64 protein-coding genes and 3 tRNA genes (2 of these 67 only partly in view) are annotated in these 55,109 nt (G+C 47.0%); 34 read left to right on the top strand and 33 right to left on the bottom strand.

The features are described from left to right. Window positions 1-654, top strand: the 3' portion of a protein-coding gene (locus ACTHRE_RS01820; RefSeq protein ID WP_070765485.1) for an MAE_28990/MAE_18760 family HEPN-like nuclease. Its footprint begins 102 nt before the window's first position; only the last 654 of its 756 coding nucleotides appear in the window; its start codon lies off the left edge, out of view; the stop codon is at window positions 652-654. Here ACTHRE_RS01820 and ACTHRE_RS01815 read toward each other — a convergent pair. The 10 genes from ACTHRE_RS01815 to ACTHRE_RS01770 form a co-directional block, all read right to left on the bottom strand. Further along, complete coding sequence (locus ACTHRE_RS01815) at window positions 638-1,660, bottom strand: DNA cytosine methyltransferase (RefSeq protein WP_012221661.1); 1,023 nt, start codon at window positions 1,658-1,660, stop codon at window positions 638-640. The genes ACTHRE_RS01820 and ACTHRE_RS01815 overlap by 17 nt on opposite strands. Window positions 1,661-1,720: 60 nt before the next feature. Next, a complete protein-coding gene (locus ACTHRE_RS01810; protein ID WP_440344758.1) occupies window positions 1,721-2,746 on the bottom strand; it encodes a TniQ family protein in 1,026 nt (341 codons plus the stop codon). After that, window positions 2,743-3,636 carry a TniB family NTP-binding protein gene (locus ACTHRE_RS01805; protein WP_440344759.1) on the bottom strand — a complete coding sequence of 298 codons (894 nt, stop codon included), beginning with the start codon at window positions 3,634-3,636 and terminating at the stop codon, window positions 2,743-2,745. The genes ACTHRE_RS01810 and ACTHRE_RS01805 overlap by 4 nt, the downstream gene beginning before the upstream one ends. Further along, a complete protein-coding gene (locus ACTHRE_RS01800) occupies window positions 3,633-5,495 on the bottom strand; it encodes a Mu transposase C-terminal domain-containing protein (RefSeq protein WP_107857089.1) in 1,863 nt (620 codons plus the stop codon). The genes ACTHRE_RS01805 and ACTHRE_RS01800 overlap by 4 nt, the downstream gene beginning before the upstream one ends. Beyond that, window positions 5,492-6,139 carry a heteromeric transposase endonuclease subunit TnsA gene (locus ACTHRE_RS01795; protein ID WP_070765480.1) on the bottom strand — a complete coding sequence of 216 codons (648 nt, stop codon included), beginning with the start codon at window positions 6,137-6,139 and terminating at the stop codon, window positions 5,492-5,494. The genes ACTHRE_RS01800 and ACTHRE_RS01795 overlap by 4 nt, the downstream gene beginning before the upstream one ends. Before the next feature lie 460 nt (window positions 6,140-6,599). Then, window positions 6,600-7,601: a porphobilinogen synthase gene (hemB, locus tag ACTHRE_RS01790; protein WP_440344760.1), complete on the bottom strand. Its 1,002-nt coding sequence runs from the start codon at window positions 7,599-7,601 to the stop codon at window positions 6,600-6,602. A gap of 32 nt (window positions 7,602-7,633) precedes the next feature. Further along, complete coding sequence (locus ACTHRE_RS01785; protein WP_070608363.1) at window positions 7,634-8,344, bottom strand: DUF6973 domain-containing protein; 711 nt, start codon at window positions 8,342-8,344, stop codon at window positions 7,634-7,636. A 159-nt stretch (window positions 8,345-8,503) separates the two neighbouring features. Continuing rightward, entirely contained in the window at window positions 8,504-9,376 is an 873-nt protein-coding gene (locus ACTHRE_RS01780) for a DMT family transporter (protein WP_314512908.1), read from the bottom strand. 3 nt (window positions 9,377-9,379) lie between these two features. Continuing rightward, window positions 9,380-10,012 carry a DnaJ domain-containing protein gene (locus ACTHRE_RS01775; protein ID WP_440344761.1) on the bottom strand — a complete coding sequence of 211 codons (633 nt, stop codon included), beginning with the start codon at window positions 10,010-10,012 and terminating at the stop codon, window positions 9,380-9,382. A 15-nt stretch (window positions 10,013-10,027) separates the two neighbouring features. Further along, window positions 10,028-10,513 carry an aminoacyl-tRNA deacylase gene (locus tag ACTHRE_RS01770; RefSeq protein ID WP_377072862.1) on the bottom strand — a complete coding sequence of 162 codons (486 nt, stop codon included), beginning with the start codon at window positions 10,511-10,513 and terminating at the stop codon, window positions 10,028-10,030. A gap of 99 nt (window positions 10,514-10,612) precedes the next feature. Here ACTHRE_RS01770 and ACTHRE_RS01765 point away from each other — a divergent pair, with 99 nt between their 5' ends. The 3 genes from ACTHRE_RS01765 to ACTHRE_RS01755 all read left to right on the top strand — a co-directional run bounded on the left by ACTHRE_RS01765 (window position 10,613) and on the right by ACTHRE_RS01755 (window position 12,702). Next, complete coding sequence (locus ACTHRE_RS01765; RefSeq protein ID WP_003683286.1) at window positions 10,613-10,966, top strand: RidA family protein; 354 nt, start codon at window positions 10,613-10,615, stop codon at window positions 10,964-10,966. Window positions 10,967-11,094: 128 nt separating this feature from the next. Next, complete coding sequence (gene ttcA, locus ACTHRE_RS01760) at window positions 11,095-12,054, top strand: tRNA 2-thiocytidine(32) synthetase TtcA (RefSeq protein WP_377072864.1); 960 nt, start codon at window positions 11,095-11,097, stop codon at window positions 12,052-12,054. 159 nt (window positions 12,055-12,213) lie between these two features. Then, window positions 12,214-12,702 (top strand): DUF456 domain-containing protein, encoded by a 489-nt coding sequence (locus ACTHRE_RS01755; protein WP_036472395.1) that lies wholly within the window; start codon window positions 12,214-12,216, stop codon window positions 12,700-12,702. 61 nt (window positions 12,703-12,763) lie between these two features. On the opposite strand, the gene ACTHRE_RS01750 is transcribed toward ACTHRE_RS01755, so the two are convergent. The 6 genes from ACTHRE_RS01750 to ACTHRE_RS01725 form a co-directional block, all read right to left on the bottom strand. Further along, window positions 12,764-13,423 carry a YecA family protein gene (locus tag ACTHRE_RS01750; RefSeq protein WP_049348483.1) on the bottom strand — a complete coding sequence of 220 codons (660 nt, stop codon included), beginning with the start codon at window positions 13,421-13,423 and terminating at the stop codon, window positions 12,764-12,766. Window positions 13,424-13,457: 34 nt separating this feature from the next. After that, entirely contained in the window at window positions 13,458-14,249 is a 792-nt protein-coding gene (locus ACTHRE_RS01745; protein WP_377072867.1) for a TrmH family RNA methyltransferase, read from the bottom strand. Window positions 14,250-14,367: 118 nt separating this feature from the next. Then, window positions 14,368-14,916 (bottom strand): sigma-E factor negative regulatory protein, encoded by a 549-nt coding sequence (locus tag ACTHRE_RS01740; protein ID WP_377072869.1) that lies wholly within the window; start codon window positions 14,914-14,916, stop codon window positions 14,368-14,370. Window positions 14,917-14,921: 5 nt separating this feature from the next. Next, window positions 14,922-15,521: an RNA polymerase sigma factor RpoE gene (gene rpoE, locus ACTHRE_RS01735; RefSeq protein ID WP_036493687.1), complete on the bottom strand. Its 600-nt coding sequence runs from the start codon at window positions 15,519-15,521 to the stop codon at window positions 14,922-14,924. 187 nt (window positions 15,522-15,708) lie between these two features. After that, the gene (gene tilS / locus ACTHRE_RS01730; RefSeq protein ID WP_440344762.1) at window positions 15,709-17,064 is read right to left on the bottom strand and encodes a tRNA lysidine(34) synthetase TilS; all 1,356 of its coding nucleotides are present in this window, start codon (window positions 17,062-17,064) and stop codon (window positions 15,709-15,711) included. Window positions 17,065-17,155: 91 nt separating this feature from the next. Continuing rightward, window positions 17,156-18,115: an acetyl-CoA carboxylase carboxyltransferase subunit alpha gene (locus ACTHRE_RS01725; RefSeq protein ID WP_049333774.1), complete on the bottom strand. Its 960-nt coding sequence runs from the start codon at window positions 18,113-18,115 to the stop codon at window positions 17,156-17,158. A gap of 204 nt (window positions 18,116-18,319) precedes the next feature. On the opposite strand from ACTHRE_RS01725, the gene ACTHRE_RS01720 reads away from it, so the two are divergent. After that, the gene (locus ACTHRE_RS01720; protein WP_070734811.1) at window positions 18,320-18,721 is read left to right on the top strand and encodes an RNA-binding S4 domain-containing protein; all 402 of its coding nucleotides are present in this window, start codon (window positions 18,320-18,322) and stop codon (window positions 18,719-18,721) included. A gap of 95 nt (window positions 18,722-18,816) precedes the next feature. Here the strand turns inward: ACTHRE_RS01720 and ACTHRE_RS01715 are convergent, their stop codons facing one another. From ACTHRE_RS01715 to ACTHRE_RS01700, 4 genes are all read right to left on the bottom strand, one after another. After that, window positions 18,817-20,016 (bottom strand): hypothetical protein, encoded by a 1,200-nt coding sequence (locus ACTHRE_RS01715; protein ID WP_377072872.1) that lies wholly within the window; start codon window positions 20,014-20,016, stop codon window positions 18,817-18,819. Window positions 20,017-20,112: 96 nt separating this feature from the next. Further along, window positions 20,113-21,876, bottom strand: coding sequence for an exodeoxyribonuclease V subunit alpha (recD, locus tag ACTHRE_RS01710; protein WP_377072873.1), 1,764 nt, complete (start codon window positions 21,874-21,876; stop codon window positions 20,113-20,115). Window positions 21,877-22,007: 131 nt separating this feature from the next. Beyond that, a complete protein-coding gene (gene lolD, locus ACTHRE_RS01705) occupies window positions 22,008-22,691 on the bottom strand; it encodes a lipoprotein-releasing ABC transporter ATP-binding protein LolD (RefSeq protein ID WP_003683651.1) in 684 nt (227 codons plus the stop codon). After that, window positions 22,684-23,934, bottom strand: a complete 1,251-nt coding sequence (locus ACTHRE_RS01700) for a lipoprotein-releasing ABC transporter permease subunit (RefSeq protein WP_004519734.1) — start codon at window positions 23,932-23,934, stop codon at window positions 22,684-22,686. The genes lolD and ACTHRE_RS01700 overlap by 8 nt, the downstream gene beginning before the upstream one ends. 214 nt (window positions 23,935-24,148) lie before the next feature. Between ACTHRE_RS01700 and ACTHRE_RS01695 the strand changes: the two genes are divergently transcribed. After that, window positions 24,149-24,436, top strand: a complete 288-nt coding sequence (locus ACTHRE_RS01695) for a hypothetical protein (RefSeq protein ID WP_003683377.1) — start codon at window positions 24,149-24,151, stop codon at window positions 24,434-24,436. A 62-nt stretch (window positions 24,437-24,498) separates the two neighbouring features. Here ACTHRE_RS01695 and recR read toward each other — a convergent pair whose 3' ends face one another. The 4 genes from recR to rnr form a co-directional block, all read right to left on the bottom strand. Further along, window positions 24,499-25,104: a recombination mediator RecR gene (recR, locus tag ACTHRE_RS01690; RefSeq protein WP_377072876.1), complete on the bottom strand. Its 606-nt coding sequence runs from the start codon at window positions 25,102-25,104 to the stop codon at window positions 24,499-24,501. 82 nt (window positions 25,105-25,186) lie between these two features. Then, window positions 25,187-27,040 (bottom strand): SurA N-terminal domain-containing protein, encoded by a 1,854-nt coding sequence (locus tag ACTHRE_RS01685; RefSeq protein WP_440345261.1) that lies wholly within the window; start codon window positions 27,038-27,040, stop codon window positions 25,187-25,189. A 145-nt stretch (window positions 27,041-27,185) separates the two neighbouring features. Then, window positions 27,186-27,533, bottom strand: a complete 348-nt coding sequence (locus tag ACTHRE_RS01680) for an ArsC family reductase (RefSeq protein ID WP_107723177.1) — start codon at window positions 27,531-27,533, stop codon at window positions 27,186-27,188. A gap of 81 nt (window positions 27,534-27,614) precedes the next feature. After that, window positions 27,615-30,110, bottom strand: coding sequence for a ribonuclease R (gene rnr / locus ACTHRE_RS01675; protein WP_377072880.1), 2,496 nt, complete (start codon window positions 30,108-30,110; stop codon window positions 27,615-27,617). Between the two features lie 79 nt (window positions 30,111-30,189). Between rnr and ACTHRE_RS01670 the strand changes: the two genes are divergently transcribed. From ACTHRE_RS01670 to ACTHRE_RS01590, 17 genes are all read left to right on the top strand, one after another. Further along, window positions 30,190-30,276, top strand: a tRNA-Leu gene (locus ACTHRE_RS01670). Between the two features lie 38 nt (window positions 30,277-30,314). After that, window positions 30,315-30,401: transfer RNA gene (locus ACTHRE_RS01665), tRNA-Leu, on the top strand. Between the two features lie 61 nt (window positions 30,402-30,462). Next, window positions 30,463-30,553, top strand: a tRNA-Ser gene (locus ACTHRE_RS01660). Between the two features lie 172 nt (window positions 30,554-30,725). After that, entirely contained in the window at window positions 30,726-31,937 is a 1,212-nt protein-coding gene (locus ACTHRE_RS01655; protein WP_107792038.1) for a tyrosine-type recombinase/integrase, read from the top strand. 153 nt (window positions 31,938-32,090) lie between these two features. Next, entirely contained in the window at window positions 32,091-32,354 is a 264-nt protein-coding gene (locus ACTHRE_RS01650; RefSeq protein ID WP_063075578.1) for a hypothetical protein, read from the top strand. After that, window positions 32,351-32,974: a phage baseplate assembly protein V gene (locus tag ACTHRE_RS01645; protein ID WP_063075577.1), complete on the top strand. Its 624-nt coding sequence runs from the start codon at window positions 32,351-32,353 to the stop codon at window positions 32,972-32,974. The genes ACTHRE_RS01650 and ACTHRE_RS01645 overlap by 4 nt, the downstream gene beginning before the upstream one ends. Beyond that, the gene (locus tag ACTHRE_RS01640) at window positions 32,971-33,297 is read left to right on the top strand and encodes a GPW/gp25 family protein (RefSeq protein WP_063075576.1); all 327 of its coding nucleotides are present in this window, start codon (window positions 32,971-32,973) and stop codon (window positions 33,295-33,297) included. Before ACTHRE_RS01645 ends, ACTHRE_RS01640 begins: the two co-directional genes overlap by 4 nt. Window positions 33,298-33,306: 9 nt before the next feature. Continuing rightward, window positions 33,307-34,203: a baseplate assembly protein gene (locus ACTHRE_RS01635; RefSeq protein ID WP_070814017.1), complete on the top strand. Its 897-nt coding sequence runs from the start codon at window positions 33,307-33,309 to the stop codon at window positions 34,201-34,203. Window positions 34,204-34,206: 3 nt separating this feature from the next. After that, window positions 34,207-34,788, top strand: a complete 582-nt coding sequence (locus tag ACTHRE_RS01630) for a phage tail protein I (protein ID WP_070814016.1) — start codon at window positions 34,207-34,209, stop codon at window positions 34,786-34,788. A gap of 16 nt (window positions 34,789-34,804) precedes the next feature. Further along, entirely contained in the window at window positions 34,805-36,331 is a 1,527-nt protein-coding gene (locus ACTHRE_RS01625; RefSeq protein ID WP_223168915.1) for a tail fiber protein, read from the top strand. A gap of 31 nt (window positions 36,332-36,362) precedes the next feature. After that, on the top strand, window positions 36,363-37,103 hold the full coding sequence (locus ACTHRE_RS01620) for a tail fiber assembly protein (protein WP_188211672.1): 741 nt from the start codon (window positions 36,363-36,365) through the stop codon (window positions 37,101-37,103). A gap of 19 nt (window positions 37,104-37,122) precedes the next feature. Continuing rightward, complete coding sequence (locus ACTHRE_RS01615) at window positions 37,123-37,377, top strand: hypothetical protein (RefSeq protein ID WP_188211671.1); 255 nt, start codon at window positions 37,123-37,125, stop codon at window positions 37,375-37,377. Continuing rightward, window positions 37,374-37,982: a hypothetical protein gene (locus ACTHRE_RS01610; protein ID WP_188211670.1), complete on the top strand. Its 609-nt coding sequence runs from the start codon at window positions 37,374-37,376 to the stop codon at window positions 37,980-37,982. Before ACTHRE_RS01615 ends, ACTHRE_RS01610 begins: the two co-directional genes overlap by 4 nt. Then, window positions 37,982-41,386 carry a hypothetical protein gene (locus tag ACTHRE_RS01605; protein ID WP_377072885.1) on the top strand — a complete coding sequence of 1,135 codons (3,405 nt, stop codon included), beginning with the start codon at window positions 37,982-37,984 and terminating at the stop codon, window positions 41,384-41,386. The genes ACTHRE_RS01610 and ACTHRE_RS01605 overlap by 1 nt, the downstream gene beginning before the upstream one ends. 122 nt (window positions 41,387-41,508) lie before the next feature. Then, the gene (locus ACTHRE_RS01600; protein WP_188211668.1) at window positions 41,509-42,681 is read left to right on the top strand and encodes a phage tail sheath subtilisin-like domain-containing protein; all 1,173 of its coding nucleotides are present in this window, start codon (window positions 41,509-41,511) and stop codon (window positions 42,679-42,681) included. Window positions 42,682-42,768: 87 nt separating this feature from the next. Further along, window positions 42,769-43,275, top strand: a complete 507-nt coding sequence (locus ACTHRE_RS01595; RefSeq protein ID WP_188211667.1) for a phage major tail tube protein — start codon at window positions 42,769-42,771, stop codon at window positions 43,273-43,275. A gap of 23 nt (window positions 43,276-43,298) precedes the next feature. Further along, window positions 43,299-43,655 (top strand): hypothetical protein, encoded by a 357-nt coding sequence (locus ACTHRE_RS01590; RefSeq protein WP_070647002.1) that lies wholly within the window; start codon window positions 43,299-43,301, stop codon window positions 43,653-43,655. Between the two features lie 250 nt (window positions 43,656-43,905). Here ACTHRE_RS01590 and ACTHRE_RS01585 read toward each other — a convergent pair whose 3' ends face one another. Next, a complete protein-coding gene (locus ACTHRE_RS01585) occupies window positions 43,906-44,028 on the bottom strand; it encodes a hypothetical protein (protein ID WP_265511155.1) in 123 nt (40 codons plus the stop codon). 27 nt (window positions 44,029-44,055) lie between these two features. On the opposite strand from ACTHRE_RS01585, the gene ACTHRE_RS01580 reads away from it, so the two are divergent. Genes ACTHRE_RS01580 through ACTHRE_RS01570 form a run of 3 tightly spaced genes read left to right on the top strand, consistent with a single transcriptional unit; the run spans window position 44,056 to window position 48,366 of the window. Further along, a complete protein-coding gene (locus ACTHRE_RS01580) occupies window positions 44,056-46,653 on the top strand; it encodes a phage tail tape measure protein (RefSeq protein ID WP_440344763.1) in 2,598 nt (865 codons plus the stop codon). Between the two features lie 20 nt (window positions 46,654-46,673). Continuing rightward, window positions 46,674-47,123, top strand: coding sequence for a phage tail protein (locus ACTHRE_RS01575; RefSeq protein ID WP_063075563.1), 450 nt, complete (start codon window positions 46,674-46,676; stop codon window positions 47,121-47,123). Between the two features lies 1 nt (window position 47,124). Next, complete coding sequence (locus tag ACTHRE_RS01570; RefSeq protein ID WP_188211665.1) at window positions 47,125-48,366, top strand: contractile injection system protein, VgrG/Pvc8 family; 1,242 nt, start codon at window positions 47,125-47,127, stop codon at window positions 48,364-48,366. Between the two features lie 52 nt (window positions 48,367-48,418). On the opposite strand, the gene ACTHRE_RS01565 is transcribed toward ACTHRE_RS01570, so the two are convergent. The 7 genes from ACTHRE_RS01565 to ACTHRE_RS01535 form a co-directional block, all read right to left on the bottom strand. Next, window positions 48,419-48,832, bottom strand: a complete 414-nt coding sequence (locus tag ACTHRE_RS01565; protein WP_188211664.1) for a hypothetical protein — start codon at window positions 48,830-48,832, stop codon at window positions 48,419-48,421. Next, on the bottom strand, window positions 48,829-49,323 hold the full coding sequence (locus tag ACTHRE_RS01560; RefSeq protein WP_223168914.1) for a helix-turn-helix domain-containing protein: 495 nt from the start codon (window positions 49,321-49,323) through the stop codon (window positions 48,829-48,831). The genes ACTHRE_RS01565 and ACTHRE_RS01560 overlap by 4 nt, the downstream gene beginning before the upstream one ends. Then, window positions 49,298-49,729 (bottom strand): hypothetical protein, encoded by a 432-nt coding sequence (locus ACTHRE_RS01555; RefSeq protein WP_188211663.1) that lies wholly within the window; start codon window positions 49,727-49,729, stop codon window positions 49,298-49,300. Before ACTHRE_RS01555 ends, ACTHRE_RS01560 begins: the two co-directional genes overlap by 26 nt. Window positions 49,730-49,874: 145 nt before the next feature. Further along, complete coding sequence (locus ACTHRE_RS01550) at window positions 49,875-50,297, bottom strand: hypothetical protein (protein WP_377072892.1); 423 nt, start codon at window positions 50,295-50,297, stop codon at window positions 49,875-49,877. Continuing rightward, window positions 50,294-50,725, bottom strand: coding sequence for a helix-turn-helix domain-containing protein (locus ACTHRE_RS01545; protein ID WP_188211661.1), 432 nt, complete (start codon window positions 50,723-50,725; stop codon window positions 50,294-50,296). The genes ACTHRE_RS01550 and ACTHRE_RS01545 overlap by 4 nt, the downstream gene beginning before the upstream one ends. Before the next feature lies 1 nt (window position 50,726). Beyond that, window positions 50,727-51,101 carry a hypothetical protein gene (locus ACTHRE_RS01540; RefSeq protein WP_377072894.1) on the bottom strand — a complete coding sequence of 125 codons (375 nt, stop codon included), beginning with the start codon at window positions 51,099-51,101 and terminating at the stop codon, window positions 50,727-50,729. 123 nt (window positions 51,102-51,224) lie between these two features. After that, entirely contained in the window at window positions 51,225-51,893 is a 669-nt protein-coding gene (locus tag ACTHRE_RS01535) for a S24 family peptidase (RefSeq protein WP_107792098.1), read from the bottom strand. A gap of 111 nt (window positions 51,894-52,004) precedes the next feature. Here ACTHRE_RS01535 and ACTHRE_RS01530 point away from each other — a divergent pair, with 111 nt between their 5' ends. From ACTHRE_RS01530 to ACTHRE_RS01500, 7 genes are all read left to right on the top strand, one after another. Further along, complete coding sequence (locus ACTHRE_RS01530; protein WP_063075557.1) at window positions 52,005-52,199, top strand: transcriptional regulator; 195 nt, start codon at window positions 52,005-52,007, stop codon at window positions 52,197-52,199. Between the two features lie 60 nt (window positions 52,200-52,259). Next, entirely contained in the window at window positions 52,260-52,688 is a 429-nt protein-coding gene (locus ACTHRE_RS01525) for a hypothetical protein (protein WP_377072896.1), read from the top strand. Window positions 52,689-52,806: 118 nt separating this feature from the next. Further along, window positions 52,807-53,106: a hypothetical protein gene (locus ACTHRE_RS01520; RefSeq protein WP_063075555.1), complete on the top strand. Its 300-nt coding sequence runs from the start codon at window positions 52,807-52,809 to the stop codon at window positions 53,104-53,106. Further along, window positions 53,084-53,386, top strand: coding sequence for an ogr/Delta-like zinc finger family protein (locus tag ACTHRE_RS01515; protein WP_222571212.1), 303 nt, complete (start codon window positions 53,084-53,086; stop codon window positions 53,384-53,386). Before ACTHRE_RS01520 ends, ACTHRE_RS01515 begins: the two co-directional genes overlap by 23 nt. A gap of 12 nt (window positions 53,387-53,398) precedes the next feature. Continuing rightward, window positions 53,399-53,866, top strand: coding sequence for a hypothetical protein (locus tag ACTHRE_RS01510; protein ID WP_377072899.1), 468 nt, complete (start codon window positions 53,399-53,401; stop codon window positions 53,864-53,866). Between the two features lie 23 nt (window positions 53,867-53,889). Then, complete coding sequence (locus ACTHRE_RS01505) at window positions 53,890-54,084, top strand: hypothetical protein (RefSeq protein WP_063075552.1); 195 nt, start codon at window positions 53,890-53,892, stop codon at window positions 54,082-54,084. After that, window positions 54,081-54,215: a hypothetical protein gene (locus tag ACTHRE_RS01500; RefSeq protein ID WP_283127782.1), complete on the top strand. Its 135-nt coding sequence runs from the start codon at window positions 54,081-54,083 to the stop codon at window positions 54,213-54,215. The genes ACTHRE_RS01505 and ACTHRE_RS01500 overlap by 4 nt, the downstream gene beginning before the upstream one ends. Window positions 54,216-54,375: 160 nt before the next feature. Here ACTHRE_RS01500 and ACTHRE_RS01495 read toward each other — a convergent pair whose 3' ends face one another. Further along, on the bottom strand, window positions 54,376-54,867 hold the full coding sequence (locus tag ACTHRE_RS01495) for a hypothetical protein (protein ID WP_377072901.1): 492 nt from the start codon (window positions 54,865-54,867) through the stop codon (window positions 54,376-54,378). A 122-nt stretch (window positions 54,868-54,989) separates the two neighbouring features. On the opposite strand from ACTHRE_RS01495, the gene ACTHRE_RS01490 reads away from it, so the two are divergent. Next, on the top strand, window positions 54,990-55,109 hold the 5' end (the start) of the coding sequence (locus ACTHRE_RS01490) for a replication endonuclease (RefSeq protein ID WP_377072903.1). Its footprint extends 2,235 nt past the window's final position; 120 of the gene's 2,355 nt are visible here — the first part of the coding sequence; its start codon is at window positions 54,990-54,992; its stop codon lies off the right edge, out of view.

The raw sequence follows: 55,109 nt of genomic DNA, 5'->3' as shown, positions 1-55,109 counted from the left end.
GCTTTACAAAATAGAAATGGTGTTGAATATCAATTGGAAAATACTCATCTCCATATCCTTACCGCTAGTATCTATATGTTACTATATAACTACATTGAGGCTGTTGTTACCCAAAGCCTAAATACTTTAATTTGCTATATTCAAAATGAAAGGATGCCTATTACCCAATTTTCAGAACCCATCCAAAAAGAATGGCTAATAGGAGGGTTAAACCTTAATGATGCAAAAGCTAGTGTAGAAACACGATTAGGTAATGGACTCAAAATGCTTAAACATTTCGGTGATACACAAAAAATAGATATTAAAATTTCTAAAGGAGGAGGGGGAAATTTTAATGATGACGAAATATTTAAGCTTGCAAAGAAACTTCAAGTTAATATGTGTATCGATGACGAAACTCACCGCCAATTACGGCAAGCAGGAAATATTACCTATGAAAGTACGCGCAAATTTCAAGATACTTGTATGAAAGAAATAACCCGTGAACGAAATAAACTTGCTCATGGAGAAATCACCTTTCAAGAATGTGGTAGAAACCGAACAATATCTGATTTAATGGCAATAAAAGCCACTACTTTCCGCTATATGCATTTATTTACTGATGCATTTACTGAATATCTAATGCAGAAGAAATATCTCAAACCAACAGTTTAAAACTATTTCCGATTGCCTCACCTAGCAATACAGGAACAGCATTACCAATCATTCGACTAATTTGGCGAATTGGAGTATCAGTTTCTTGAGTGAACTGGTAATCTAGAGGAAAACTTTGGAATAAGGCTGCCTCCCTTAAAGAAATTGCACGGTCTTGTTCCGGATGCCCAAAGCGTCCATTGCCGAAGCCAATACATAAAGTTGTCATTGTTGGGGCGGGCTTGTCCCATTCCATACGACCATAAATTCGTTTATAAGACTGTCCTTTTTTTTTGCGATGACATGCGGCTCGTAAATCTTCTGGCCAATCCATCCATGTTCCTCCTGGACGAGAAGCACGAATCCGTTCTAGATTACGAGCTGACATTGATGAACACCGATGTAATACATCTATAGTATCTTGTTTGCCTGCTGCCAGTGGCGGCAAGTGTCCAATAGCCTGACGAACTGTTACATGGCAATTTGAATGCGTTGGAGGAACCATCTGAATATTACCGATACGTGATGCAAGTAATACGTGTCTACGTCGTGATTGAGGGACTCCATAATCTGCACATAATACTTTTTCAGCCCAAACTTGGTATCCCTGTTGTTTTAAATTATTTACAAAATCTTGGTATACCTCATGTTTTACAACATCTGGCACATTCTCCATAGTCACAAGCTCTGGTTGCACTTCATGAATCAAGCGAGAAAAAGCGTATAGTAATGGCCATTTTTTGTCATTACGAACATCACGACCTTGATTGTAAGTAGAAAATGGCTGACAAGGAGCACAACCAGCTAATAATCTAACTGCATCTTTTGAATAGTGCGCCTGAATCTGATCTCCAGTAACTGTTTCCACATCTTGTAATATAAATTTTGCACCTTTATTGTTATACTCGTACGCATATGCACAAGCTGCATCAATATCATATCCAGCTTTCACTTTAATTCCTGCTCGAAGTAAACCTGCTGTCAACCCACCTGCTCCACAAAATAAATCTACTGCTTCAATTTTCATTTTTCAACTCGTATTTTTGATATAAGGATTATATCCTTAACTTTGATTGGAGTCGAGCTTTTAATAGTATATAAGCTCTGAATAGTACAGTTCCTTATGAACGTTTCTATTCATTTTTAAAATTATTTCCTGAAAACTTTGGGGGCAATCATTAAAATCCTTCAATAAATGGTTATAACGGACGGCTTTATCTTGCCATGCTTTAAATAGATTTTTTGGATAATTTTGTATTAACCACAAACAAGCATGAATAGTACTGTGTCGTTCCGCCAAACTGCGACTTTCCCAACTCAGTCGACGAGAACGTTCTAATTGAACTGGAATCTGATGTATTTGCTTGCACAAATAAGAGTACAAATCCGGTGCAAGCTTCTTTGATGTAGTAATCGCCAAAAAGTGATGCAGAATTTTTAGTTGTTCTTTTTCAGATTGGTTAAAAAGATAATCAAGATTAGCAATTTGGTTTAACCAATTTTGCCATTGCAGCCTGATTTCATCATTAAAGAAAATAACATTCTCACTAGGACTGTTGCTCAAGTCATATTGACAATTCCAACAATATTTCAACTCTGTAAAGCGCTGCAAATTAGGTTTACCTAAATCTTGTCGGTGAAAAGCAATATATATGCCACATTTAGGACAGCAATCATGCATCATGATTTGATGTATTGGACAAAATGTATATAGGGCTATGCGCCATGATTTTCGGAAATATGTTTCATGGTCAGTAGCTAGACATAGCGGGCAATAAACAATAGCATTATTATCGCGTTTACGGTGATTGGCTTTAAGGCTGTTTATCCACGTCAATTGTCCTGAAAAATTGTTTTTGTCAAATAATCGACCTTGTAGGCTATCTAATGTGGTTGTTTTGATTCGAATGGTTGAACAGCCTGTTTTTTCAGCCAATGTATTGACCAACCAGTCAGGAGTATGGCGATCTATATCCCTATTCCATATCTCATAATTAGGAAATAGCAAATGACAGAAGGTTTGTACTTTCAACCCGTTTGCATGTGCTAAGCGAACCAACCATGATGTAAACAATTCATCAGGATAAGGTTTCGGATGAGCGGGTAAAATCATCTGAGTTTATCCAATTGACGTTTACGTTGGCTTGGACTAATCCAGTTGATTGAATTTAAGATTGTTTCGTTAATACATTCAGTTTGTTGTTGAATGGCGGCTACAGCAGCTTGTGTCAGCAAACGAGAAAGCTCTCCAATATATCCTTCACTCATGCCATATAACTTTGTAGCCAACGAAATTTTATGTAAATCCGACGGCTGACTAAGCGGCAGCATCCGTTCAAAGCTCATCAATAAACGCATAAAATCCTTATTTAATTCCCAACGAGGAAGCACCGCAGGTTCAAAACGGTTGGCCAACTGTGCATCAGTTTGAATGGCTCGATATGCGTCTTTAATACCTACACCTACAATCGGAATTTGTAATTCATTTCCTAAGTATTTAATTACATTTAAAAACGTTTTCTGCTTATTCAAACTACCGGAAAGGATATGGTGGATTTCATCAATAATCAACATTTTAGTATTAACGTATTTGAGCAAATGAAGCACTTGGGCAAGTTTTTTATCTGTCCTGTCATGAGTTTTATAGGGGGCAAACAGTAAATCTAAAATAGCATTGTAAAAACGGCTTTCATCAGGTATAGGTGGTGCTTGAATAATCACTACTGGTGCGATAATACCATTTCCATGTGGATTATCATGGGCTGGATGTTGCCGCAAAAAATGTTTAATCAACATGGTTTTACCGTTATTAGTATCACCAACCAACAACATATTAGGCATACGGTTTTGTTTCGGGAAACTTAGCAAATCTTCCAGTTTTACCAAAACCTGTTGAGCCTGCGGATAACCTATCCAACGCGGGGAACGTATGTATTCGATGCGCTCAATATCACTATACTTTAGTTGTTCTTCTGCTTTGGGAGAAAGGTGAGGATAGTTCATGATAAATCGTCCAAATCATCAAAAGGTTGAATATCATCAAACATATTTTCCTCATTTTCAGACAATATAATATTCCTCGAATCAATTTGAGGCATAGGTAAAGATGCTCGAGTACGTTGATCTAATTGGCGACGTTGTTGAGCGCGACGGATAGCTTTAGTCTTACCTTGAGCTTGCTTTTCCAATTCTCGCATTCGTCCGTATGCTGCGAAAATCATGTTCTCATCAATATTCTGTTTCTGCTCATTTTTTAATTGTCTCTGAATCTCTCGTAGCTCCCAAATGCTGATAACCGGATTCGAACTGTTCCGATAAGGTATTGGAAAATACATCAATAAATCTGGGTCATAAAACCAAATCACGCTTAAATCACGTGGATCTATGCGAAAAATGAACTGGCGAGCCTGTCTAGGATTAGTTGGATTAGTTGCTGCAATCCACGGTCGTAAAACGTCATGCCAATAAGTGATTTTATGGATAACTACCCCATATTGCTGCACCGTTCGCATTTCAAACGGCATAAAGGTCAAGCGCAATAGTGTCTCATCAACCACTTTATCAGGTAATCCTGTTCCTAAAGAAACATCATCTCCTAATACACCTGATTTCCATTTGGCTAACGGTGAGATTCCCAATCCAGAATGAGTACGCTGATGATAAACATCACAAATAAATAGTGTTAACCACGTTTCAAATTCAGTTAGCGTTAATGCCGCCTTACTTTCGGAAGCATAATCTTTTCTTTGTTGTGTATTTGCAAAAGTAGTACCAGTTAAACCGTGGACTTCATCCAAAATCGTACCCAGTAAACGCTCAATGTGTCCTCCGAAATGAGGACGTGCCACAGGCCTCCACTCAATTTCAATACCGTATTGTTTACACGCCTTTTCCAGCACTTTGCCACGGAATTCTTTTGCATTATCCAAATGAATTTTGCGTGGCAAACCCCACACAGGCCACCGCCCTTTCACTCCATGTTTTGCCAACCAGCTTTCCTTAGACAAAATACTATGTGCTAAACACAAACCTGTAGATAATGCACTTGGTGGATCGAATGACACATAAAATCCCGTAACTATTCGACTGAACACATCAATCGCCAGCGTAATCCACGGCCTACCAATAGGCTTACGATATATATCGTCAACTAAAATAATGTCTAACTTTGTATGATCTATTTGTACCACTGAAAGCGGATAATCGGCATTTGGAAAGCTACCTTGTAAAGGAGAAAATTTCATTTCTGCTGCTTTATGGCTTAGCCGTTTAGCAATTTTAATTTGAGGCGCAATATTTTTGATTCGAGAACGAATGGTATTAGCATGAGGAGCTGGTAAATTTTGTTTATGGCAACGCCGTGTAATTTCTCTAATGATTTTCTGTATTGATTTACGTTGTGTGCTTAAATAATCCACTTCCAATACTTGCCTGATAAGCTGTTCTACATCATCAGAAAGCTGTGTTTTACCACTATCACTACGCTGCTTACGTGTTAAAGCAGTCAGAACGCCGCTTTCCTTATAACTTTTTAACCAGCGATAAACCGTACTGATATGTACACCGCATTCGGCAGCTCTCGCTTGAACATCAGATTTACTACGTTTTGGATTTCGGATAAGTGGCTCAATTACATCGAAATGTTGTTGAGCTAATTGCCATTTTTGCTCAGGAATACTATCTAAGTGGGTTAATTCAGCACTCTGGACTGTTGATAGATCCGCTAATTTTGCTTGGTAATCTGCACCGGTTACACTATCGCGTAACTGATATGTTTCTAAATCCAGGACTGCTGTAATTACACAGATTTTGTTTTGAAACAAAACCATTGCACCGACATTCACATTTAAAGTTGCTTTCATTTTTTAAACCATATAGCGGATTGCATAGTGAGTGGTTGATTTAAATCTGCGCCAATTTTTCGTTCTGCAATTAAGTACCACAATACAGGCAATAATTTTGCTTGATTGTATTCATCCTGAAAAGTCTGTTGAATAAGCTGTTTAGGTGTGGATTTTTTCAATTCGCGTAACGATTCATCCAATAAAGTCATATATGCTTCGCTGTATTCGCCAGATAAGCCATTTTGTTGATATGGCAATAAAAAGCGTACATTGCATAAATAATCAGTATGAATCTCTAACTCTGTAATCAGTTTAAAATGCCAACCGTGTAATTTGCAAAAATGTAAGGCAGCCTGAAATTTAGGTTTGAGTTCACACCAGTTTTTACGTAAATCGCTACGATATTTTACTTCGTAAATAATTACATCATTTTGATAATGAACCAAAACATCAGGGGTATAGATATGCTTCTTTCCTGCTGGGTCAAACCACTCAATCGTGATAGGCTGTACTTCGAAATGCTGCACATTAGAATCAAATTCCAGCAGAGTTAAAAAATCACGCTCCAAAGATGACTCATAAGCTGCAATGCCTATAGCTTTGTTATATGGAGCGATACCTGTAATATTTCGATAGTTTTTAGGAATTTTACGGATTGGCATAGTTTTATATGTGTAGTAGAAAAAGGATTAAAAGGAAGACAATCTTATTGAGTTAATGCCCTTTATCAATAACCCAAACTCAATTAGCTTTCTTATAATTTAGTCTCAAATAACAATATTATTTTCAAATCTTAATGCAAAATTTTTGTTTTCAGTCGCAAATAACGTTATTAGAAGTATAAGATTTTGCATATTCTAGTCGCAAACAACGTTGGAATTCACAGTGAAACCCACGGCGGTTGCAGCCACCACTAAGGTTTAAATTATACAAGGCCGTCTGAAAAACAGTTCCCTGATTTTTCAGACGGCCTTTATTTGATCAAAATGACTATACACGATTTTTTAGATTTTAAAAAAATAAACCTTAGTAGCGGCTCCCATTGAGCTAATTTTAAGCAATACAAAAAAGCGGCTAAACAGGATAAACACTGTTTGCCGCTTTTTAATTTATTTCTTTATTTTACTTCTTCAACAATTTTGCCGCTTCAATCGCATAGTAAGTCAAAATGCCATCGGCTCCGGCGCGTTTGAATGCCAACAGGCTTTCCAAAATGGTTTTTTCGCCATCCAGCCAACCGTTTTGAATGGCAGCCTGAAGCATGGCATATTCGCCGGAAACTTGGTAAACATAAGTCGGTACGCCGAACTCGTCTTTAACTCGGCGGACGACATCCAGATACGGCAGACCCGGTTTTACCATTACCATGTCTGCACCCTCTTGAATATCCAATGCTACTTCGTGCAAGGCTTCGTTAGTGTTTGCAGGATCCATTTGGTAGGTTTTCTTGTCTGCCTTACCCAAATTACCGGAACTGCCGACGGCATCGCGGAACGGGCCATAGAACGCTGAAGCATATTTTGCCGAATACGCCATGATACGTGTATGGATATGTCCGGCATCTTCTAAGGCTTCGCGGATGGCAAGGATACGTCCGTCCATCATGTCAGATGGGGCAATGACTTGTGCACCTGCATCAGCATGACACAAAGCCTGTTTTACCAAAACTTCAATGGTTTCATCGTTGAGGACATAGCCATTTTCATCGGTTAAACCGTCTTGGCCGTGAATGGTATAAGGGTCCAAGGCAACGTCGGTCATAATCCCCAGCTCTGGGAATTTCTCGCGCAGGGTTCGCACTACTGTCGGTACCAAGCCTTCCGGGTTATAAGCCTCCTCCGCAAATTCGGTTTTGTTTTGCGTTACCACGGGAAACAAAGCCAGCATAGGAATACCGAGATTCAGTGCTTCTTCAGCGGTAAACAACAATTTATCCAAACTTTGGCGTTTGACGCCGGGCATAGACGGCACTGCCTCTTTCTGGTTCTGACCTTCCAATACAAAAACCGGATAGATTAAATCATCTGCCGTCAAAGTATGCTCGCGCATCAGACGGCGTGAAAAATCGTCTTTACGCATACGGCGCATACGGGTGTTTGAGACATAACGCGGAGGGAAATTCATAACAATTGCCTTTCAATAATGAAGTCTTAAAATCAGTCTTCGACTTGACGTATGGCTTTGACCGAACGTTTGATTTCGCTGAGCGTACCGGTTTTATAACTATTACGTTCCTGCTCGGTCATACCGTTTTGATCCAATTTGGCGATATTTTTCAATGCCTCGGCATATTGGCCGTCTGAAAGTTTTTCCTGTTTGATGCGCCAACGGTTGTTCACTTCGGAAGCCGTCCATAATCCTACTTTGTTGTAGTAGAACAAAATGCTTGCCGCCAGCGTCTTCATATCGCTGTCGGGCTTGGCACTGCCGATACTGCGGCCGATACGGTTGTTACGTTGATCGACTGCCTGGTCGGCAAGGTAACGGCTGAAGTAGTCGTCTTTACCTTCACGCAACTCCATATCCGTCAGGCGCGCATTACCTGCTTTTTCGGCAATAATGCTGTCGAATTTAGAAGCAATTGCCGCCTGCCATAATGCTTGGCGTACGGCATTGACCTGTGTTCCCCTGCTGTCGCCGTTTGCTTTGTCATCCAAACCTGTACGCTCGGCAAAGCGCGTGGCATTACTGGTCATATTGATTAAGCCTTCATCCTCCATACCGATGACTTGGGCGGCCACGGGATGGTTAAGCGCAAATTGTGCCATTTTACTGCGGCGGCTTTGATCTTCCTGATACGATTGGCAACCGGACAATACCAGCATGCCGAGAACGGCGCATTGAATGTGTTTTTTAATATGTTTCATGATGTAACTATCGATATTATTGTGTGAGTTCAACTTATTGTTTAACATAGAAACGCCCGTAAGCGCAAAATAATTCCCATACGGCCAAATCGGCGCATGAATGGCTATTTTATAATAAAAATAAGGCCGTCTGAAATTTTTCAGACGGCATAAGTATTTTTAACCTACCAAGCTTCGAATTTGCGGCCAATAAAACAGACAGGCTATCGAGCAAATAGCAATACTGATACCGGCTGCATTAATGCTGCTGATTTTTTCTTTAAACATTGCCGCACCAATCAGCGTACCCAAAACAATTACGCCGATGTTCATACCGGCAAACACCAAGGTCGGATTATCCTTCATGATTTGGTGTGCCGAGATGTAGGTAACAATATTCAAAAAATTCAGGCAACCCAAAATCATACCACCCACTATACCCTCTTTGGTCCATTTGCTTCCTTTGGCAAACAGGTAGCCAAACATCAAGATACCGGCCAAACAAAATGCTACCAGCAAATTACCGGCAAACGCGGTACCGCTTTTCGCCACTTGTTTGAACAGAATATCAATGATGCCGTAGCCACACCAAACGCCCAAAAGCAGCATCACTTGCGTGCCGAAACCGCCGGATTTCTTACCGCCATCGTTTTTCCAAAGCAAGAAAAACAATGCTGTAAATGCCAATACCAAACCAATCAGACGGCCTTCGGTCAGTTGTTCATGAAAAAGCGTGAATGAAGCGATAATGGGCAAAAACAGCGATAAGCGCTGTGCCGCATCCGATTTGACGATACCTGCCGCATCGACGGATTTGCCCATAATGACAAACACGCTTGGCAACAAGATACCCAAAGCCGCAAAGAGCCACCAAGTCGGTAAAAATACCTGCGGATTACTCAAATCGGGCTTTAACACCAGCATGGTCAAAGTAACGGCAACGATATAGTTCACCGCCACCGCCTGCTCAATATTGATTTTTTGCTTGCGCGCCACTTTCAGCAATACGGAAACCAACACGCTGCAAACGATACTTGCCAATAAATATGCCATGCTTTAAAACCATCCTTGATTGGAAACAGGCTTATCGTCATTCAGTTTAATCAGTCCGACAACTACGCGATAAATGAGCCAAATACCGGTCGCCACCAAAATCAGCCAACCGATTAAGATCAGTATGGTTAACATCCCGAAAAGCATACCCACCAAAGACACCCAAAATGTCTTAATCAGCCAATCAATATGGCTGGCGTAAATGCTGCCTTGTGCCTCATCGCGTTTGACATATGCCATAATCACACCAACAACGGGGGTAAACAAAATCAACAAGCCCACAGCATATGCAACATAAGCGATAAAAACATAGTTTTTCACTTCAGAGTTGGACGTATTGACCATATTGGCCTCCGTATTATTGTTCTCTGTATTATAGTTTGCCGTATGATTGGCCGCCGTATCATTGAAGCTGTTGTCCTTGACTTCCTGACGCTCGTACTGCATAGCCGCATCATAAGCCAGACGTTTTTCCGGATGAGACAATACTTCAAACGCCTGTCCGATGGCTTTGAAACGCTCCGCATCTTTCTGAATATCCGGATTGGCAACCAATCTGCCGTAAGCCTCGCGGATAACGTTGATATCAGCATCCTGAGACACACCCAAGATTTCGTATAAATTCACTTGTTCCATCTGTATTCCCCTCCTTTACGCGTCCACTGCAACATGAACATCTTGCGGGTTGAGCGTCCGCAGGTTTTCAGGCTTCATGCCTACGATAAACCCTCGTTTGCCACCATTGATAAAAATCTCGTCCAAAGCCCAAATGCTTTCTTCCACATAAACCGGCAACGCGGTTTTCATACCGAACGGCGACGTACCGCCGACCAAATATCCTGTCCATTTCGCCGCCTGATCCGCCGTTGCCGGCTCGATGTGTTTCAAGCCCAGTTCTCGCGCCAAATTGCGGGTAGAAATATGCTTGTCGCCGTGCATTAAAACAACCAAGCCTTTTTTATGTTCATCCTGTAAGATGATTGTTTTGATGACTTGATGCTCGAGCTTTCCCGTACATTCGGCAAAACGCGCCGTACCGCCGTGTTCTTCATACGCGTAAACATAAGGGACAAAATCGATTTTCTTACTGCGTAAAAAGCGTACAGCCTGCGTAACCGGATATTCTGTTTTACTCATGGGTTGTTTTCCGCCATCCTTTTCAGACGGCCCCTCTTAAATGTGGAACGTAAACAGTCGCAATGTTACCATACCTTCTTTTTGAAATCAGGAGACAACATGGACATCCGTTATCTTGGTGCAAGCAAACGCTATTCGGAAGCCGTCGTAGCCAACGGCTTGGTTTTCCTCTCCGGCATGGTTCCCGAAAATCCTGAAGCCGATGCCAAAGCGCAAACTGAAAACGTTTTGGCGCAAATCGATTCATGGCTCGCCCAATGCCAATCCGACAAAGCCCATATTTTGGAGGCCACCATCTATCTGCCCGATATGAACGACTACGCCGCCATGAACGAAGCCTGGGACGCATGGACAGCCCCTGAACGCGCTCCGGCCCGCGCCTGCGTGGAGGCGAAACTGGCCTCGCCCGATTGGAAGGTTGAAATCAAAATTACCGCCCTTCAAATCAAATAAAGCGCAAATATCAGGCCGTCTGAAAACACCGCTTCAATCAAGCAAGCGCAGTTTTTCAGACGGCCTTTATTCTTTTGCGGTACAATACCGCCCTTAAATTTTTCTATTATTTCAAAGCACAAACAGCCATGTCCAAAAAAACCAAGCAAGAATTAGAAAACAACAAACTCAGCAAACGCCTGCGCCACGCCGTCGGCGATGCCATTAACGATTTCAACATGATCGAGCCCGGCGACAAAATCATGGTCTGCCTCTCTGGCGGCAAAGACAGCTACGCCCTTTTAGACATTCTGCGCCAGCTTCAAGCCAGCGCGCCGATTGATTTTGAACTGGTCGCCGTCAATCTCGACCAAAAACAGCCGGGCTTCCCCGAAGAAGTATTGCCGACCTATCTCGAAAGCATCGGCGTCCCCTACAAAATCGTTGAAGAAGACACTTATTCCACCGTTAAACGCGTATTGGACGAAGGCAAAACGACTTGTTCGCTGTGCAGCCGCCTGCGCCGCGGCATTCTCTACCGCACCGCAAAAGAATTGAGCTGCACCAAAATCGCCTTGGGACACCACCGCGACGACATCCTTGCCACCATGTTCCTGAATATGTTTTACGGTGGCAAACTCAAAGCCATGCCGCCCAAACTGGTAAGCGACAACGGCGAACACATCGTCATCCGTCCTCTGGCGTATGTCAAAGAGAAGGACTTGATCAAATACGCCGAGCTGAAGCAATTCCCGATTATCCCATGCAACCTCTGCGGCTCTCAGCCCAACCTGCAACGCCAAGTCATCGGCGATATGTTGCGCGATTGGGACAAACGCTTTCCCGGCCGTATCGAGTCTATGTTCTCCGCGCTACAAAACGTCGTTCCATCACATTTGGCCGATACCGAACTCTTCGACTTTGTCGGCTTGGAACGTGGTCAGAGCCTGAAACACGGCGGCGACTTGGCGTTTGATAGTGAAAAAATGCCGGAACGTTTCTCCGACGGCAGCGAAGAAGACGAAAGCGAAATCAAAATCGAACCGCAAAAAGCCGAACGCAAAGTCATCAATATTCTGGCAAACAAACCTAAAACCTGCGGTATGTAAACGCGTTTAAACGTTCAGACGGCCTTTCGGTAGCTATTGACTGAAAGGCCGTCTGAATATTTAGGCATATTTTCATTTTCTTGCATAAACCTTTATCGCAATCCGGCAAAACGCCCTCATAATAGCGCCGTTATCCACCCCTCTATCAAAAGGAAAACCATGACCACCATTCTGATTATCCTCGGTTTGATCGCCATTGTCGTCGGTATTTTGGGAACGATTTACCCTGCCTTGCCCGGATTGGGTTTGATGTTTGGTGGCGCATGGCTGTTGGGTTATGCCGGCGATTATCAAGTGTTTGGCTCGGGTACGCTGACATTTTTGGCCATCGTTGCCGTATTCGGTACTGCGATGGACTATGTGGCGGGTGCGTTGGGTGCAAAATATACCGGCGCAAGTAAAACCGCGGTTTGGGGTGCGTTTATCGGCGGTATCGTCGGTGCATTCTTCTCCATTCCCGGCTTGTTGCTCGGCCCGTTGACCGGCGCGGCCATCGGCGAATTTATCGCACGCAAAGATACATGGCAGGCAGGCAAAGTCGGTATCGGTACGTTTATCGGCTTCATCATCGGTACTGTGGCCAAAATCGGCTGCGCATTGACCATTGCGCTGACCATCCTGTTTGTTTGGTTAGCCTCATTCTTCTAAATAAAAAACATTAAAGGCCGTCTGAATTTCAAGCATTCAGACGGCCTTTTTATTTCGCTGTTTATTTGCCGCAGCAGGCTTTGTACTTTTTACCGCTGCCACATGGGCAAGGATCGTTGCGCCCCACTTTTTCGCCTTCGCGGCGAACGGTTTGCGGCTTATTGATGATGGCCTGCCAGTACCAGTAAATATCCAGCAAGACATGCGGCAAATCAGACTCCAGCTGAGTCAGCTCTTTTTCATTCAGATGCAAGATAACTTCGCCGTTTTCCTCATCGTCATAGATGCCACCCAAAGCCATAATCGGATAGAACAAATCTTCAAACTCTTCCTGATCGACTGCTTCAAACCAATCGGTAGGCACAATATCCAGTGCGTAAAGATAGGCGTTACACCAAGTGTAGAAATCCGGATTGCCGGCTTCATCTTCATAAAACCACAAATCAGGCAGAATTTTTTCGTTGAGCTTCATGCGCATATCGGCGGCCATTGCCATGACCAAACGCTCGATTTCAGTGCGCTCTTTGGCATCAAACAAAGATTCTTCACCCAAAATCTCAGGCAGCCAGTTGGTCGGATTCAAAGCGTCCGGACCGCTCAATAAAGCCATCATGAAACCCTGCACTTCATCACAACGCATGGTGTTGTGGGCTTCGGATTTGGCATCCAGCAATTCCATTAAGCGGCTGCGTGCCGCTTCATCAAAAGTCAGTATTTGCATTTTTGTTCCTTAAAATAAAATCGTATTATTGTTTTTAGACGGCCTGGGCATGGATACGCTGCCGCATTTGTTCAAACAGACAAACCGTCGCCGCCATCGCGACATTCAAGGATTCGGTTTGCCCCAACATGAGGATTTTGACACAGGCATCGGCCTTCTCTTTTACCGTTTCGCTCACGCCGCTGCCCTCGTTGCCAAACACCCAAGCACAAGGTTGACTGAGGTCCATTTCATACAAACCGATATTGCGCTCCCCTAAGGCAGTTGCCCAAATTTGATGCTGATACGTTTCCATCCAAGCGGATAATTCCACTCGGCTGAAAATAGACAGCAGAAAATGCGCACCCATCCCCGCTCGCAACACTTTGGGCGACCAGATATCCACGGAATCATTGCTGCACACAATTTGCTTGACTCCTGCCGCCGCCGCGCTGCGTAAAATCGTGCCTGCATTGCCTGGGTCTTGTACCCGCTCCAATACCACGCAATCGCCGTCTGAAGGCAAGCCTGCCTGCTGCGGAATATCAATCCAAGTCATCACATCATCGGCATCGGTCAAACTGGTGATTTTAGACAGCGCTTCGTTACCGACCCAAGTAATTGATCCCTCGTCCAACTGCGCTGTAATTTCTTGAATTTCAGGATGTTGCTGTTTCTTTTCAGGCAGATAAACCTGTTTGGGCGTACCGCCGCTTTGCAAATAAGTTTGCAGCAAATGTACGCCTTCCAATACGGTTTCACCGCTTTCACGCCTTGCTTTGGCCTGCGTCAGCAGACGGAATAAATGTTTGAGCTGTTCGTTTTGAGCAGAGGTAATCAGTTTCATGGAGCGCATTATAACTGTTTTGACTTCATTGAAGCTATGCTTTCAGACGGCCTGATGGTTTTACTTCGGAAATAAAAAACCCTTGCAATGAAGCAAGGGTTTTGCATGATTTCATTTTTTACTGCACAACAGTCTGCTGCTCATTTTTTTGCTCGGTACGGACAGTCGGACGGTTTTCAATTTTACCGTCTTTTGCCGCATTCGGCACAACAGTCTCGCCAGGCTCTGAAGCTGCTTTATCACTAGGCGTACCGCTTACCGGAATAATATTTTGGGCAGGCTGAATATTAGACTTCTCTGCAACAGGCATAGCGTCACGAGAAGTTTGCGGTGTAAATTGCCATACTGCAACAGCAATCGCACACACGCTGGCAGCGGCCGCAAAGAATTTGAAGAAGCCGCTATTAGCCGCTTCACGCTGAGCATATTTTTCCTGTTTGCCTTCAGCTTCGGCTTGAGGCACTGTAAATGCTTTGCTTTGCATGGTTTCACCGGCAATACTCGCCGCCGCACCCTGACGGATACAGTCGCCGATAATGTGGTACTCATGCCAAGCGCGCATAGCTTCCTCGTCTGCCAATACGGCATCCAGCATCTCATCAGTCAATGCTTCACCGTCCATCAATGCAGACACATACTCCAATGCTTTATTTGTTTTGTCGTTCATTTTTATTACCACCTTTGATCTTCAGAAGTATCCAACAGCGGCCGCAAATCTTTTGCAATCAGTTCACGCGCTCTGAAAATACGCGAACGTACAGTACCTATCGGACAATCCACTACCCGAGCTATTTCTTCGTAAGACAAGCCATCCATTTCCCTAAGCGTAATGGCTTGACGCATATCGTCTGGCAGTTGCGCAATGCTTGCTTCGACGGTCTGCAAGATTTCCCGATTCATCATTTCAGCTTCCGGCGTATGGTAATCCGCAATCTGATCGGTTAAATCAAGAACATCTCCCTCCTCATTGGCTGCTTCCGAGCTGACAAAAAACTGACGACCCGAAGTGGTCAGGAAATTCTTTGCCGTATTGATACCGATACGGTACAGCCATGTATAAAATGCACTTTCTCCACGAAAATTTGCCAATGCACGATAAGCCCTAATCATTGCCTCTTGGGTTACATCGTGTACTTCGTGCTCGTCCTGAATAAAACGGGAAATCAGTCTGTTTAGCCGACGCTGATACTTGGACATCAGCATCTCGAATGCCTTATGGTCACCTTTCTGTGCGCGCTCCACCAAAACTTGATCTATTTGGCGATCGTTCATATTCAACCTTTAATCGTTTTACTGCTTTAAACCAAAAATAGTAAAGCGTGCTGTGCACAGTAAAGACAGCAACGCTTTGAAATAGTTCCACGAGATTACACTCAATTGCTAAAGTTTATTCGTACAGATACTCTAACATTGACTATATTTCTTGATATACATGGACTTAATAAAAGTAGTTTAATTACTAATAGTTACTAAACTTAGAGTCAACCCCTTTATTTTTTGCTATATATTTGGCTAACTTTTCATGAACAGGTAAATAACCTTGTTCCATTCGAACATCGCTTCCCACCCGAAGATTAACAACAGCAAGGCAATTGTTGCCCATACTTAGGATAATCGGCCAATATTTACGGACAAATGGCACAATATGACACTCTTGCAATAGTTTTTCGACTGATTTTTCCCTCTGTCCCGAATGAATCACATCACCTTTGACCACACTTCGAAGTACCGCCGGCCTCTCCAACTCCTCTTCTGACAAACCTCCCTTAAACGGTAATAAAACGAAACCATTTTCCAACAAAATATCTTTCAGACGGCCTCGAACTTCCCTGCCATTACACCAAGGAAGGTTTTGAAACTCACTTTCCTGACAAACAAACAGCTTGTCCCGATATGCGACCAGTTCCCCGTCTGACAAATTCAACTGCGCCTGATCTGCGGTTTCCAACACTCGGGCAAAATCGACAATACTGTGATAAGAAGGCAATGATTCCGTTTGCTTTCGCAAAAAATACCAAAGCAAACGACGACGCAAAAGCGGCGTACATTGCCGCCACAGACTGATGCTGAATATGCCGTTTGGACTGATGCGCTGGTATTCAGACTCAATCAATTCATCTAAAAGCTGCAAATCTTCCTGCAATAATCGAACATTGGCACAAATTTGCTGTTCAAAATTCGGAATACGCTGCTGCCATTGCGGCAAAGCCTGATTTCTCATCCAATTGCGTAAATAGCCGGAGTCTTCATTACTTTCGTCTTCAACAAAAGATAATCCCCATTGTTGCGCATACTCAGCCAGTTCCTGACGGGAAAATGCCAAAAGCGGTCGCCAAATTTGAACCTCTTCATTTAAATCACGCCATACCGGCATGGCCGCCATACCGCGCAATCCACCCCCGCGCACAGCCGACAACATAAATGTTTCGATTTGATCATTGCGGTGGTGGGCCAAAACAATAATTTTCCTCAGGCCGTCTGAAAATGCCTGATATCGTGCAGCCCTAGCCGCCGCTTCCAAACCTTTTCCTTGTTTTTCCACATTGACACGACACACTCGCAAAACAACATTCAAACCCCGACAATAATCCTGACAAAATTTAGCCCAAGTGTCAGCATTGCTGCTTAAACCATGATTAACATGGACGGTACGCAAATCAAAATGGCGAAATTCGCGCATCCGATGCAAAAGATGCAGCAGGACGACAGAATCCAATCCGCCACTCAAGCCAACTTCAACAACAGTATGGCTCGGCAAATTAGGAAAAGCTGCTTGAAAACTTTTAAATAGGAAATCAGGGAATACTTGCGACATTTCAGACGGCCTGAAATTGTGAGTTACTCAAAAATAGAACACAAAAAAAGCAAGCAGTGGCGCCATCTGCTTGCTTTTTCAACAATCAAACTTATTTATCGGTAAATTTACCGTAAGCCATGATGCGGTCGAAACGGCGAGAAAGCAAGTCAGGCATGGTCATGCTTTGCGCTTCGCTTAATTGCTGTTCCAAAACGGTTTTGACGTTTTTCATCGTGGTTTCAAAATCACGGTGTGCGCCACCCAAAGGCTCATCAATTACTTTATCGATGACATCCAACTCTTGCAGGCGTTTGGCGGTAATACCCAATGCTTGCGCGGCATCTGCTGCTTTTTCAGCAGTTTTCCAAAGAATAGAGGCGCAACCTTCGGGAGAAATCACCGAATAAGTCGAGTATTGCAGCATATTGACGTAGTCGCCGACAGCCACTGCCAACGCGCCACCCGAGCCGCCTTCGCCAATGATGGTGCACAATACCGGCACATGCAGGCGGGTCAGTTCGTACAAATTACGGCCGATGGCTTCAGACTGGCCGCGTTCTTCCGCGCCGATGCCCGGATACGCACCCGGCGTATCGACAAAGGTCATGACCGGAATATTGAATTTTTCGGCAGTCTGCATCAAGCGCAGTGCTTTACGGTAACCCTCGGGACGCGGCATACCGAAATTGCGGCGGATTTTTTCTTTGGTATCGCGGCCTTTCTGATGGCCGATGACCATCACGCTTTGGCCGTTGAAACGTGCCAAACCGCCGACAATGGCATGATCGTCAGAATAATGGCGGTCGCCGTGCAACTCTTCAAAATCGGTAAAAATACCGTTGATATAGTCCAAAGTATAAGGACGTTGCGGATGGCGGGACACTTGTGAAATTTGAGCCGGAGTCAGCTTGCTGAAAATCGACTTGGTCAACTCGCTGCTTTTCTTTTGCAGTCTGGCAATCTCGTCGGAAATATCAACGGCAGATTCGTCTTGTACGAATCGCAACTCGTCGATTTTATTGGTTAATTCGGCGATGGGTTGTTCGAAGTCCAAAAAAACGGGTTTCATAAAACAAAGCTCTCGGTAACGGTTGCTGACATGATACGCTAATCAGACGTATTTGACAGCATTTCTCAAAGGGAAACTGCCATCTTTTGCAATAAAAAATCTTTCAGACGGCCTTTAACAAATAAATAGTATATCTGCACTAAAATCATGGAGTGCCGTATCTTATGATAAACTTCAATTCAGTTCAATCATTTCAAACAGGCTATGAAAAACGATCATGACAATTCGTCCATGCGCTTGGACAAATGGCTGTGGGCTGCGCGCTTTTTCAAGACCCGCGCGCTGGCACAAAAACACATTGAGCTGGGCAGGGTTTTGGTAAACGGCTCAAAGGTGAAAAACAGCAAAAATATTTCTGCCGGCGACACCATCGACATGACTTTGAACTCCCTACCCTACAAATTCAAAGTTGCCGCGCTCAATCATCAACGCCGCCCGGCACCGGAAGCGCGTTTACTCTACGAAGAAGACATGAAAACGGCTGCCGAACGCGAAGCTCAAAAACAGCTCGACCAAGCCGGCCGCATCAGTGCCGCTTATCCGGACGGACGCCCAACCAAACGCGACCGCCGTCAGCTTGACCGTATGAAGCGCGATAGCTGGTAAAACGTTTCATCCATTGTTTCAGATGGCCCTATATCCATGCCGTCTGAAAACCAAAAACAGGCAGGACATCCTGCCTGTTTTTTTATTTGTAATGATTAAAATTTATATTCTAACTGACCACGAATAACGTTTACGTCCTGCTTATCCGTGCCGACAGTAGGCGTAACCTGTTTGCCGGCCAAATAGAAGCCTTTGAGTTTCCAGTTTTTCCAAGGAATATAGGTCGCACCGATTTGCACGCCTTGGACGTTTTTGCTGTAATCCTCAACAGAAGAGACACCGGACAACGAACCGACACGGCGGTAGTTCAAGAATACGTCGTAAGAATTGCGGACGTTCCAATCGGCTGATTTATAGCGCACTTCAGTGAACACGCCATCATTTTTGATTTTTTGTCCGGCATCATTATAGGCTTTGATATTGGACTTACTGACTGCAGCCATCCAATGCCAATCGTCATTAAACTTGATGTCCGTACCGATTTCTCCGAAGACCGCATTTTTCTTCGCACCGCGTACATCGATGTCTTTCATGTAGCTGACGGTTGCGCCGACGTTGATATTCTCATTCACAGGCAACATGCTTTGCACCGCGGCAAAATGTCTGCGGCGGCCGCCAATGCCCCATGCGTTGTCGTTCAGATTGCCAGTGCGGCGGCCTGCATAGATTTTGGTAGGCAGGGTTTTATTGTCGAAGAAGATTTCGCCGCCGGTTACTTCGGTATCCCATACGCGGCCGTATGAAGAGAACGCACCAAATTTACCGATACGCGCTTTAATATTGTTGTACAAAGTACCTTCGGCATACAGTTTATTCACCGGCACATCATGATCACCGTTGAATTTACCGGTTTCCAAATCAATATTCGGCTCGATTTGGGCAACCAATTTCCAATCTTTGTACAGTTTTGCGCGTAACCAAAACTCTGCATTGAAGTTGGCATTGGTATCTTCAGGTGTCGGATTGATGCCGCTGTTATTGGCATTGATGTCTTTGGTATCCGCACGTACGCGCAAGCCACCATTTACAGTCAACAAATCATTGAAAATGCTGATTTTATCGTCATCTTTGCGAATGATACTGCCGGAATTGACGTAATCGTTGGTGGTGGCCAAAGCCGCCGCATCACGTCCGCCATCAGCATTCTCTGCCAAAGAATAAGATGATGAAGCCAATAAAATACAGGTTGCAATCAGTTTGGTTTGAAATTTCATGCCGACTCTCCAAAAGAAGGTATTGAAAGTGAAGTATTCGATAAAGCGTACAAAATTATGAATTTCGTATAAATTATTCATTTTATTTACTAATTATTTTTATCGTATGTAAATTAGTGTAATCAGTCAAGCAGATTTAAACGCTTTATCCTCTTTCAGACGGCCTCTTGATTCAGGTCAAACGGAAGCCTGCTCATCAGGCTGTTCAAACTGCCATTTCAAGGCATCGGCCAATGCCGTCCTGCGTTTTTGATGGCATTCCACAGCTTTACATAATTCCTCCGCATTTCCCCAAAATACAAAACGTTCACGCGCACGGGTAATGGCCGTGTAAAGCAAAGCCTTATCCAAACCTCTGGCCTCTTCTTCACTCTCCGTCGTTGCAGGTACTGACGGCGGCAACAGCCATACTTCCCGATATTCCGAACCTTGGCTCTTATGCACCGTCATGGCAAAAGCCGATTCAAAATCGGGCAAACGGCTGATGGCAATTTTTTTGAATCCATCTTTCTCAGGAAAATATGCAGACAAGCCATTCAACGATTCTTTATCCGGCATAATCAGCCCGATGTCGCCGTTAAACACTTCCAGCATGTAATCATTGTGCGTAATCATGATGATTTGTCCAGCAAACCAAGGCGTTTCGCCCGAAACCTTGCCTTGCCGTTGCAGGTATTCTCGATAAGCCTGATTCAAATCATCCGCATCCTGCCGCCAAGCCGCCAATACCACCACATCGGCCGCATGACCATAGGCAAGTGCAACATTATTCTCTGCCACGGCCTGCCAATAATCCTGTTGCTTTTGATACAGCAAGGCAACCTGCTCTTTCAGACGGCCTGATTTCATTTCCAATTCTTTGGGGAACTTGTCAAACTGTTCGACCGCAGTTTGCTTTTCCCCGGACACCACCGCCCTTGCCAAACAGCCGATACCGCTGTCTGCACCAAAACGGTGGCTGAATGTCAATTTGGCATTGTTTTGCGATAAAGCCTGTGGCTGCCCTTTAATCTCAAAACCATGATCGGGCAGGTACACTTCCAGCTTTTCAGCGGTTTCTTTATCCAAAACCGTCGGGCGCGACAATGCCGCCAATACGGCTCCCAAGCCAACCGACGGCAACTGGTTTTCATCGCCAAGCAACACCAGACGACAGCCGGTAGGCACGGCGCGCAATAAATCCAACACCAGCGGTAAATCCAACATTGAGGCCTCATCCACCACCAAAACATCCAAAGCAAGCGGATGTTCATGATTGAACGCAGGGCGCATTTGCGGCGGCCGCAATTTCAACAAACGATGAACAGTCTGCCCTTCCAAGTTTTCCAGATGCGCTTTGACGCTCGGAGACAAATCAAAACCGTCCAAAGCACGCTGCAAAGCCCGTGCCATATGCGCAGCCGCTTTGCCCGTCGGTGCCGCCAACGCGATACGGGGCAGCTTCGTACTGTTATTGCAAATCAGACCCAAAAGCTTTGCTACGGTCGTCGTCTTCCCCGTACCCGGCCCGCCGGTAATCAGCATAAAGTTTTGCAGCAAGGCCAAAGCCGCAGCATCCCTCTGCTCTTTGCTGTATTTAGGATCAAACCAGTCGCTCAGGCTTTTTGAAGCCGCCATGAAATTCACTTCTTCCGCCTCGGCACTTGCCAGCCGTTTGATTTCGACAGCCAAATCATGCTCCAACTGCCACATCCGCCCTAAAAACAATTTCCGGCCTTGCAGGATAAGCGGTTTATCCGCATTGCCGACCAAATTCGGCAAGTTGCTTAAGGCATCAACATCCGCTTTATCCAAATAAACAAACGAATGCCCGTTTTGCAAGGCTGTAAACAGTCGCACCACATAAGGCTCAATAGCGGATGCACCCTGTACTTCGTGGCGACGGAAAAATGCTATAGCCGCATCTGCGGCAGAGGAAAGGATAGAGTCGGTCGGATTCATGGCTCAGGATTGATTGATACGAAAAAAAAAAGGCCGTCTGAAAAACAGCGTTTCCATAAATGAAAACCTATTTTTCAGACGGCCTCTATTATACCGTTCAAAGCATAAAATATTTGCCTGAAATAATAACCTTATTGCAACACTTGCAGACTGCCATCTTTCATGGTCATTACCCGGTCGAAACGCTCAGCCAGCTCGTCATCATGGGTTACCACAATCAGGCTGGTGTTTAATTCGCGTTTCAAATCCAGCATCATGTCCAGCACATTTTGCGCATTTTTACGGTCAAGGTTCCCCGTCGGCTCATCTGCCAACAGGCATTTCGGCTCATTAACCAAAGCACGGGCAATCGCCGCACGCTGACGCTCACCGCCGGAAAGTTCGCTCGGACGATGCAGCATACGCTTGTCCAAGCCAACCTTTTTCAGCATCTTGACAGCCTTCTCCTCAGCCATCGCCTTGGGCATTTTGCCGATTAAAAGCGGCATCATGACATTTTCCAACGCAGAAAACTCAGGCAATAGATGGTGGAACTGATACACAAAGCCCAAATAACGGTTGCGCAATTCGCCCAACTGTTTTTGGCTCAAACCGCCCAAATCCTGATCCATCAGTATTACCTTGCCTTCAGACGGCATATCCAAGCCACCAAGAAGGTGCAGCAACGTAGATTTACCGCTGCCTGACGAACCGATGATACTCACGCTTTCAGCTTCGGCAACTTCAAAATCTAAATGATTCAACACTTGTACATTCAATGCGCCATCATTATAGCTTTTGCCAACGCCGGTACATTTCAAAATTGTCTTACTCATAACGCAAAGCCTCCGCAGGTTGGGTTTTTGCGGCACGCCAGCTCGGATACAGTGTGGCGATAAATGCCAAACCAAGCGAAATGCAGGCAATAACGGCGACATCCTTCAAGTTCACATCGCTAGGCAGGTAATCGATGAAATAAACTTGAGAGTTAATCAAATGCACGCCAAACAGGTCTTCAAAAAACGCGACAATCTTGCCGACATTCCAACCCAGCAATACACCGCATACCACGCCCACAAGCGTACCAAAGAAACCTGCAAATGCACCTTGCACCAAGAAAATCTTCATGACACCGCCCGGGGATAAACCCAAAGTGCGCAAAATCGCAATATCGGCTTGTTTTTCCGTTACCGCCATTACCAAAGACGAGACAAGGTTAAACGCAGCAACTGCGATAATCAGTGTCAAAATAATGAACATCATGCGTTTTTCCAACTCAACGGCTTCAAAATAGCTGCGGTTGTTAAACGTCCAGTCACGCACCCATACTTCATCTTTTTTAGCATCGGGAATCAACTTGGCAATGAAAGATGGTGCATTCTGAGGATCAGCCAGTCGCAAACGCAGCCCACCGACATTTTCTCCCAGACGATACAAGACTTGCGCATCCTTGATATGCGTCATGGCCAAGGTATTATCGACCTCATAAACACCGGTTTTTACCACACCAACCACATTAAACTGCTTCAAGCGTGGCACCACGCCGGCAGGAGTAACATTACCCTCTGGCGTAATCACTGTAACCTTGCCGCCAATCTCCGTGCCCAATGCCTCAGCAAGCCCTTGACCCAAAATAATATCAAATTCGCCCGGCTTCAAATCGTCAAAACTGCCGGCCGGCATATCCTTGCCGTAATCAACGACATTTTTTTCTTCAGAGGGCAAAATACCGCGTATCTGCACACCGCGCACTTCGCCGGCATTGGCAAGCAAAGCTTGATCGGAAACATAAGGCGCGCTAGCCAACACTTCCTTTTTGCCTTTTACAAATTCGCGCAAACTCTGCCAACCCGGCGCACTGCCGACATCGTAATAGCCGATTTCTGCATGAGGTGCGACGTTCAACAATTGACCGCGTATCTCTTTCTGAAATCCATTCATTACCGATAACACCACAATCAGAGCCGTTACGCCCAAGGCGATACCTACGATTGAAATCATGGTAATAAATGACATAAAGCCGTTGCGTTTTTTCGCACGCAGATAGCGCAGGCCTATCCAAGTTTCTAAAGAAGCCATTCAAAAATGCCTCATTCGTTTGTCAAAAAATACTTATTGTACCGTAAAACCGACAGGTCGTCCGATTGCCCAACTGATGTAGCATTCAGGGATAAAGTGTATGTAAAACCATGTATCTTCCCGTAAATTCCGCCGAAAAACTTGCACAATCTGCCAATCGCCCTTATTCTGAAGCTGTGACACACTTTGTCACCATCAAAAAGGAAATACACTAATGAACAGCAAAAAATTCTTGGCCCTCGTATCTGTAGCTGTAGGTTTGTCATTCAGCTTCAATGCATATGCCGCCAAAGAAATCAAAATCAGTTCAAACAATACCGCTTACTCCGACGCCGATGTTCAAAAACTGGCAGCTACTGCTGTCGGCATGGGCGTAAAAGAACCTGTCAGCCTCAACAGCGGAAACGGTGTTGTTACCGTATCCGGCAGCAGCGCAACCAAATGCGCATTCAAAGTCGGCAACGGCGATACGCCTCAAATTCAAGGCGTCAGCTGCAAATAATCTGATTTAATCAATAAAAAGGCCGTCTGAAAGACTTTCAGACGGCCTTTTTATATTGCCATTTAAGATTGGATATTTCTTCTATCGTAAACAGCCTGCGCCAAAGTACCGGCATCCACATATTCCATCTCGCCGCCCAAAGGGATTCCCCTTGCCAACCGGCTGACTTTATAAGGAAGATTTTTAAACAATTCCGCCAATACATACGCTGTCGCGTCGCCTTCGGCTGTGAAGTTGGTGGCAATAATAATTTCCTCAATATTACTCGCCTGCAAACGGGCAACCAGCTTATCTAATGCCACTGCCGAAATATCCATGCCCTGCGCCGGACTGACTTGCCCCATCAGAACAAAATACAGGCCATCATGACAATTAGCCGCCTCCATACTGGAAACATCCGCCGGCATGTGCACAATCATCAAGCGGCTTTTCTCGCGTTTTTCATCCGCACAAATTTCACACAAATCGCCTTCGCAAAATGTGTTGCACATCCGACAATGCTGCACCTGTTTCAAGGCAAATTGCAAAGCATCCACTAACTCCTGCGCTTCTTCACGTTTGTACTGTAAAAGCTGGTAAGCCATGCGTTGAGCAGATTTCGGGCCGACATTGGGCAATATTTTTAATGCATTAATCAAGCGGACAAAGGCATCAGGATTTTTACTCATGATTTCAGACGGCCTTTTAAAAGATAGCTAAAAATAAGAAAACAGCCGGAATCTATCCGGCTGCCCTACTCTAATATTCTGCTTATTCGGCAGCATTATTAACTTGTTGTGCACCTTGCGTACGATCGATTTTCTTACCCAAATACTGGAGCAAGGCATCGAAAACATTGGCGGAAAGCTGCTGAACCAAAGCCTGTTTGGAAGCCGGAATCTGTGAATCGGCATTTTCAGGAGCAGAAACGCTCTGAACTTCCATAATCACCGGCGCAGGCATACCTTCCAACAATGTATACGCAGGTTTGCCGCCGACAGGACGCGCTTTCAGCAAAGCCGCATAAGCCTCCGGAGACATGGTTTTACGTGCATCTTGCGCGCTCAATTGCGAAACAGGCGACCATTGAACATCAGCAGCTTTACCGGCTTTCAACTCAGCCAAAGTTTCTTGGGCTTTTTTCTCTGCCAGTTTGGCAGCTTCAGAGCGCTGATATGCTGCACGGACAGTGTCTTTGACTTCTGCAAATGGTGCAATTTTCTCTTCACGCACTTCTTTCGCACGAATGACCCAAACGCTATCGTTGTTGATGGCGATCACTTCAGAATTGTGTTTTTTCTTCAGTACATCATCACTAAACGCGGCATTAATCAATGCTTCAGGCAAGCCGGCTTCCTTTGCGCCTGCTTTGGTTACCCATTCATCTAAGTTTTCCACTTTCAAACCTGAATTGGCGGCTGCTTTTGCCAAAGAAGATGGATCATTGAAGGCATCTTCACCCAATTTTTCTTTCGCAGCATTAAAGGCAGAAGCTGCTTTTTTCAGTTTCAAGGCTGCTTCGATACGCGCTTTGGCTTGTTCCAAAGTCGGCTCAGCTTCGACATTCAAAACCTTAATGACGTGATAACCCAAAGACGATTTAACGGTATCGCTGACTTCGCCTTTGCCCAATGCAAATGCCACCTTATCAAATTCAGGTCCAAAGCCGCTGCCGCCGCTTTTGCTCAGGTAGCCCAAGTTGCCGCCTTTGTTGCTGCTGGACAAATCTTTGGAGTACTTGGCTGCCAGCTCGGCAAAAGCATCTGGATGCGCTTTGAGTTCTGCAGCCATTTTGTCCACTTCGGCTTTAATTTCTGCATTGCTTGCTTCATCTCCGTTAGGCATAACCGGGATGAAAATATGCGCAATTTCGGCTCTTGGCGACAAATCTACGCTTTTACTGTCGTAAGCTTCTTGTACTTCTTCCGCACTGACGGTTTGCTTGTCAGCCAAATCCTTGATGTTCAAAGCCACATATTCCAGCTTAACGGCTTGAGGAATTAAGTAATCTTTCTTATGAGCTTCATAATACTTTTGCAAAGCCGCATCATCTACTTTTACTTGCGCCGCAAATGCTTCAGGGCTGAACGTAAATGAACGGATGGTACGGGTGGCTTGGGTCAGGTTAATCAACTGACGCGCTTGCGCATCGCTGACCAACGCACCGTTTTGCACCAAATTCAACAGATTTTGCAACTGGAACTGTTCGCGGATATCTTCAACAAACTGATCCTCGGTCATTTTGCGCTGATCCAAATACTTCTTGAGCAAATCCTGACTGAATTTGCCGGAAGCATCATGGAAATTCGGATCATCCACGATAACTTGCTTGATTTGTTCCTGAGACACAGCAATGCCCATCAGCTTGGCACCCTGCTTCAGGTAAGCTCTTTGCAATAAAGATTGGAATATCGCATCACGCGAAGGCGCATTATTGCCGGCAGCCTGCTCATTTTGTATCGCAATCTGTAAAGCATGCTCGCTGACCTTCTCATCCCCGACTTTGACAATGTAATCAGAACCCGGCGAAGACAAGTTATTGGCACCGAATCCGATAAAGGTCAGACCGATGATACCTAAAACAATCTGGGCGGGTGTTTTATATTTTTCAACAATATGGAACATATTTATCCGAAAGAAAAGTTTGGCGCGGCAGCCTGAAAATGCTGCCGCAAAAATCTTAAAATCCTGAAAACAGGCTCAAAGCGCGTATTGTAACGTATTTTTTCGAGGCTTGCTTTTTCAGACGGCCTAAAAACCTAAAAATGCCTTATCCGAAAATTTCCTGATACGCTTCTACTGAAAATCCGACATGAACCTGTCCTTCTTTGACCAATACAGGCCGCTTGATGATGCTGGGATTTTCCACCATTAAAGCAATCGCACCTTCTTTTGTGGCGGCAGATTCTTGCGCATCTTTATCCAACTTGCGCCAAGTCGTGCCTCTTTTATTGAGCAAAATTTCCAAAGCTACCTGCTCCATCCAGCCATCAATCAATTCGGCAGTCGGGGCGTTTTTCTTAAAATCTACAAACTCAAACTCAATGCCGTTTTCCGCCAACCAACTGCGCGCTTTTTTAACCGTATCGCAATTGGGAATACCGTATAGTTTTATCATCTTATTTATCCTTAGTTTTATTCATAAAATCACAAATTCAGGCCGTCTGAAATTTTTCAGACGGCCTGAATTGAATGCAGCTTATTTCTTAGCAGCTTTCTTCACTTTAATCTTCACGCTTTTGCCTTGAGCATTATTTTTACCCCCTGCTTTGACGGAAGCTGTTTTCGCCTGCACTTTTTTCTTACTTACGGCTTTAGGTTTGCTTGTCTTGGCAGGCTTGGAGGCAGGTTTACTTTTCACCTTGCTCTTCTTTGCCTTCACAGGAGCGGCCAACGCTTCATCAATTTCTTTAGCCGAAAGTTTACGCTTACGCTTTTCGACAGGCTTGTCAGCAGCTGTTGGTTTGCTTACAGGCTTTGCTTTTCTACTGCCGCGTTTCTTACTGACTGAACCGCCGCTGATTAAGGTCAAATCAATCTTACTGGTATCCAAATCGGCTCGCGCGACTTTTACAGTGACCGTATCGCCCATGTTGAAACGGACACCGCTGCGTTCGCCCTCAATCGCCATAATTTCAGGACGGAAGTTGAAATAATCCTCTCCCAAATCGCTGATATGAACCAAGCCATCGATATGAATATCGTCCAAGGTTACAAAAATGCCGAAACTGGTCATGCCCGAAATCTTACCACTGAAGACTTCGCCGACTTTGTCGCGCATATAATAAGTTTTCAGCCAGTTTTCCACATCGCGGCTGGCATCATCGGCTCGGCGCTCGCAGAAAGAGGTATGCACGCCCAAAGCCTGCCAGGTTTTATTGGGTTGGTAAGTTTGTCCGTTCAACACAGCCTTAATGGCACGATGGACCGTCAAATCCGGATAACGGCGGATAGGCGAAGTAAAGTGTGCATATGCGCTATAAGCCAGACCAAAGTGACCATCGCAATGCGGCTCATAAACCGCCTGTTGCATAGAACGCAACATCATCACTTGCAACAGCTCCGCGTCCGGACGGTTTTTAAATTGCTCGGCAAGCGCAGCATAGTCTTTTGGCGTCGGATTATCGCCGCCACCCAAACTCAGCCCCAGCAAACCAAGTTGCTCGCGTAAAGTGGCCAGTTTTTCGGGAGTTGGGCCTAAGTGATTGCGGAATAAAGCCGTATGTTTGTTTTTTAGCAAAAATTCTGCCGCGCAAACATTCGCCGCCAACATACATTCTTCAATCAGCTTGTGCGCATCATTGCGGACAACGGGAACGATCTTATCGATTTTACCGTTGTCGTCGAAAATCATCTGAGTCTCAACGCTCTCAAACTCAACCGCGCCACGCTCAAAACGTTTTTTCTGTAAGATTTTAAATAACTGATACAGAGTATCAATTTGCTGCTTAAACGGATGATCCTGGCCGTCTGAAATCCAATCCCAAACTTGATTGTAAGTCAGTCGCGCATGAGAACGCATTACTGCCGGATAGAAACGGTATTCCTTGATATTACCTGCATAGGTAATCACCATATCGCACACCATACACAGGCGTTCGACATCAGGATTGAGCGAGCAGATACCGTTGGACAACTTCTCCGGCAGCATCGGAATCACGCGGCGTGGGAAATACACGCTGGTACTGCGTTCCTGAGCATCTACATCAATTCCGTCATCAGGACGGACATAATGGCTGACATCGGCAATCGCTACCACCAAACGGTAATTGCGGCCGACTTTTTCAGCAAAAACCGCATCGTCAAAGTCCCGCGCAGTTTCGCCGTCAATGGTTACCAAAGGCAAATCGCGTAAATCCACGCGCCCTTTCAAGTCGGTTTTACGCACATGATCAGGAATTTTCTTCGCGGCTTTGACACATGCTTCGCTGAATTGATGAGGCAAATGGTGCTTGCGTACAGCGATTTCAATTTCCATACCGCTGTCGGCATAATCGCCCAACACTTCAATCAGCTTAGCCACAGCAGGACGATGCGCTTCAGGATACGTCTCAATTTCAGCCACAATCACCTGGCCGGATTGCGGTTTAAAGTGCGCCACGCTTTCAGGTTCCAGTACGATACTTTGGCTCAAACGCTTGTCTTCGGCCTCCAAAATGGCCACGCCGCGATCCATATAAAAACGGCCGACCACTTTAGACTGCGCACGCTCCACTACATCCAAAACCGTACCTTCACGACGGCCTCTGCGGTCGATACCGGCAGGACGAACGGTAACAATATCCCCGTGCATTACACCGCGCATTTGACGCTCATACAAAACGAAATCGCCCTCGCCTGTCGGCGTTAGCGGCACGGCAAAACCAAAGCCGTCTTTATGCGCTTCGACACGGCATTTAACCAATGCCAATTTTTCTGCCGCACATACCGCGCCACGTCGGTTGATCAACACCTGACCATCGCGCGCCATCGCTTTCAGACGGCGTTCGAAGAATTCATATTCATCTTCTGTAATCGACAATTCATGTGCCAAAGCTTCGATTTTTGTCGGCACACCTTTTTGTTCCAATAATTCAATGACCCATTCGCGGCTGGGCAACGGATGAGCGTAACGTTGTTTCTCCCGCTCCAAATACGGGTCTTTTTCTCGTAAATTTAAAGATTTAGTATTTTTGTTCATTTTGATAGTTGACATTCTTTTTTTAAAATATATAATAGCTGCTTCTTCGCAGTTCAGGTAGTCAACTCTACCTTAAATTGAAGAATAAAGCAAAGCCCAGGTGGCGGAATTGGTAGACGCGCTAGCTTCAGGTGCTAGTGTCCTCACGGGCGTGGAAGTTCGAGTCTTCTCCTGGGCACCAAATAATTTGGTGCTTCTTTGCTTAAGAAAATTTAAATTGCCCAGGTGGCGGAATTGGTAGACGCGCTAGCTTCAGGTGCTAGTATCCTCACGGGTGTGGAAGTTCGAGTCTTCTCCTGGGCACCACTGATAAATCAATCAGTCAAGTTTTACATTATTCTGATAACAAGTCAGGATAATAGTCCACAGAGAGGTGGATGAGTGGTTTAAGTCGCACGCCTGGAAAGCGTGTATACGTGAATAGCGTATCGAGGGTTCGAATCCCTTCCTCTCTGCCATTTTCATTTTTATAAGTTTTTCATTACTTCTAAAACCGCATATTAAAGGCTAAGTTATCAACAACTTAGCCTTTTTTGTTATTCATCTGCTTTAAATTCATTTCGGGTATATTTCAATTCTTTTATCTTTTTTGTGGTATTTTATGTGTTATTACCCAAGGAGTAACACTTCATGCCAAAAATTGTAACGCCATTAAGTCTGTCTCAAATTAAAACAGCAAAACCTAAAGAGAAGGTTTACAAGTTACCAGATGGAGGTGGGCTTGCCCTATGGATTTTGCCTTCAGGTTCTAAGTCTTGGAGGCTACAATACCGCCGCCCTGATGGGAAAATGAACACATTGACGCTGGGTTTATTTCCACGTTTCGGACTAGCAGATGCGCGGGCATGGCGAAAGGAGATGTTAGAAAAAATCAGAAATGGAACTGATCCGAAGGCAATTTCTGCGGACGTAGGAGCAGAGTTTCGTTTTGAAAATTGCTTGGTACTTTGGTTTGAAAAATGGAAGAAATCGGGTGGCAAACAAGGGATGGGTAAAAATCCGCGTTATGCAGGGCAAGTACTGTCGGCTTTAGAATTGAATGTACTACCTTTTTTTAAGGGAAAGGATATTCGTTCGATCAAGACGGCAGATATAGTAGCAGTTTTAAGGAAAATGGAAGAACGCGGGGCGCTTGAATATTTACGTCGGGTTAAAGGTGCATTGGGATTGATGTTTGATTATTTTGTAGCAGATGGATCTATCACTATAAATCCAGTCAGTGTTATTGGAAAACAAGTATTCGATAGGCCACCTGAACGTCATTTCGATACACTGCGCTTTGATGAGCTACCACTCTTAGTGGAGAAGTTAGAAACATCGAAGGGAATTGGGGAACGAGCGCGGCTATTAATTTATTGGCAACTTTTGAGTATGACGCGGCCGTCGGAAGCAGCAGGGACTCGTCTGGATGAAATTAACTTAAAGGCAGGAACTTGGGAAATTCCAATTGAAAGGATGAAAACAAGGCCGCATGTTGTCCCATTAAGTTCCGCTTTGACGCGAATCTATTTTGAGGCATTAAGATTAAATGTGAATGGAGTATTCTTATTTGAAGGTTCAGGGTTTACCAAGCCATTGTCGTCCGAGACAGTCAGATTAAAGCTTCGTACTAAAATGGGGCTGGATACGACGGCACACGGTTTGCGGAGTCTAGCACGGACTTATTTGAGGGAGGTTTATAAGGTTCGCAGAGATGTGGGTGAATTACTGCTTTCGCATGGCATTACGGATAAGACAGAACGCGCTTATGACCGATCAGAGCTTTTAGAGGAGCGACGAGAAATGCTGGAAAACCTTGGTCGAGATGTGATGGCATTACGGGAAAAGTATCGGATAAAATAGTTTTGAGGTCGTCTGAAAAGTTTTCAGACGACCTTTTTCTATATCCAAAACTTAAAAAACCCACCTAAAACCCCATCTGCTTGCCCACATATTCACTCTTTGCCAAAATCAAATCGTCATCTGAAGTGATATGTTCCTTGTGATTGTTGAGTAATGACAGCCGGAAAGACGGCATCCCAAAAAGCCGCCGTTGCCACTCCACAACGGCGGCTTTCCAAAAACAGCAAAACCAAGACCATGTTCAAAGAACCCTGCCAAGTCATAGCAATCCACAGCCGCCCCTTATTTTTTTGCGGCTTATGGTTCATTACCGTCAGACTAAAAAATGAATACGGCTGGAAATTCGACCGCAAAGCCATGTTTGAAAGCAAAAAAGCAGCTGAAAGCCTAAAAATCGGAGACTACATCATCCCATGACCAGTCGCAACATTGAAAACCTCATAAAAATCGGCACAGTTTCCCAAACCGACCCTGTTGCCAACAGAATCCGCGCACAACACGGCGGTCTCATTACAGACTGGTTGCCATACTTTGTTCCTGCAGCGGGTGGCGTATCAATTTGGCGTTTACCTTCCATCGGCGAAGGTTGCATCATACTTTCTCCCAGCGGAGAACCCGAAAACGGAATTATTATTTGCGGCTTCTCAACCTCCCAACATCCTGCCCCATCCCAAAACCCAGACGAAACCATCATCCTCATGCCTGACGGAGCAGAGTTTAAATACAACCACGCAAAAAGCCATCTGCAAATCAAAGGCATCAAAACTGCCGATATTACCGTCAAAGAAAAAGCCACCGTACACACCAAACACCTGACTATCGACAGTCCCGAGACAGACATCAAAGGCAAACTAAACGTTGTCGGACTGCTTACATATCAGGGCGGCATGGCAGGAAGTGGTGGCGAAGGTGGAGCGGCAGCAGTTATCAAAGGCACAATACGCCAAGAAGAAGGCAGCATCATCAGTAACGGGGTCAACCTAACCACCCACACCCACCAGGGCGACAGCGGCGGCACAACAGGACAGCCTAGATGACCAACGACCAAACAGGACGCAACATCGGCTTAAAAGAACACATTGCCCAATCCATAAAGAACATACTCTTCACTCGCATCGGTAGCCGCCTCATGCGAGAAGACTACGGTAGCCTTCTGCCAGAGCTGATAGACATGCCGATGACCCAGACCGTTATAGCACTCTGCCATCAGGCTGCCGTCACTGCCATAGCGGCATGGGAACCGCGCATTACCGTCCGCAGCATACACTTTGACCCTACCGCCGCCGCCAACGGACAACTAGCCATTACCATAGTCACAACCCTGACCGACGGCACAGAACAAACATTCCAAATACAATAACGCAGAAACATGGCAGAAATTGACCTAACCCGCCTACCAGCCCCCAAAGTCATCGAAGAACTCGACTTTGAGACCATATTTGAGCGCAAAAAAGCGAACCTCATCGCCCTCGTCCCGGCTGGCATACGTCCAACCATTGCAGCCACCTTGAAACTCGAATCAGAGCCACTGACCATCGACCTTCAACAACAGGCATATCAAGAAATCATCCTGCGTCAACGCATAAACCAAGCAGCTGCAGCAACACTTTTAGCCTTCGCGCAAGGAAGTGATCTTGACCACCTTGCCGCAGCCAAAGGCATAGAGCGGAAAACCATCATCTCTGCCGATCCAACCACCAATCCCCCTACAGAAGCCGTTTACGAAACCGACGATGACCTCCGCCGGCGCGTCCAGTTATATCCAGAGAAACTCGCAGCGGCAGGGCCTCGTGCAGCATACGAAGCCCATGCCCTTGATGCCGCCCCCGATATTACCGATGCCCGCGCCGTCAGAGTGTCTCCAGGAACAGTCGCTGTTTATATCCAAACATCCAGCAACCAAGGCATACCTAGTGGCCGTACCCTTGAAACCGTCAATGCCTATCTTAGCGACGAAAGCCGCCGCCCACTCTGCGATACCGTAACCGTCCACGCCGGCACCCCGAAAGAAATACGCATATCCGCCCGTATTACCTATGAAGACGGCCCAGACAAAGAAATCGTCAAAGCCCGCCAGCTTCAAGACCTCAATCAAATGCTAGAGCAGCATAAAAGACTCGGCGCACAAATTGCCTTGTCAAAAATCATTGGCGCACTTGATACAGATGGCGTCAAAAAAGTAGAGCTGACAGAGCCAAGACAAGACATCCTGTGTACAGACGGCGAATTTATAAAAATTACAGAAACCATTCTGACAGAAGCCTAAGCCATGCCGACAGTCATCCCAACCAACAACACCGACCTCCTGCAAGCCCTTGCACGCCTGACATCGCAAGAACTGGCAACTGTCTTCGACCTCGCAGTCATTACCAAAAGCCGCATTCCCGACAGTTGCCCTCCAGAATTCATACCATGGCTTGCATGGGAACGCTCCATAGGCAGTGATGAAGGCTGGAATATTACCGACACCGAAATCGCACGCCGAAAACTGATAGAAAACTATATTCAAAAGCATCAGCACAAAGGGACCCCATCCGTTATCCGGCGCCTTTTCCGTGACCTAGGATACGGAGAAATACAAATCATCGAAAATACCGCCAATCTTTACTGGAACGGAAACGCCGTCTTTGACGGCACACACCTATTCGGAGGCAGCAACGGAGAATGGGCGAAATACAGCATTAAATTAAGCCGCCCGGTTACCAATAATGAAGCCCAAAAACTTCGAGAATGGTTGGAACGAATTGTCCCTCTCCGTTGCGAACTGCACAGCCTCGACTACCGGGACCACCCTATCTATTGGAACGGAGAAATAACATTCGACGGTAGTTACAACTTCGGCATAGCCTGACCCTAAAGGATAAAAAATGGCCAACGCAAAAGAACTCAACCAATACACCCAAAACGTCCGCCTCATCGAACCAGGCGACCGCGTTATAGGCGGCACTGATGCCCCAATCAATCAACCCCTGCAAGCACTAGCTAACCGCACCTTATACCTTAAAACCCAAGTCGAATCCAAGATTGGCAATAAAGGTACGCAAGTTATAGAAGGTCAGCTCAACATTCAAACCAACGCATGGGAAAAAATCCGTTTTACCAATGGCGACGGCAGCTACTGGCGTTTTGAGACCGCCCCCGTATCTGAAGGAGAAAACGGCGCACGCTTCAATTATGTTTTTACATCGGGAAGTCGAGAAATCGGGCGCGTACACTTCCCGCGCGTATCCGGATCGGAAAGCGTCGCCTATCAAAGTTGGGTCGAAGCCAATGCCGCCCGACTTGCTACTGACAAAATGAATGTCGCCACCACCAACTACTATGCAGACCAGTCCGGAGGCTATACCAAAAGCGGATTTTACCGATCCAATGGCCGTCAGCTTGACGGAAATGCTCTGCCAACAATGGAAATCCACATTGCCCATCCGGAAGTAGTGAACGGCGCACACGCCCGCGGCATCGGCTTCTCATACGGCTCGTCGTCCAATCCGTATCATCTCGTTACCTCTGCTTGGGATGCCAACGGTCGTTATATCGGCATGAGAACCGTCTTGACCGAAGAAAACGGCGTCATGCTATCAAATGACCAAACCGTCGGCGGTGTCAAAACCTTTACATCAAAAGCCGTATTTAATGCGGGATTGTCCGTATCCGGCAATGGAAAATCTGCCGACATCAATACTGGGGCAAAAGACGTTTATTTGCGCAACACGGCAAGCAATAAATACCTGCAACTTAAGGACGACGGCACCTTGACATACAGTGGCGTCAAAATTGCCCTTATGTCCGATAAATCTGATGCCGTCAATCTGGACAGTACCGACAGTCTTGCCACATCCAAGGCCGTCAAAACCGCCTACGACAACAGTATCCGACGCGGAGGTGCAGTAGGTTTGGGCGGGCAGAATCATCAAATTGCCATCGGTTGGGACACGCCCGGACTGATTGCGCGTGTCGATAACAACGTGATGAATGTAGGCGTCCCCGTTGGTGCCGTCGCCTACTTTGCCCAAGATGTCCCACCATTTGGATGGTTAAAAGCAAACGGTGCGGCAGTATCCCGTACCGTCTATGCCAACCTGTTCGCCGCCATCGGCGAACGTTACGGCCGTGGTGACGGACGCACCACTTTCAACTTGCCCGACTTGCGCGGCGAATTTATCCGATCATGGGATGACGGCAGAGCCATTGATAGAAATCGTGCATTAGGCTCATGGCAGGCGGATGAATTCCGCAGCCACAGCCACGGCATCGGCGTCAACCGCATGTCCGACACCGACAGGGGTAGTAATCCGTCAACCGTATCGGTTGACACTGTCGGCCAAACCGACCCGGCTGGCGGCATTGAAACCCGCCCTCGAAATATCGCCCTGCTGGCATGCATCAAGGCATAAGCCGCCTTAAACCACTTAGAAAGGTAAAAAAATGACCCAAAACATCCAATGGACAAAGCCCGTTTGCCAACTTGACGCCGACCATCTCTACATCGGCCAAACCACAGCCGATCTGGACATCATGGCACGCGACGGCAGCTATCTGATTCCCGCCGGTTGCATCGACACCGACCCGCCTCAAATCAGCGCAGGCAAAGCTGCCCGCTGGAACGGCGAAGGATGGGACTTCATCGAAGACCATCGCGGCAAAACTGCCTACCGAAAAACTGATCGCACAGCCGTTATCATCGACCAAATCGGCAGCCTTTCAGACGACCTGACATTTTTAAAACCTTCCTCACGGTTTGACGAATGGAATGGAGAAAAATGGATGGAAAACCAAGACAAAAAAGCACAAATTGAAGCCGAATTTTTAAACGCGTCCAAGGCTACTTTAATCCGTGCCATCAACCGTCAAGCCCAAAACATTGTTGCCCAAAAATCAGGAATGGACGACCTCCCCGCCTTTGAAGTGCAGAGCTGGCCTATCCAAGCGGTCGAAGCCCGCGCATGGTCGGTAGATAAAAGCGCGGCCACGCCCGTTTTAGATCAAATTGCCCAATCGCGCGGAATAGACGCAGACAAACTCAAAGCCGCCGCCCTGCGCAAAACCGTTGCCTATGAGTCCCTCTGCGCTACCGTTGCAGGCAAACGCCAAGCCATCGAGAAACAAATCGAAGCCGCCCAAAACTTAGACGAACTCAACGTCATCAACACCGAAATCAATATCTGATTTACAAGGCCGTCTGAAAATGAAATCAAGCATCAAAGCCTACTTCAAGAATCTTGCCATTGCTGCCGACCAAACAATTAATGCCGTATTTGGCGGCTACCCGGACGAGACCCTGTCCAGCCGCCTCTACCGCAAAGATGTCGAAGCAAACAAAAGTCACTGGACAGCCATCCGAAAAGCAGTTGACGCACTATTTTTCTGGCAGAAGAGCCACTGCCGAGCCGCCTATTTTCGCGAAAAACATAAAGCCCACTTCCCTGAAAGTCTCAAATGACCATCCAGACAAAAAACCTGACCTTATACAAAGGCGATACCCGTATTTTCAGAATCGGCTTTGACGGTGGAGGCCTGCCATTCGAGCCTAAATCCGCGCAATGGGCAATGACCGTACGCGGGCAGACAGGCGAAGAGCTGCGCCCTCAAATCAGTGTCAGCGGACAAGAAATAATTATTACTTTCCCCGCCCACTTGACTCAAAACACCGCATGGACATTAGGCCAATACGACCTACGCGCCGTTTTTGGGGGCATCGTCTGTACCGTCCTGCGCGGAGAAATCTACATTGCACCCTCCATTACCAACGTCAGCGGCATTATCGGCGAGAGTACCGAACCCATCCGCGTCAGCATCATGGAGCAGGGGCTAGTCGTCGTATCCCCTGCCGAAGGCACACCAACCGCCGGCGTATCTCCTGAAAAAATACGGGAAATCGTAAAAGAGGTCATTAAAGAAACACAAAACGGCAACGGCAACGGCACGGAGCACATACCGTCCACGCGACCTGAACAACCGGTTGCCCCTACTCCGAATCCAGCTGCATCCACTGACCTGACCGACGAAACACTGGCAGAAGTGTATAAAAAATTAGGAAATAAATAATGACATCAAAATTAGATCAAGCCGTATTAGCAATTGCCGATGCAGTAGTGGCAGCAAAAGAAGAATCCGCAAAAGCCAAAAAACTTGCAGAAAATCCAAACGTGACCGCCTCTCTTGACGAAGAAGGCCGTCTGAAACTAAACGACAATACGTCCGACATCCACCTCATTACACCCGCCAAAGTATCAGAAGCAGTAGGCAATGCCTTTGCCGATGTCAAAACACCATCACTGATTATTACCGAGCAGGCCAAGTTCGAGGGCGAACAAATCGAGGCTGCCGCCAAGATTGCCATTGAAAAAGGTAAGTTCTATATCGAGGACGCCTTGACACCCGAACTGCGTAAAAAAGTTTACGACGGTTGGTACAAAAACAATCCTTCTAAAGAAGACGCATTGAATATTGTCCGTCTGATTCAGGCATGGTACGACCGTCTGCCGTCTAACGTCTTTATTTCTTCGCGCGGCGGCTTTTTCCCGGTAACGAAGAACACAGGTTACAAGCCGGAATACTACGGCGCGGACGGACGGCAAATTTCCGTCGGCGGCATGGTGCTGACAGTCAACGGCCAACAGCCGTGTATTACCTTTCATCATTCCGTTTTTAATGTGTACGACTTCTCGTTGACAGAATTTTGCGTGGAAGAAATGGGGCAGGACGTGTTCCACTTGTGCGGCAAATCAGAGGGCAACACCATTCTGCACGGCGGCAAAATTACCACACGCGCCTATAAGGACTATGGCTACACATCAGGCATGGCCGACCCTGACAAACGATGGATTCCGCATATCGACGGCTGGACGCGCGAAAAACCGCACATCGGCACAGGTATGGCGCTGAAAGGTACGGCGGAGGCAGGTTTCAATACCACCACACTGTCCCACGATGTTGCCCGTTACATGAACAATTCGGCTGATACATCAGGTGTACAACAACCTGAAGGATATACCCGCGAAAAAATCCGCCAACTGCACATTGACGAATCGAGCCAACGCTACCGCAGCGTCGGCGGCTACTGGAATTCAGACGGCCTGTCGCAATTCCCGCAAGATGACGGCACGGTTGCACCCACATTCGGCCTCTGGCGCGGTGGTCAGGTATGGAGTCGCGGTTACGGTTGGCGACTGTTCGACTGCAGAGGCACAGAAATCCGCTACTTCGACGTACGGGGATTTACTGGCGGCGCAGTGATTGCAGGTTTACATGGTTCTCCGTCCGGAGAGGATGTAGGCGGCGGCGAAGTCGCCAAGGCCTACGAAAAAGGCATGGTTGCCGTCAATACCCGCATCACGGGCGGATACTTTACCCACAACTATACCTGCGGTGTGGAAGCAGTCCGCGTATCAGGCTACGAACTTTGCGGCATCTTTGCCCCTGATTCTGTAGTCGGACACCCCGATGCACATCTGGAACATGTGCGTGGCTGGAATAATTCTATCGTCAGTCTCGATCCGGGTTATCAGCAATGCACATCCCGATACCTGCCAATGGACAACCTATTCATCCACGACAACGTGTTCGGTTTTGGCAAGCGCAAGGTAATGGATATTCATACCGGCAACAACGTCAAAATCGTAAACAACAGTGGCCGTGCCATGTACTACGGCATTTCCACCGTAATCGAAGAAGTATTTGCCGCGACGGATGGACGCGCCTCCAAAATTGCAGACCCGTACAGTTTCTATTACCAAGACAGCAATATCGAAATTACGGGGAATACCATTGTCAGCGGCAACATCGGCATTCATCCGATTAATGGTGCATTGGGAGTGCTTTCTCGCCGCAATCAGAAGAAATGGTGGCTGCGTTGCCGTCAACTGATTAACGACAATACGGTCTATGCCCCGCGCGGTTTGCAATGCAACTACGGGCACAACCACTTTCTGATTGAACGCAACCAGTTTACATTTGCCCTGCCGTTCGGCGATTTTTACGGCATGCGCTACGTTTCAGGATTTGCCGTTACCAATGGCGGCAGCGGCTATACCACCGCCCCTAAAGTCATCATCACAGGAGGCGGTGCGGAAGCCTTCGGTGCAGAAGGCGAAGCAGTAGTGAAAGACGGTAAAGTTACCGAAATCAAGCTGCGCCGCATCGGCAGCCGCTACGACACACCGCCAACCGTAACCCTCGAAGGAGGCGGTGGTACAGGTGCGACGGCTACCGCAACCGTCAACACATCGACATACGGCATGAGCGTGGGCGCAGAAGCGCGTTACGGCACAATGTTGGCTGCACAAATCCGTGGGAACTACATTCAAAATTCACCCGACGGCAACTTCATGCGCCAGATGATAATTGGTAAGTTGCGCGGCGCGTCCATTGTCGGCAATCACTGCGACATTACCCCGTACAAAAACGCCGAGCAGGGCAAAACCGAAGTAGGACAACCCTATACCGTTGACACAGTTAAATACCGAAACGGCCTACTAAGTGCAGGCTTCTACCCTATCGGCGAATTAGACAACTGCACCGTTGCCGAAAATTACATGCACAACCAACTGACCGATACAGTAGAAGTATGGACAGGTGCGCGTAACCACAAAAATACACAGACTACTGACTATGCCGCCACCCTGCTGCAGGCGAAGCTGACAGATTTAGAGGCCGAAATCACTAAACTCAAAGCATCGACAGCAGGAAAAGCATCTGAAACAGTCACACAGCCGACACCAGAAACGGTAGTACCAAAAGCTGATTCAGCAACGCCTAAAGCAGAACCTGAACAACCGACCTCCACTGCTAACGAACAGCCCGCACCTGCCGCCACAGAAACATCCATTAAATTCACATTTAACGGCCTCGAACCCAGCGCCACCGAAGCTGTTGGCAGCAATAGTGAGGCTCGTCTGAAGAGCGTCATCAATGCACTCCGCGCAGGAGAGCCTGAAGGATGGACAGGCGCATTCGGAGAAGAGGGCAACATCCGTTACATGAAGGCACAGGCCGGCGAAAACGGTAAAGGCCACCGCTATATCGAGAGTAGCGGAATTAGTGCCGCAACCGGTACTCCGACCACAGTCATTATGCCGTTTAAACTTGAAAAAGGAGGCACACCAGGGGCAGCGTTTATCCTGCTGCCGATGGCGGGCGAAAGTCCTGCCGTTGGCGGCGTGACAGCCACCCATGGCGAAAACGGTTTTACCCTACGCATGCCGGAAAATGCCACAGTGAATGGCAAAGTCAACCGAGCAGGCAATACCTATTCCTACGGTGAATGGCATATAGCCGTTGTACCTTGGAATACCGCTTTCGACAAAATCCGTATCGGTACCAGCCACGTTGCCAATACAGGCCGTACAATTCGAATCGGTGCAGGGTTTGAAATCGTACAAGGGAATGTGTCCAAAGCCGCCGACAAAGGCGCGGCATTGATGACAGGATTTGGCATCGCCGCCGCTTAAGACAAACAAAGGCCGTCTGAAAACTTCAGACGGCCTGAAAATCCCACTCAAAACCTCCACCGCTTGCCACCGATAAAAAGCAAAGCAACAATCAGACCATCCCCAAAGAAACGGACAGCCACATGACCGCAAAACGCATGCACGGCGTAACAGCCAACGAATTCACACACGGCGCGCGCCATATTTCCGATATCGCCACCAACATTATCGGCATCGTTGCCACCGCAGACGACGCTGATGCCACAGTCTTTCCCGCTACCAAACCCATATTTTCAACATCCGTCTCTGCCCTGATTGATAAAGCAGGCAGCAAAGGAACCTTGGCAAAATCCCTAGACGCAATTGCAGATCAGGCAGATGCCCAAATCGTTGTAGTCCGCGTTCCTGGCTCAACCAAAGCACCGGAGCAGAAAGCAAACGTTATCGCAGGTATCAAAGCACTGGCGAAAGCTCCCGCACATACCGGTTACAAACCAAAAATCATCGGTGCGCCCGAACTTGACGACGCTGACGTAACCGCCGAGCTGGTTGTAACCGCCAACGCTCTTGAAGGCTTCGTATATGCATCCGCCGGCGGCGCAGAAAATATTACCGCCCTGACCCAATATAAGAACGGGTTTGGGCAAAAAAACCTCATGCTGATTGACAACGAATTCATGACATTCGGCGCTTCCAAAACCCAAGAAACTGCCGCTACCGTTGCCCGCATCCTCGGCGCACGCGCCATGCTTGACCAAAAAATCGGTCCGCATAAATCCATTTCAAATACCGAAATTCAAGGCGTATCCGCCCTTAAATACCCACGCAGCTTCGGACTTCTGGACATCAACAGCGACGCCAATACCATCAACAACCTCAACATTACCACCCTCATCCGTGAAAACGGCTTCCGCGTTTGGGGCAACCGCACATGTTCTGCAGATCCTGCCTGGGCATTCGAACCGACAGTCCGTGTCTCTTCCGTAATTAAAGAGACCATCGCCGAAAGCTTTCTCTGGGCAATGGACAAACCAATGCACCCGAGCCTTATGATTGACATCATCAACAGCATCAATGCCAAGCTCGCCGAAAAAGTCTATCAAGGCTGGTTATTGGGTGCGCAAGTCTTCATCGACCCCAAAAAAATCGAAAAAGAACGCGTAGCTGGCGGTATCTTTGCCTTCGACTACGAATTTACCGTAGCCCCGCCTTTAGAGAATATCGAACTCAACCAACATGTATCAGACCGCTTTATCGTCAACCTGACCGACCGAGTTATCGAATTCGCATCCAACCTCAAACCGACCACCGTCTAAACTACCTTGCCTCCCAATAATTCCCCTCTCCCAACAAAGAGGGGTTAGGGATAGGTACCCCAAACACAAGTAATAAAGGACACCCCAATGCAGCTGCCACGCATCTTGAAAAGTTTTAACGTCTTTACCGACGGACTCAACAAAGACGGCGTCCTCATGACCGTCAAACGCCCGGACATCAAATTCAAAACCGAAGACTATACCCCGGGCGGCGGTATGGGCGAATTTACAGTTATTCATGGTATTGAAAAATTAGAGCTGGAGCTGACCAGCAAAGGTTTTGATCTTGAGCTGTTCAAATCCATCAGCCACAAAATCAATGGCAACCTCTTACGCTATCAAGGCGCATTGCACAAAGAAGACGAAGAAACCTACCAAACACTGGTCGGCGAAGCGCGTGGCCGAATTATCGAAACCACACGCAGCGAAGACAAAGCAGCCGAAGGTGGAGAGCAGACATTCAAATATGCCCTAACCTACTGGAAAGAAACCGTCGATGGAGAAGTCGTTTTTGAAGCAGACCTCATGGCGAACAAACTCATCATCGGCGACAAAGACGTTCGTGCCGGCATTCGCGCCGCATTAGGCCTCTAAACACATACAACAGGAACAAGTAAATGCAAGAACCAAAAATCAAAATCAACCCAGACGATACCCTGACCGTAACCCTGACCGACGGCAAAGCCTACACTCTGCGCGAACCGCTGGCCAAAGACATGGCAGGCATGGGACAAGACCTCATCAAAATCAAACACACCGAAACTGTTCAAAAGCTCCTCTCAAAAATCAGCACCCCAAAAATCGGCATGGCGCAATATGGCGTATTAGGTATGGCAGATGTACAAGCCCTCAATGCCGCTATTGATTTTTTTTCAGCCGCACCTTCGGCGAAAGCAGAGATTCAGGAAGCCTTTGCCGATTTGGGCTATACCCATGCTTCCGATACCGAGCCGGCCAGTTCGCCGACCTTATAAAAGCAGCGCCCGACATCTGGCAGGCTGAAGAAGATGAAGACGTTCCTGCGTTTTACCCAATAGACGACGCCCTTGCCCTCTGCGCCATTACTTTCAAAGGAGGTATCGGCTGGTTCGCAGGACTAAATCTTTTTACCCTTAACCGCTGGGCAGCCAAAGCCGCCGAAATCCAACGCGCACGCCAAGGAGACGGACAATAAAAAAGGTCGTCTGAAATCAATTCAGACGACCTTTTCAATCGACAAAATAATCAAGGAAGCATCCATACCATAAGGGCAATGACGGCAACAAAAAGCCAAAATAATGCGCCATACCACCAAATGACAGAATCGACTGCATTCAAAACCGAATCTGCCAAGATTTGATTTTTCATTTTCCGTTTCATCTTAAAGCTCGAGCCATGACAGACAAGACAATTAATATTATCCTCAAAGCCGCCGACAAAGCAAGCAAAACGTTTGACAGAATTAAAAAAAGTAGTAGCGGGCTGTCGGGCGAATTGGCGAAAAACAAAAAAGAAATGCGTGATCTTGAGCGCGCCCAAACCGCACTGGTAAAAATCGGCAAGGCAGAACAATATTTCAACCGTCTGAATGAGCAAATCATCCGTAATTCTGCCGCCACAAGCCGTCTTACTGCCGAAATCGACAAAACGGGCGTTGCCACAAAAAAACAGGCGGCAGAACTCAAAAAGCTGACCCGTGAAGGCGAAAGGCTGAATAACGAATACGAAAAACAATCCGCGCAGCTAAAACGCTACAAAGACCACATGGAAAAAGTCGGCGTATCCGGACAAAACCTTGAAAAAGAGCAGGCAGAGATTGCCGCCCGAATGCAAAAGACTACTGCCCAAATCGAAAAGCAGTCCACCGCCTTAGAAAAGCTGGAAAAACGGCAACAGAGTCGAATCAAGGCCACCGCCATCGCAGGTATTGCATCGGGTGTCTCATCATGGACAAGTAGCAAGGCTGCCACCATGAGGCAAGGTGCAGGGCATGCCATCAATACAGCCATGTCAGAAGAAGATGCAATGCAGGGACTGATTCGCCAAGTCGGCAGCCTTAAAAACGCAGATGGCAGCCTCAATCATGCAGAAATCGCCAGAATGCGCACCGAAGTCCAAAAACTAAGCGATGGATTGCCTATGGCTACCGTCGAAATCATGAAAATGATGACTGCCGGCGCGAAGATGAATATCCCACGCCAAGAGCTTGCTGCCTATGTGACCGAAGCCGTCAAAGCTGCAAATGCCTTTGAAGCAGCAGATCCGGAGGCTCTTGCCGAAGAGTTGGGGCGCATTCGCCAAAACTTCAAATTATCCAAAGAAGCCGCTTCTGAACTAGTCAACGTCATGAACTATCTCGATGACAACGCACTGGTTTCAGGCGACCAGCTCATCAGCTACATGAACGAAGTATCAGGCAGTATGGGTTTGGCGAAGATGGGCGAAAAACACGTTGCTGCCTTGGGTTCCGCCCTTATTAGTACGGGCGTTGAGTCGAGTACAGCAGCAAAGGCCGTCGGCAGCCTCATGACAAGGCTGGGTACCGCGCCTGATATGAAACCCGTACGGGAAGCCCTGAAAAGCATAGGTATGGACGCAAAATCCGTCCAAAAAGGCATGGTCGAAGACGCGCAAGGTACGCTTGAAAAAATCATTGCCGCCGTCCAAAAAATGCCGAAAGAGCAACAAGCAGGCATCCTCAAAGGCTTGGCAGGCGGCGAATATAACCGCGTATTTGCCCAACTTGTCGCTAATACAGAGCTTTGGCGCGAGCAAATCCGCCTTGCCACCTCCCCGGACGCTTTAGGCAGCCTCGACAAAGAGTTCGAAATTCGTGTCAATACCATGTCGTCCAAATGGCAGATGTTCAAAAATAAGCTCTTCAATACCGAATCAGGCTTTGGGCGCAGTATGTTTTCAGGCTTAGAGTACGGCATGAATGTCATTTCAGGCTTATTGGATAAATTCAACGAATGGTCGGCAAAAAATCCAGAGGCCGCCGCCAAACTTGGAAAAATCGCATTTTATGCAACCGCAGCAATGACCGCCTTAGCAGGGCTGGCCGCAGTTATTGCCGCAGTTGCCGTCCCCTTTGCCGCCGTCCGCATTGCCTTTGGCGGATTCGGCATGAGTATTCTTAAAGTATTAGGCATTGCCCTACGTTTCATGACATTAAATCCCATAGGCCTTGCGCTGACTGCCCTAATCGGCATCATCTATCTCGTTTACACCAATTGGGATACATTGACTGCCGCCTTCATCAGAGGCTGGGAATGGATTAAAAAAACATTCGCCCAAAATCCCATCCTATACGCCCTGACCGGGCCGATTGGCGCAATCGTTGCACTGGCCACACACTGGGACCGCATCAAAAACGCCCTCATCATAGGCTGGGGATGGATAAAAAAAACATTCAGCGGCAACAACCCCATATCCTACGCCCTCTCCGTCGCACTAGGCCCAATCGGTATCCTCATCAAAAACTTCCAAATCCTCAAAAACGTCGCTACTAGTGCATGGGAATGGATGAAAAAAGCCTTTTCCACCAAACCGACCGCACCGGGAGGCAGCGCAGCCGGTTATGGCGTAGGCGCATACATTCCCAACAAAGGATATTCCACAGGCGGTTACACAGGAGCGGGAGGTGTCAACCAAGCGGCCGGTATCGTGCATAAAGGCGAGGTTGTCTTCAATCAACAAGATGTAGCCCGCTTCGGAGGATGGAGGGTTCTGGAAAAAATCCGCAAAGCAGGCTTGGGCGCATTGCAGAGCATTATCCCCGCCGCAGCTGAAGAACCGCGCCCTTCCCTTGTCGGAGCAGTTCCCGTATCGGCAGGATTCAATCACACAAACGCAGGCGGTATGACCGTCAACATTACCATCAACGGAGGCAGCCAAAGCCCAGCCGACATCGCCCGCGAAGTTGCCCGTCAGATTAAGCAGATTGCAGACCAAGCCGCACGTCGTGCCCGTAGCGCATTTTCAGATGACTGACACCAAAAAAGGACACTACCATGCTTGCCACATTAGGATTCTTCCCCTTTCTCATCCGTACCATCCCCTTTCAAACCATCAACCGCCAAAGCGGCTGGAAGCACCCAAATCAATCCACCGTCGGCGGCGGTATTAATCCCACCCAATACCTAGGGCCGGAAACTGACACCCTGACCCTGTCAGCCGAAATGAGGCCGGAAATCACAGGGGGAGACACCTCCCTGGCCATGCTCCACCTTATGGCAGAGCGTGGAAAACCATACAATCTCATCCTCGGCACAGGTCAAATAATGGGCGCATACGTCATCACATCCATTAAAGAAGACAGAAGCCAACTCATGCACGATGGCAAAGCCCGTTCCATCAGCTTCAGCATAGAATTAAAAAAAGTATCCGACAGCCCGCTGGGACTAAAAGGCAAAGCCCTTCAGCTTGGCGTATCCATCGCCCGCAGCATTGCAGGAATCTGACATGACCTCACTTACCCAAATCAAAGACCAAGCCGTCAAAATCTTCAACGCCATTACCGACACCGGCGGCAACCATCTAACCCCAGTCGCCAAGCTGTCCATAAACGGCAAGCCGTTCAATACCGCCGCCCTCTCCCGCATCATCTCCATCAGCCTGACCGACAAAAGCGGCTTCGAGGCGGACGAACTGACCGTCAGCCTGTCCGACCACGACGGCAAGCTCGCCCTGCCCCCGAAGTCTGCCGAGATAACCATCTCCCTGGGCTACATCGAAACAGGCATTGTCGATAAAGGCAGCTACAAAATTACTGAAGTAAGCTGGAGCGGCGCGCCCGACACCCTGCACATCACCGCCCAATCCGCCGACACATCAGACCGATTTTCAGAGGCAAAAGAAAAAAGCTGGCACAAAACCAGCCTGAAAGAAATCATCGAATCCATTGCCGCCGCCAACGGCTACACCCCAATCATCGGCAAAGCCTACCAAGACGAAAAAATAGACCACATCGACCAGAGCAACGAATCCGACGCCGCCTTCTTGTCGCGCCTTGCCGAACGCTACGACGCCATCGCAACAGTCAAACACGGCCGCCTCCTGTTTGTTTCATCAGGCGAAGCCACGACCGCCGGCGGGCAGCCGTTGCCTACAATCAGGATTACCCGCAACAGTGGTGACCAATATGCATTCAGATACAGCAATACCGAAAGCTACAACGCCGTCCGCGCCTACTACATCGACAAACAGACAGGTAAAAAGCACGAAGTCGTCATTACCGAAGACAACTACGACCCCGTCAAAAAAACCGTTACCACCACCAAAAAATACAAGACCAAACGCAAAGACGGCAAAACCCACAAAACCACCACCAAAGAAGTAACCGAAATCAAACAGGTGGATACTGCCGGCAAAAAAATCAAAACCCTGCGCCATACCTACCAAAGCCCCAAAACCGCCGCCACCGGAGCGCGCGCCGCGTACAAAAAACTAAAACGCGGCGCAATGGAATTCGATATTTCCCTAGCCATCGGCCGTCCCGACGTCGCCCCCGAAAGCCCCGTAACCCTGCAAGGATTCAAGCCCGAAATCGACGCAGAGAAATGGGTGGGTAAGGAAACCGTCCACACCCTCGACAGCAACGGACTGACGACAGCCGTCAAACTCCAAAGCCTGATAGACGTACCGATCGTCCTCTACGAAGGCGAAGTCAGCCCAAACTTTGCCGCCGCAGTTTCCAAACCCTGACCAAAACAAAAGGCCGTCTGAAAAAATTCAGACGGCCTTTTAAAATTTCAGCTTACATAGCGATAAACTTAAGGGAATTTCCAGTTGCCACAACATCCCCTACTACAAGTCGCGCATAAATTTTATCTCCGACTGATACAGGAAGATGATCCAAACTATGATGCACCAGCCCACTGAATACTTCAGGATTTTCCGATACTACAGGAGCATTATCGACAGGTGGCATTTCGAATACTGACAAAACATCGGCATTCCTAAGAATCTCCAAGCGCAAAGGCGCAAAACTTAAATCCTTTCTAGAAGTCGGAATCTCGAAATTCAGAGAAAGATTTAATTGAGCCAATACAAAATCACGCGACGGTAGCGGGCAGACCCCCGGATAAATGCCAATCAGACTGTAACGGAAATCGTCCGCATGGCGGATAATACTATCGCAATATTGAATATGCAGCGATACAGGCATCATGATTTGAGTCCTTCCACAAAATCCCATTGACGGTCAAAAGCCGCCCGTACATCAAGAGGGCCGATACCGAAAACCGTTGCCAGCTTATCGACTGTTTCATTACTCAAAGTACAGCGGTTGTTTTCAATGCGCGAAAGATAAGACTGTTTCAGACCAGTTTTTTCAGCAAGCGAAGATTGCGTCAAACCGTGTTTCAGACGCAATGATGCAAACGTTGCCCCCGAAGTATCCGCATCAAGTCTTGCTGCCAGCTTTTTAGCGGCTCTATCCATCGCCGCCGCACGGCGAGGATTTTTGCGAACACGTTCCACATAGCAGCAAGCGTCTGAAGCATCAGAAAGCGGCAAAACTTGGCCGCCTGCAACAAATACCGCAGAAGCTCTGACAGTCGCAGCAGCGGCAGGCACAGACAAAGACACCGCTGAAGCCGTAAACAGACAGACCGCCCCGAAGGCAGTCCAATTTTCAATATTCGATTTTTGCATAGTCATTTTGGATTCTCCGCATAATCGGATGATCGGGCTGATAATCGAAGCCCTCGGATTTGTCGGCAACCGCCAAAATATAGATTTTCCGGATAAACGTCCGGTTCGGCTGCATCTCATTTCGAACGCAGTACAAAATACGCAGCGAAAGCGCAGATTCCTCATCAAGCCGTAGCCGCATCACGCGTATATCCGCCCGCCACAACACCGCCACACGTTTGCATTCCATACCCAAAAGGCCGATGGGCTGATCGTAATCGCGACAGTTTTTTTCAGAAAAGAGCTTATCAAAAAGCGCAGGCGTATCATCGATAAGCGCAATCACACTATCGATATAACCGACCGCCTTCTCATTACTCTCGAAAAGGCGTCCCAAATCCGCTTCCGCATGATCGTGAACAATAAGTTGCATAATATATCTTTTTAGTTATATTCCGCAAGCGGCCACCCTGCCACTTGTCTCAAAATGCCGACAAATACCAAATTAAAACGTACACCCTTATCAGAAAGGTCGTCTGAAACATTTCAGACGACCTTTTGTTATTTTAGGAATGAAACTATAAATTGACCTCGAAAGCCGCCAAAGGATAGCGGGTGCGGATACCGAACTGATTCAGGATAGTGCTGATTTTGAAACGGACGGCTTGTTCGGTAAAGTCGAGCAAAATCCGCATTTTTTCCGGATTGCTTCCCATTTCAATCAAATCCACAAGGGGATCGGAAATCACATCAAAAGCCGCCAGGTAAGACATATTAATATCAATTAAAGGTCGTCTGACTTCATCATATTTGAGCAGATATTGATAGACCGCCAAGCATCTGACTTCGATGGCCGGTGCATTGACTGCCACCCTGAAGCCGTCCGCCTGAAGTTCAAGGCGTTCTTCAATATCAAAAGCTGGCGCATCAGGGACAGAACGCAAACCGTCAGCATCAATTTTCAGATTCAGCGGCGTGATGTCGGTTAGAACGATTTTCATACACCCTCCGCTTCTAAAGAGACTGAAATTTCCCTAAACTCACCGAATTTGGGTAAATCATTGACACCATCTAGGACAGTATTAAAAAGCACTCTTGTTTCACGGTAACTGATAAACTCTTTTTTGATAGCGGCAGGTGTAGCGGAACAATGCGGATCAAGTTCAAGGATCAGAGAAAAGCGCATATCCATAGCCGTCGCAAAATCCGCGATAGTGTTCAATTCGAGATTTTTTTCAGACATTGACAGCGTTTTAGATACGGCGGCGGGAGAAATACCCAGCTTTTCCGCAATATCTTTCTGTCTGATTCCTTTGCTTTCCATGGCTTCGCGCAGCTGGTCAACAGCTTGGATATTCAAGTCGGTACGGTTATGTTTTTTGCGGAAGTCGAAACGTCCGAGCAATTTATTGAGTATCGGCATATTCATATCAAAAGCCTCCATTACGATTGTAAGAATCCATAATCAAGCGCATTTTATGATGGTCTTCACGGGTAAGTTTTTGAGTGTTTTTCTTGATGAAATGGCTGATGACCATATTGTTTCCGTCATGCCAAAAATAAGCCCGCAGGCTTTCGGGTCGGGCGGTTTTGACTGCCCAGAAAGGGAGTCCTTCACAGTTGAGCTCGAATGGCTCTATCAGCTTTTCACCATCGCAATAACGGATGATGCGAACCCAAAGCTCTTCCGAGTCTTCATCGCAAATACGCTCCGGCAGGTTTTCCCCGTCGAATCCGATTTGTTCGACAGCTTCGTCAGACAGGACGCAGCCGTACACCGAACCCTTATAAATCAATTCCGCCATAATAGTTAACTTTTAAGTTAATTACAATTGTTTTTACCATTACCAAATAATAAATATCCAAAAAAACCAACGGCCGCACCTTCCAAAACTTACCGTGAATTGAGCCGATTCACAAAATTCAAATCAAAATCCCGACAAATGCCATGCGCCGCGGACTTTGCCGCAGATGGTTAATTTTTCCAGTCCATCGCCTTCGATGGTTTCCGTTCTGTATAACGGGTTGTCGCTGATGACCAGCAGGCCGCCGCCAACGGAGGCTTGCAGGCGTTTGGCTTTTAGGCCGTCTGCGAAGGACAGGAGGTAAATGCCCTCTCCTTCGAATGAGTGGACGGAGGTATCGACGAAGAGTACGTCGCCGTCCTCGATGGTGCCTTGCATGGAATCGCCGCGTGCCGTGATGACTTGGATACGGGATAGGTTGCCGCCGAGTTTTTCGCGCGCCCATGCTTTATCGACATGGACGAAATCGACCACCTCCACTGCTTCGTTGTTGATGTAGCCGTCTCCAAGCGCGGCAACCACGTCCAACCGCTCAAAACGTATGCGGTCGTCAGCGAGGCTGTCTGAATCTTCAGACAGTACTTTTGTTTGGGAGACTTCCTGATAAGGCAAAGGGAATCCTGAAATTTTAGATATTTTTACCATCGTTTCAAAAGTTGGCTTGTTTCGTCCTTTTTCTATTGCATTAACGCTGGCTTTAGTTGAGAAGCCAAGCTCAAGTGCAAAGTCCTCTTGAGTCATCCCAGCTGCTTTTCTTGCCTCAGTAGCCCATTTTGCCAAATCGTAAGTCATAAAATTCTCCATGTTTTCAGCATTGTAAATTTTAAATAGACAAAAAACGGCTACTAAAAGTTTACTTTTCAGGTTATTTAAAATATACTTTCTCAAAATTAAGGAGATGTTATGAATTACCTAGAAAAAGCAATCAAAGCTGCTGGCGGTCAAGCAGCATTAGCCGAAAAACTTGGAAAAAAACGTTCCACTGTAAATAGTTGGGTAAAGGGTCGCAATAAAATGCCAGCTGAAATTGCAGTTGAAATTGAGAAGCTTGGGTATGGAGTTCGGCGGGAAGATTTAAGACCAGACGTATTTTTATAATTTACTTTTGAAAGACTGAATAATTTCAGACGGCATCAACCCCAACCAAGGAGTAGAAAAATGAAAGAACAAGAAATTCAGGCTGTTTTAAGAGCGCAAGCTCATATCGATTCAAGAAAAAGAGCCATGATTAGCATGGCTTTGGGAAAAATGAAAGAAGTGCTTAAAAAAAGCGGCGTTGTTATTCATCAAAGCGTATGGGAAGAATTTTGCTGTCAAGGTCGTGAAATGCTGCTTCAGCAAGGCTTCGATGGAGATCAGTCGGGCCGTGTTGCCACAATCGCTGAAGTTCTTGATAAAAATCCGCAGTACCTCCGGGGACGTTTTCAAGCAGCTTCAGGGCAACATCAAGCGCAATCATCGCTGCGGCTTTTTGATAAAGCTGGAAATAAAGCTCGCCATCGTCGTGGATTTCTTCGATTCCGTCCACTTCTTCAACGTAAAGGTGGTCAAGGACGGATTGAACTTGAGGAAGTAGGTAGTCGTTAAGCTCCATTTTAATTACTCCGTTTATGGTTACTGGAAATGACATTGTAACGGGGTTATGACAAAGCGGATAGACGTTTGACCCGCCGGACAGTCGGCATCAACCCAAAAAGGAAACGTCATGTGTCAAAACTGTATTCACAAAATCGAAGGCAGACTGTCTCTCAAACAACACGTCCACGCCGAACCCTGCCCCAAAACAAGCGCGCCGGAAGAACTAGCCACTGCCGCCGTCGAGGTCAAATTTTTCGGCGAAGAGCTTGACCTGATGGAATCGGCGGCCTGCGCGGCGAATAAGTCATTGAGCGAATTTGCCGCCGAAGCTGCCTTGGAATATGCGGAAATGTATCTGCGTGCCTTTGAAGACGCATCGGCAGACCTGAAACGGAGAAATGAAAATGGCGCAGCGCAACATCAGTAAGGCGGAACACGGAAATATGCGGGTACAGATTACCTGCCCTTGCTGCGGCAGCCGCTGCAAGGTAACGGCGAGTCGGAAGATGACAGACCGCCTCCGTTATAGCTCGATTCAATGCCTGAATGCTTCGTGCGGCTGGTCGGGCGTGGCATCGACGGAAGTCATCAAAACCATTTCCCCGCCCAGCCCGCTGCATCAAAACCCCGCCTTGGTGCCGCCGCAGATGACGGCAGACGAAATCATCGAACAACACGGCGGCAGCAGTCAGAAAAATTTGTTGTAAAGGGAAAGAAAAATGAACAGCGAAATCGTCCCGACGTGGAAGTCGGCACCGCAGCGGGTTCGCTTTTTTAGAACCAAAGCCCAAGCCCGCGCCATGTGGAATATCGGCAAAAAGCTGGCAAGCAGTAAAACCGAAAACGCAAAAATCATGAACGGCTTGGAGCGCGACGCGCTCTTGGAACGAAATACAGGCCGTCAGCCGTTGGCGGCTTACAACGATGCGGAAGTCGTCAGAAGTTGGCTGGTTACGCCGGAGCAAAGCAAGGCTCTGGAAGACAGCCAGAAGTTGATAAAGGAAATCGCCCGACTGGGCAATATGCTGAATCAGCAAAACGTAGTGTACAGCTTGGGCTTGCCGGTTCTCCAGCTTTCCGAAGCCGCCCGACAGCTTGAAGGCATAGACGAAAAAATAGCCCGCGCGGTATATGCCGGCAGAAAAATGAAAGTAAACCCAGTTTCAGACGACCTTAAGGCTGCCTGAACCCGACCAAACAAGGAAACATCATGAAAATCAAAATCCGCTACATCATCCTCGCCCTAATGCTCGCCGCATCTTATTTTATGCTTGGTTCGACCCACGGAAACATTGCGGAACAGCCGCAAACGCTGCCTGCAACTGACCCGGTCTGCGTTTACGAATCGCCGACATTCGACCACATGGGCGGAGACGCTGAAATCCCGCATGAGGTGGGGCAATGAGTATCTTCGCAGTCATCGGCATTGTTTTTATCGCCGCGCTCGGCGTTTGGCTCTATGTGGACTACAAAATCGAGCAGAAAAAGCTGGACGCGGAAATCGAAGAAAGAATTCAGGACTATTTTAAGCATTGAGATGAAACCATGCCGATATATGAAACAGACCAGTACATATGGTGCGATACCGGTAATCGACTGATGGTATCCGAGCCTGAAGTTTCAGACCGAATGATCGAAGAATTTGATATTGAGTTGGGCGAAGTCGGAAGCATCCGATTTCGCCACCTGGCAACGATTAGAGGCCGCCGGATATATCAAGCAGTTTCACTAAATCCGCGCCCTTGTCCAAAGCGAACTCAATCAATCGGGACGATAACCGCTTTAACCCCTCCTCCGGCAGAGAGCGAATAATTTTAAGCAGAGTTTCTTTTTGACCGGTCGGAATGTCTGCCTTGCCTATTTTCAGGGCGACCAGTTCCCGCAGGGTTTCCGCATCCAGCCTGACCGTAACTACCCCTAAAACCGCAGAAAGACCGCCGTCTTCGGCAAGGAAATCAAAAGCCTTTTCGGTCGGTTTCACATAATCGATGGAATACGCCCCGCCTAAAAAGCGGGTAAGTTTGAAGTTGACCAGTCCGTGCATTTCCAAATACATCAGATTGCCGTCTGTTTCATCCTCGCCGTATTCAGCGCGTAAGGTATGAAGGAAATTCGGTGGAGGGTCTTGGGGGAAGCATTCTGTCAGGACAGACAATATTTTTCTTTGAAGTTCGCGATTGAGCTTCATTTCATTTCTCCGGGAAGGTTGTTTAGGAGCTTCCATTCTAACGGAGCAAAGACAAAGCGGACAGACGCTTGACTACTCGGACAGACGGGTATTTCAGACGACATTTTCACATAGGACAAATCATGGGCATATCAATTCACACAGCAAATGCAAAGGCAGCGCAGCAAGACTACGCCGCCAAAGCCTTTTTGCTGATTCCGCCTGTGTTGCGTGAAGGATTTGAAAGCCTGAAACCTGCAGAG

It is taken from the genome of Neisseria sp. P0001.S007 (assembly GCF_051963655.1).
Classification (GTDB): domain Bacteria; phylum Pseudomonadota; class Gammaproteobacteria; order Burkholderiales; family Neisseriaceae; genus Neisseria; species Neisseria subflava_A.
This window is presented reverse-complemented; position numbering and strand designations above follow the sequence as displayed.

Excerpts from the sequence above, each read along its gene's own strand:
- ACTHRE_RS01815 (WP_012221661.1), bottom strand. The coding sequence starts at position 1,660 with ATGAAAATTGAAGCAGTAGATTTATTTTGTGGAGCAGGTGGGTTGACA.
- ACTHRE_RS01810 (WP_440344758.1), bottom strand. The coding sequence starts at position 2,746 with ATGATTTTACCCGCTCATCCGAAACCTTATCCTGATGAATTGTTTACA.
- ACTHRE_RS01805 (WP_440344759.1), bottom strand. The coding sequence starts at position 3,636 with ATGAACTATCCTCACCTTTCTCCCAAAGCAGAAGAACAACTAAAGTAT.
- ACTHRE_RS01800 (WP_107857089.1), bottom strand. The coding sequence starts at position 5,495 with ATGAAAGCAACTTTAAATGTGAATGTCGGTGCAATGGTTTTGTTTCAA.
- ACTHRE_RS01795 (WP_070765480.1), bottom strand. The coding sequence starts at position 6,139 with ATGCCAATCCGTAAAATTCCTAAAAACTATCGAAATATTACAGGTATC.
- hemB (WP_440344760.1), bottom strand. The coding sequence starts at position 7,601 with ATGAATTTCCCTCCGCGTTATGTCTCAAACACCCGTATGCGCCGTATG.
- ACTHRE_RS01785 (WP_070608363.1), bottom strand. The coding sequence starts at position 8,344 with ATGAAACATATTAAAAAACACATTCAATGCGCCGTTCTCGGCATGCTG.
- ACTHRE_RS01780 (WP_314512908.1), bottom strand. The coding sequence starts at position 9,376 with ATGGCATATTTATTGGCAAGTATCGTTTGCAGCGTGTTGGTTTCCGTA.
- ACTHRE_RS01775 (WP_440344761.1), bottom strand. The coding sequence starts at position 10,012 with ATGGAACAAGTGAATTTATACGAAATCTTGGGTGTGTCTCAGGATGCT.
- ACTHRE_RS01770 (WP_377072862.1), bottom strand. The coding sequence starts at position 10,513 with ATGAGTAAAACAGAATATCCGGTTACGCAGGCTGTACGCTTTTTACGC.
- ACTHRE_RS01765 (WP_003683286.1), top strand. The coding sequence starts at position 10,613 with ATGGACATCCGTTATCTTGGTGCAAGCAAACGCTATTCGGAAGCCGTC.
- ttcA (WP_377072864.1), top strand. The coding sequence starts at position 11,095 with ATGTCCAAAAAAACCAAGCAAGAATTAGAAAACAACAAACTCAGCAAA.
- ACTHRE_RS01755 (WP_036472395.1), top strand. The coding sequence starts at position 12,214 with ATGACCACCATTCTGATTATCCTCGGTTTGATCGCCATTGTCGTCGGT.
- ACTHRE_RS01750 (WP_049348483.1), bottom strand. The coding sequence starts at position 13,423 with ATGCAAATACTGACTTTTGATGAAGCGGCACGCAGCCGCTTAATGGAA.
- ACTHRE_RS01745 (WP_377072867.1), bottom strand. The coding sequence starts at position 14,249 with ATGAAACTGATTACCTCTGCTCAAAACGAACAGCTCAAACATTTATTC.
- ACTHRE_RS01740 (WP_377072869.1), bottom strand. The coding sequence starts at position 14,916 with ATGAACGACAAAACAAATAAAGCATTGGAGTATGTGTCTGCATTGATG.
- rpoE (WP_036493687.1), bottom strand. The coding sequence starts at position 15,521 with ATGAACGATCGCCAAATAGATCAAGTTTTGGTGGAGCGCGCACAGAAA.
- tilS (WP_440344762.1), bottom strand. The coding sequence starts at position 17,064 with ATGTCGCAAGTATTCCCTGATTTCCTATTTAAAAGTTTTCAAGCAGCT.
- ACTHRE_RS01725 (WP_049333774.1), bottom strand. The coding sequence starts at position 18,115 with ATGAAACCCGTTTTTTTGGACTTCGAACAACCCATCGCCGAATTAACC.
- ACTHRE_RS01720 (WP_070734811.1), top strand. The coding sequence starts at position 18,320 with ATGAAAAACGATCATGACAATTCGTCCATGCGCTTGGACAAATGGCTG.
- ACTHRE_RS01715 (WP_377072872.1), bottom strand. The coding sequence starts at position 20,016 with ATGAATAATTTATACGAAATTCATAATTTTGTACGCTTTATCGAATAC.
- recD (WP_377072873.1), bottom strand. The coding sequence starts at position 21,876 with ATGAATCCGACCGACTCTATCCTTTCCTCTGCCGCAGATGCGGCTATA.
- lolD (WP_003683651.1), bottom strand. The coding sequence starts at position 22,691 with ATGAGTAAGACAATTTTGAAATGTACCGGCGTTGGCAAAAGCTATAAT.
- ACTHRE_RS01700 (WP_004519734.1), bottom strand. The coding sequence starts at position 23,934 with ATGGCTTCTTTAGAAACTTGGATAGGCCTGCGCTATCTGCGTGCGAAA.
- ACTHRE_RS01695 (WP_003683377.1), top strand. The coding sequence starts at position 24,149 with ATGAACAGCAAAAAATTCTTGGCCCTCGTATCTGTAGCTGTAGGTTTG.
- recR (WP_377072876.1), bottom strand. The coding sequence starts at position 25,104 with ATGAGTAAAAATCCTGATGCCTTTGTCCGCTTGATTAATGCATTAAAA.
- ACTHRE_RS01685 (WP_440345261.1), bottom strand. The coding sequence starts at position 27,040 with ATGTTCCATATTGTTGAAAAATATAAAACACCCGCCCAGATTGTTTTA.
- ACTHRE_RS01680 (WP_107723177.1), bottom strand. The coding sequence starts at position 27,533 with ATGATAAAACTATACGGTATTCCCAATTGCGATACGGTTAAAAAAGCG.
- rnr (WP_377072880.1), bottom strand. The coding sequence starts at position 30,110 with ATGTCAACTATCAAAATGAACAAAAATACTAAATCTTTAAATTTACGA.
- ACTHRE_RS01655 (WP_107792038.1), top strand. The coding sequence starts at position 30,726 with ATGCCAAAAATTGTAACGCCATTAAGTCTGTCTCAAATTAAAACAGCA.
- ACTHRE_RS01650 (WP_063075578.1), top strand. The coding sequence starts at position 32,091 with ATGACAGCCGGAAAGACGGCATCCCAAAAAGCCGCCGTTGCCACTCCA.
- ACTHRE_RS01645 (WP_063075577.1), top strand. The coding sequence starts at position 32,351 with ATGACCAGTCGCAACATTGAAAACCTCATAAAAATCGGCACAGTTTCC.
- ACTHRE_RS01640 (WP_063075576.1), top strand. The coding sequence starts at position 32,971 with ATGACCAACGACCAAACAGGACGCAACATCGGCTTAAAAGAACACATT.
- ACTHRE_RS01635 (WP_070814017.1), top strand. The coding sequence starts at position 33,307 with ATGGCAGAAATTGACCTAACCCGCCTACCAGCCCCCAAAGTCATCGAA.
- ACTHRE_RS01630 (WP_070814016.1), top strand. The coding sequence starts at position 34,207 with ATGCCGACAGTCATCCCAACCAACAACACCGACCTCCTGCAAGCCCTT.
- ACTHRE_RS01625 (WP_223168915.1), top strand. The coding sequence starts at position 34,805 with ATGGCCAACGCAAAAGAACTCAACCAATACACCCAAAACGTCCGCCTC.
- ACTHRE_RS01620 (WP_188211672.1), top strand. The coding sequence starts at position 36,363 with ATGACCCAAAACATCCAATGGACAAAGCCCGTTTGCCAACTTGACGCC.
- ACTHRE_RS01615 (WP_188211671.1), top strand. The coding sequence starts at position 37,123 with ATGAAATCAAGCATCAAAGCCTACTTCAAGAATCTTGCCATTGCTGCC.
- ACTHRE_RS01610 (WP_188211670.1), top strand. The coding sequence starts at position 37,374 with ATGACCATCCAGACAAAAAACCTGACCTTATACAAAGGCGATACCCGT.
- ACTHRE_RS01605 (WP_377072885.1), top strand. The coding sequence starts at position 37,982 with ATGACATCAAAATTAGATCAAGCCGTATTAGCAATTGCCGATGCAGTA.
- ACTHRE_RS01600 (WP_188211668.1), top strand. The coding sequence starts at position 41,509 with ATGACCGCAAAACGCATGCACGGCGTAACAGCCAACGAATTCACACAC.
- ACTHRE_RS01595 (WP_188211667.1), top strand. The coding sequence starts at position 42,769 with ATGCAGCTGCCACGCATCTTGAAAAGTTTTAACGTCTTTACCGACGGA.
- ACTHRE_RS01590 (WP_070647002.1), top strand. The coding sequence starts at position 43,299 with ATGCAAGAACCAAAAATCAAAATCAACCCAGACGATACCCTGACCGTA.
- ACTHRE_RS01585 (WP_265511155.1), bottom strand. The coding sequence starts at position 44,028 with ATGAAAAATCAAATCTTGGCAGATTCGGTTTTGAATGCAGTCGATTCT.
- ACTHRE_RS01580 (WP_440344763.1), top strand. The coding sequence starts at position 44,056 with ATGACAGACAAGACAATTAATATTATCCTCAAAGCCGCCGACAAAGCA.
- ACTHRE_RS01575 (WP_063075563.1), top strand. The coding sequence starts at position 46,674 with ATGCTTGCCACATTAGGATTCTTCCCCTTTCTCATCCGTACCATCCCC.
- ACTHRE_RS01570 (WP_188211665.1), top strand. The coding sequence starts at position 47,125 with ATGACCTCACTTACCCAAATCAAAGACCAAGCCGTCAAAATCTTCAAC.
- ACTHRE_RS01565 (WP_188211664.1), bottom strand. The coding sequence starts at position 48,832 with ATGATGCCTGTATCGCTGCATATTCAATATTGCGATAGTATTATCCGC.
- ACTHRE_RS01560 (WP_223168914.1), bottom strand. The coding sequence starts at position 49,323 with ATGACTATGCAAAAATCGAATATTGAAAATTGGACTGCCTTCGGGGCG.
- ACTHRE_RS01555 (WP_188211663.1), bottom strand. The coding sequence starts at position 49,729 with ATGCAACTTATTGTTCACGATCATGCGGAAGCGGATTTGGGACGCCTT.
- ACTHRE_RS01550 (WP_377072892.1), bottom strand. The coding sequence starts at position 50,297 with ATGAAAATCGTTCTAACCGACATCACGCCGCTGAATCTGAAAATTGAT.
- ACTHRE_RS01545 (WP_188211661.1), bottom strand. The coding sequence starts at position 50,725 with ATGAATATGCCGATACTCAATAAATTGCTCGGACGTTTCGACTTCCGC.
- ACTHRE_RS01540 (WP_377072894.1), bottom strand. The coding sequence starts at position 51,101 with ATGGCGGAATTGATTTATAAGGGTTCGGTGTACGGCTGCGTCCTGTCT.
- ACTHRE_RS01535 (WP_107792098.1), bottom strand. The coding sequence starts at position 51,893 with ATGACTTACGATTTGGCAAAATGGGCTACTGAGGCAAGAAAAGCAGCT.
- ACTHRE_RS01530 (WP_063075557.1), top strand. The coding sequence starts at position 52,005 with ATGAATTACCTAGAAAAAGCAATCAAAGCTGCTGGCGGTCAAGCAGCA.
- ACTHRE_RS01525 (WP_377072896.1), top strand. The coding sequence starts at position 52,260 with ATGAAAGAACAAGAAATTCAGGCTGTTTTAAGAGCGCAAGCTCATATC.
- ACTHRE_RS01520 (WP_063075555.1), top strand. The coding sequence starts at position 52,807 with ATGTGTCAAAACTGTATTCACAAAATCGAAGGCAGACTGTCTCTCAAA.
- ACTHRE_RS01515 (WP_222571212.1), top strand. The coding sequence starts at position 53,084 with ATGGCGCAGCGCAACATCAGTAAGGCGGAACACGGAAATATGCGGGTA.
- ACTHRE_RS01510 (WP_377072899.1), top strand. The coding sequence starts at position 53,399 with ATGAACAGCGAAATCGTCCCGACGTGGAAGTCGGCACCGCAGCGGGTT.
- ACTHRE_RS01505 (WP_063075552.1), top strand. The coding sequence starts at position 53,890 with ATGAAAATCAAAATCCGCTACATCATCCTCGCCCTAATGCTCGCCGCA.
- ACTHRE_RS01500 (WP_283127782.1), top strand. The coding sequence starts at position 54,081 with ATGAGTATCTTCGCAGTCATCGGCATTGTTTTTATCGCCGCGCTCGGC.
- ACTHRE_RS01495 (WP_377072901.1), bottom strand. The coding sequence starts at position 54,867 with ATGAAGCTCAATCGCGAACTTCAAAGAAAAATATTGTCTGTCCTGACA.